This is a genomic window from Nitrospiraceae bacterium (genome assembly GCA_020632595.1).
In the GTDB taxonomy this organism is placed as follows: Bacteria; Nitrospirota; Nitrospiria; order Nitrospirales; family UBA8639; genus Nitrospira_E.
The window spans coordinates 173,015-230,685 of the sequence record JACKFF010000006.1 but is presented as its reverse complement, the minus strand read 5'-3'; the positions used below and the strand labels follow the sequence as shown (position 1 = coordinate 230,685).

Sequence of the window (57,671 nt, the reverse complement as noted above, 5' to 3'; positions counted from 1 at the left end):
CGCTGCGTCATTACAGCCATCGCGACATGACATTCCACTTCATCTCGAATGTAGACGGCAACGACTTCGCCGAAACCACGCGCAACCTCAACCCGGAAGAGACCCTCTTCATCATCTGTTCGAAGACGTTCACGACGCTGGAAACCCTGACGAACGCCTATACCGCACGCGCGTGGAGTGTGGGCCAGATCGGACACGAGCAAGCCGTGCGCAAGCACTTTATCGCCGTGTCGACCAACGACAAGGAAGTGTCAAAGTTTGGGATCGACACGGCAAACATGTTCGAGTTCTGGGACTGGGTCGGCGGGAGATATTCGATGGATTCTGCGATCGGCCTCTCGACCATGCTCGCCGCCGGCCTCGATCACTTCCGTGCGATGCTCGGAGGCTTTCACGCGATGGATGAACATTTCCGCAGGGCTCCCTTCGACCGCAATCTGCCCGTCATCATGGGACTCCTCACAATCTGGTATAACAATTTCTTTAAGGCAGAGACGGTCGCTGTCTTACCCTACCACCCCTATCTCAAGCGCTTCCCGGCCTATCTTCAGCAGTTGACGATGGAGAGCAATGGCAAGCACGTCACGCTCGGAGGCGCGGGCGTCGGGTATCAGACGGCCCCCATTTATTGGGGCGAACCCGGCACCAACGGCCAACACTCCTTCTACCAACTGATCCAACAGGGAACAAAGTTAATCCCCTGCGATTGTATCGGGTTTTCCCAAACCTTGAATTCGATCGGCCATCAGCACGATATGCTGATGGCGAATCTGTTTGCACAGACTGAGGCGTTGGCTTTCGGGAAGACCGCCGAGGAAGTCAAAGCCGACGGCATGCCGAGGCGGCTGGTGCCGCACCATGTGTTTGACGGCAATCGCCCGACCAATACTCTTCTCGCCGAGCGTCTGACGCCGGAAACGCTGGGGGCATTGATCGCCTTTTACGAGCATAGGGTCTTCACGCAGGGGTCAGTCTGGGAAATCGATTCATTCGACCAATGGGGCGTTGAACTGGGCAAGGTACTGGTAAAACGGGGGCTTGCAGAACTGGAAAGACCGGGTGAGCCACAGCTCAAGCATGACAGCTCCACCAACGCGCTGATCCGTCGCTACCGCCACTTCCGGAAAAGTGCTCCATGAATGAGTGTGGCGCATTATTGGAATATCCCCACATGCGAACATCGTAGCTGTATGGTCAGTCATGCAACAGTATGTTCCCTCGCAGGGCAACCAGCCGCTCTCCCGATCTTTCAGAGTGCATTGCCGACTTCTCCCGGGCAACCGGCCATTTCCTGCGAGCCACCGCTGAAGGAGCCAGCATGAGCCAACCAATCCGTGGCAGCAACCCCCTCGATAATTTTCTCCCCAAGGAAATCGAGGGTTTCAATTCCCTCACCGAGTTGGCCCTGGATATGCGCTCGTCATGGAATCATGCGACCGATGAAGTCTGGCGACAGCTTGATCCCGAATTATGGGACATCACACACAACCCCTGGGTTGTCCTGCAGACCGTTTCGCACGACCGGATTAAACAGGTGCTGGCGGATTCCGGTTTTCGAAAAACCATTGATAGCCTGGTACAGACCAGGCAGCAGGCAGTAGAGTCCCCCGCCTGGTTTCAGCAGCATTACTCGCAAACGGCTCTGACCTGCGCCGCCTATTTCAGCATGGAATTCATGGTGAGCGAAGCCTTGCCCATCTATTCGGGTGGACTCGGTAATGTCGCCGGCGATCAACTCAAAGCCGCCAGCGATCTGGGCGTGCCGGTGGTGGGCGTGGGACTTCTCTACCAACAAGGGTATTTTCGCCAGGTGATCGATCAAAATGGGACGCAACAAGCCCTCTTCCCCTACAACGATCCCGGACAGTTGCCGATCACCCCTTTGCGCCAATCAAATGGAGAATGGTTGCGGTTGGAGATCGCCTTACCCGCATACTCGATCTGGCTGCGCGCGTGGCAGGTCCAGATCGGCCGGGTGAAGCTCTATCTGCTGGACAGCAATGATGCGGCGAACTTTCCGGCTCATCGAGGAATTGCCAGCGAGCTGTATGGGGGCGGTCCGGAGTTGCGCCTCCAGCAGGAATTGCTGCTCGGAATCGGGGGATGGCGCCTGTTGAAGGCGCTGGGCATTCAACCGGAAGTCTGTCATCTGAATGAAGGCCATGCGGCATTTGCGGTCTTGGAACGCGCCCGCAGTTTTATGCAGGAGACCGGGCAGCCCTTCGACATGGCCCTGACCGTGACCAGGGCAGGAAACCTGTTCACCACCCATACCGCGGTTGCCGCAGGCTTCGACCGATTCAGTCCGGCACTCATTGAACAATATCTCGATGGGTATGCCAAGGAAAAGCTCAAAATTCCGCTTCATGACCTGCTGGCCTTGGGCCGTCAAAACCCGCATGACACATCTGAACCGTTCAACATGGCCTATCTGGCTATTCGAGGGAGCGGCGCGGTGAATGGCGTCAGTCGTTTGCATGGAAAAGTGAGTCGGCATCTCTTTGCGCCGCTCTTTCCGCATTGGCCAGAAGACGAAGTACCGGTCGGACATGTAACGAACGGAGTCCACATGCCGACATGGGACTCAGCCCCGGCTGATGAACTGTGGACGAAAATCTGTGGAAAGGAGCGGTGGCTGGGGACGACGGATACCCTTGAGGAAGACATGCGCCGGGTCTCTGACGCCACCATTTGGCAATTTCGCATCGCCGCCAGTCAGGCTCTTGTGACATATGCACGTGAGCGATTGTCGAGGCAATTGGCCGCTTCAGGCGAATCGCCTGAAGCAATTGAAGCGGCGAAGTATCTCTTTGACCCCAACTCGTTGACATTGGGCTTTGCGCGGCGCTTCGCAACCTATAAGAGACCAAACCTGCTCCTGCACAACCCCCAACGCTTGCACAGCCTGCTGACGAATCCGGAACGCCCCGTCCAGCTTATCATAGCTGGCAAAGCCCATCCTGAGGACCGGGCAGGACAGGCCTTGATCCATGAATGGATCAGGTTCATCCGCCAGCCGGAGATCCGCCCCCACATCATCTTTCTAAGCGACTATGACATGCTGTTAACCGAGCGGCTGGTGCAGGGAGTGGATGTGTGGATTAACACGCCACGGCGCCCCTGGGAGGCAAGCGGAACCAGCGGCATGAAGGTGTTGGTCAATGGAGGACTCAATCTCTCGGTGTTGGACGGGTGGTGGGCGGAAGCCTACACACCGGAAGTGGGGTGGGCTTTAGGCGATGGACAAGAGCACGGCGACAATCCGGCATGGGATGCGGTTGAAGCCGACGGGCTGTATGATTTGCTCGAACTGAAGGTGATCCCAGAATTTTATACCAGGGACGAGAACGGCATTCCCCAAGCATGGATCAACCGGATGCGGGAGAGCATGGCGCGGTTGACCCCGCGTTTCTCCGCAAACCGCACGGTGCGCGAATACACCGAGCAACGATATCTCCCGGCCGCAGCTGCCTATCGGGCACGCGCCGCCGAAAATGGCGCTGCCGGCCAACGGATACTGAAGTGGCGGCAGGCATTGGAACATGAATGGTCCGCGCTACGCTTCGGTGACGTGAAGGTGGAGACTCAGGGGGAAGAACATATTTTTGAGGTGCAGGTCTATCTCGACGATCTGGATCTAGATGCCGCGCGAGTCGAACTGTATGCCGACGGTATCAACGATGACGGTCCACACCGGCAGAAGATGAGTAACATCCGGCAACTGCCCGGATCGGTAGGGGGGCATGTTTTCCGCGCAGCAGTGCCTGCGAATCGCCCGGCAACGGATTATACGGCGCGTGTGATTCCGCACTGCGACGGGGTTGCGATTCCTCTGGAAGAGGCTCACATTCTCTGGCACCATTAATCAAAAAATTTTTAAGGATATTGAATCCGGAAAGCACGCATGAAAGCCGCCAAACTTATCGTACAATGCTTGGAAAACGAAGACGTGAAATATATCTTCGGTGTGCCGGGCGAGGAGAATATGGATCTCCTCGATGCGCTGATCGGCTCTTCCATCTGCTTCGTCATGACCCGCCATGAGCAGGGCGCAGCGTTCATGGCCGATGTGTACGGCCGGCTGACCGGCAAAGCCGGCGTGTGTCTCTCCACGTTGGGGCCGGGCGCAACGAATCTTATCAGCGGCGTGGCCGATGCCACCATGGATCGAGCGCCCGTCGTCGCCCTGACGGGCCAGGCCGACCAGGACCGGCTGCATAAGGAATCCCATCAGCACCTTGACATCGTTTCACTGTTTCGTCCGGTGACCAAGTGGAATGCCACCTTGCCCATACCCGACATCATTCCCGAAGTTGTTCGGAAGGCCTTTAAGCTGGCTCAGTCCGAAAAACCCGGCGCCACACACATCGAAATCCCCGAAGACATCGCTTCGATGGAAACCGAGGGCCAACCCCTGCTCGTGCAATGGGTTCATCCCGGGGGGGCCGCCCTCGAACAACTCGACAAGGCCCGACGCATCATTAGGGAGGCCAGACATCCGATCGTGCTGGCGGGCAATGGCGTCATTCGGGGACATGCCTCCGAAGCCCTGGTACGCTTTGCTGAAAAGCTGAACATTCCGGTTGCCACAACCTTTATGGCCAAAGGCACCATTCCCGATACCCACCCGCTCGCGCTCGGTGCCATTGGACTGGAGACCATGGACTATGTGAACTGCGAATTCCTGGAAGCCGACGTCGTAATCGCGATTGGATATGACATCGTGGAATATGCGCCCCATGCATGGAACCCCAATCGCGACAAGAAAATTGTGCACGTGGACATGTCGCCCGCTGAGGTTGACGCGTCGTACATCGTCGAGGTCGGGGTAGTGGGTACGATCACTTCGTCACTTGATGCACTGACGGATCGAGGCCACGTGCCCGCCGCGACGCGCGCCTCACGATTTCGCCAAATGCTCAGTGATGAGTTGGCACAGGGCGGTCAGGACAGGTCATTTCCCCTCAAACCGCAAAGAATTCTTGCGGATCTGCGTGCGTCGCTGGCCCACGATGATATCGTGATCTCGGATGTTGGGGCGCACAAAGTCTGGCTCGGGCGCCTCTTCCCATGCTTTCTTCCCAACACCTGCATCATCTCGAACGGGTTCGCCGCCATGGGCATTGCCCTGCCCGGCGCGGTGGCAGCCAAATTGGCACACCCAGACCGCCGGGTCGTGGCGGTCACCGGTGACGGAGGGTTTCTGATGAACTCGCAGGAATTGGAGACCGCCGTACGCATGGCTACCCCCTTTGTAGTGCTCATCTTCAACGATGGCGGTCTCGGCCTGATCCGGTGGAAACAAATGCAGCAATTCGGCAGATCGACATACGTGGAATTTCACAATATGGATATCGTCAAATACGCGGAAAGCTTTGGTGCGACAGGATATCGCATCACATCGGCAGATGAACTGGCCCCCGTGCTGCGAAAAGCATTGAGTTCCAATTCCCTTTCAATCATTGACTGCCCGGTCGATGCATCTGAAAATTTACTCCTCACCCAAAGACTCGGCAATCTCCCCTCAATGCCTGAGGGTCAGCGATGAACACACCGTCGCGTTCCAGGCAAGTCCTTTCCCAAAGCGATGACTTACCCCTCACCTCTGCCGTTAAGACAAACCTTTTGGGGAATAAGGTGCTAGCCTCCTAACGCGTCAGCGTCCCAGCTCCGCCGATTGTGAGGAAAATTTAAAGAATTATTGAGTCAGGTATCCGGCTTCCAGATTGAGGACGATGTGAATCTCATTATTTCATTCGCACGATTCGTCCATCAACGTTTCATCTGGTTTCTCCTTGGCGGGTACGTCATCGCAGGGCTGTGGCCTGCGTGGGGATTGTGGATTCGCCATGTCACCCTGGGCCAGATCGAGGCCTTTCAAGAGCAAACCCTCGTCTCTCTTCCTATGCTCATGCTGGCGTTCCTTCTATTTAACGCCGGCATGGGCGTCGAGTTAGCAGGATTACGAGAGCTCCCTCAAAACCTGAAAATACTGGTGGTTGGGGTAGCAGCCAATTTGCTGGTCCCACTCGGATTCATCTTCCTGGTCAGCCGTGTGATGGGATTCTGGCACAATTTAGATGAGACCCAAAACATTCTGGTTGGCCTAGCCCTGATCGCCTCAATGCCGATCGCGGGATCGTCCACAGCATGGACCCAGAATGCCAATGGCAACATGACCATTAGTTTGGGCCTTGTTCTCGCAACAACATTTCTCAGTCCCCTCACAACTCCGTCGATCTTGCATGCCGTCGGCGCGATTACCACCGGCGATTATTCCGAAGATCTGCATGAATTGGCCACCCATGGGACGGGGATGTTTCTGGCCATCTGCGTCATCTTTCCCTCTGGGGCGGGAATCCTCCTCCGGGTTTTCCTGAGCCGGAACCGAATGGTGGCCACCAAACCGTATCTTAAGCTGATGAATGCGATTGTCTTACTTCTGTTGATCTATTCCAACGCTTCCGTTGCCTTACCAAAGGCTATCTCACATCCGGATATGGATTTCCTGTCTGTGATGTGGTTCATTGCGATCAGTCTATGCAGTCTGGCCTTTTTCTTTGGGTGGATGCTTGCCCTGATTTTGCAAATCGACTCAGGCCAACGGACGGCACTCATGTTTGGCTTGGGGATGAACAATAACGGAACAGGGCTGGTTCTTGCGGCCATGGCTCTGGCTGACCATCCTCAAGTGATGTTGCCGATCATTATGTACAACTTAATTCAGCACCTGGTGGCTGGAAGCGTCAATCAATTTCTGTTTACTGAGAGGGTTGGAAAAGCAGAGCCTGCCGGAAGTGGCGGCCAAGTTAGGCCATAGCCCTTTCCGAAGAAAAAAACATCTGTACAATGCCAGCGTAAGCCAATCCGTCAACGGGTTCTCAATCTCATGCTTCAGGAAGAGAACGGCAACCAAAGCCTTAATAACAGGAGGAAAACCAATGCTCGCCCACCAACTACTTCGACCTGATGGCATCCCGACGGTCCGTTCGAATCGGCTGATTTTGAGGGCGGGGCCCGAGAGATCGATCCCTTCAACGCGATGCATAGCAAATTACCCGGAGTGATGATCCATGCCAAAACCTGTCCAGCCTGGGCGAATTTGGAAGCCTTTCTCACTCATATGCGGGGTATTGAGCACCCTCATTGAAAAATCACACGATTAGCCATGGTGGGTAAGAGTCGCCTTCTGACTGAATCGTCAAAAATCGTTAACTATCTCGTGCATGGGGAGGTCAAACACATTCCTGAAGCCGAATATGAAGCCGCATGGCGATGGCTTAGAGCCATGGCCACCCCCGTCAATGCCGAAACAGTCCTTTGAGTTTTCTGAACTCAAAAATTACGCTCATGTCGATAAATCCACCGGCTTGAACCTGCAAAGATCACAAACCAGACATGAACAAAAGAAATTCCCTATGGCCATTTACCTCGAAACAGAAAAAGACGGAAGGGTGCACGCCGTTCATGTCAGCGAAAAGCAGGTCAGCACGGATTATGAGGAATTTGTGCCCGCAATTGGTCGACTCGTCCGGCAGCATGGAAAATTGGGCGGGTTGTTCGATATGGCTAACTTTCACAGCTGAGAAACCGGTGCGGCATGGGAAGGCTTCAAGTTCGAGGTCGAACACGCCGCCAACATTGAGCGATTGGCCATGGTCGCGGAAAAATAACAGCACAACATGGCGACGTTCTGCAAGCCATTCACGAAAGCGCCGGTCCTCGATACTTGGATCACGCCGACGCCGTTAAGGCAGGACAGTGGTTGGAGGAAGCGTAGCCGCGATGTGAAAGGGAGTCATCGCAACACAGGAGGCACTTCTATGATGAAACCTAACAACGATCAGGCCAATGGGAAGGATGATCTGAAAACATTGCCCCTGCCGGAAGTGGAGAAGAAATTGAAGTCGTCGCCGGGGGGTCTCAGTCAGGCGGAGGCACAAAAGCGACTGGCCCATTATGGACCCAATGAGATTGAGGAAAAGGCCATCAATCCGTTTCTGAAATTCCTGAGTTATTTTTGGGGTCCCATTCCGTGGATGATCGAAGCGGCAGTGATTCTCTCGGCAGTGGCACGGCATTGGCCGGATTTTTTCATTATCCTGGTTCTGCTTCTGACGAACGCTGTAGTCGGATTCTGGGAAGAACACCAGGCTGGCAACGCTATCGCCGCCCTGAAGGCCAAGCTGGCAAACACGGCCAGAGTGAAACGAGATGGGAATTGGTCCACCCAGGCAGCGCGGGAGTTGGTGCCTGGCGACGTGATCCGCATTCGTCTGGGCGACATTGTGCCGGCGGATGCCCGCCTGCTGGCAGGAGATCCGGTTGAAGTGGATCAGTCTGCATTAACAGGCGAGTCATTGCCCGCCGAGCGCAACCCTGGCGAGGCAGTGTTTTCGGGGTCCATTGTCCGCCAGGGTGAAAGCGACGCACTGGTCTATGGGACCGGTCGGAACACGTACTTCGGAAAAACAGCGCAACTGGTGCAGGAGGCCCATACGGTCAGTCACTTTCAACGCGCGGTGCTGAAAATCGGTAATTATCTGATCATCCTTGCGGTCAGCCTGGTGGCCGTGATCATTACGGTCGCGCTCTTCCGGGATGACCCCATCCTCACCACGCTGCAATTTGCCCTGGTGTTGACCGTGGCCGCAATTCCAGTGGCGATGCCGACGGTGTTATCGGTGACCATGGCTGTTGGTGCACGCCTGCTGGCGAAACAAGAGGCAATCGTGACCCGATTGGCGGCCATCGAGGAATTGGCCGGTGTAGACGTGCTGTGCTCGGACAAAACCGGCACGCTGACGCAGAACAAGCTGACGCTTGGTGATCCCTTCTGTGTCAACGATATCCCCGTCGATCAAGTCATCCTCAACGCCGCGCTGGCCTCACGTCCGGAGAATAAGGATACGATCGACCTGGCCGTACTGGGCGGCCTGAAAAACAATCAGGACTTGAATAGCTATCAGGTGATGCATTTTCAGCCGTTTGACCCGGTGCACAAACGCACAGAGGCCACCGTCAAAAGTGCGGATGGAAAGGCCTTCAAGGTGACCAAGGGCGCGCCGCAGGTGATCCTGGCCTTAGCGTCCAATTCCGCACAGGTGGCGCCTGCCGTCGACCAAGCGGTCAATGAATTCGCAGCTCGCGGATTCCGTTCCCTTGGTGTAGCCCGAGCTGATCAGGAAGGCCCATGGCAGTTTCTCGGCGTATTGCCATTATTTGATCCGCCCCGGGAGCAGGCACAAGCTACCATTGCCACGGCCCGGCAGATGGGCGTGAGCGTCAAGATGGTAACAGGCGATGCCCTGGCCATCGCCCGAGAAACCGCCGCAAAATTGGGATTAGGGACGAACATCCTCGATGCCGGCGGCTTCGGTGACACCAAACATCACGAAACGGGACCGTTGGCCGAATCTATTGAAAAAGCAGACGGTTTTGCCCAGGTGTTTCCGGAACACAAGTTTCACATCGTGGATGTCCTGCAGCAACGCGGCCACATCGTCGGCATGACGGGAGATGGGGTCAATGATGCTCCCGCGCTGAAAAAAGCCGACTGCGGTATTGCCGTGTCTGGCGCGACGGACGCCGCGCGCGCCGCGGCATCCATCGTGCTCATGACGCCCGGCCTGTCCGTTATTGTCGACGCGATCAAGGAAAGCCGGAAAATTTTTCAACGGATGAATAGCTACGCCATCTATCGGATTACCGAAACGATTCGTGTCCTGTTGCTCATGACACTCTCCATCCTGATATTCAACTTCTATCCGGTCACGGCGGTGATGATCGTGATGCTGGCATTACTGAACGACGGCGCCATTCTGTCCATTGCCTATGACAACGTGCACCACAAGGACAAGCCCGAGACCTGGAACATCCGCATGGTGCTTGGAATCGCGACGGTGCTGGGGGTGACGGGCGTGGTGGCATCGTTCGGGCTGTTTTATCTCGGCGAACGCGTTTTTGACCTGGACCGTGACTTCATACGATCGCTGCTTTACCTGAAGTTGTCCGTAGCGGGACATCTGACAATCTTCGTCACACGCACGCGCGGCCCATTCTGGTCCATCCGTCCTGCCCGGATTTTATGGGTAGCCGTGCTCGGCACGCAAATCGTGGCGACGCTGATTGCCGTGTATGGGTTGCTCATGACGCCCCTTGGCTGGGGCTGGGCGCTCTTCGTTTGGGGCTACGCACTGGTATGGTTCCTCCTGAACGACCGAGTAAAATTACTGGCCTATCGGGTATTCGATCCGGCTGCCTCGCCCCTACTGGGCAGAAAACCAATCGATGTGACACCCCGGGATCGCCCCGTTGACCTATGAACTTTATGAGCAGCGAAGGCCATGCTGATGAGGGCTGGGTTAAAGCGGAACGTGAGATTCATAATAAATAGGCGGGACGACGCGATAGTCCTTCTGTTTTTCGTCGCACAGGCATGTTTGCAGTGCCAGACCAGAGCCGCTGCACCACCAGAGGATCGTCGTAGAACACATCAATGTCGTGGGATTTCCCGAAATACTGCAAAGGTATTCTTTTTGTTGACTCACTGTAAACGACAACGCAAAGAGCATGAGTACTTCGAAGACACCAAGTCCCCCCAGCATATAGGGCTCAACACTCCTATGGTCGCGGCATAGACGTAGAGGCCGATAAACGCGGGGAAACGGATCTCCACATTCGGAGGCAATACACGACATAACGCGGCGACGGACAAGGTAATATCCACCGCGCCAAGCGAAAGTTGCTGCAGGGGTATCTGGCAAGTTGCAAGGTGATGGTCCAACTTTTTAATTGTAAGGACTGCGTTTGAATAGCAGTCCGGATCATATAGATACTTACACCGTGCAGAATATATAAACCCATCACCCCATTGAGAGGTAGGGAAATTCCGCCAGTCCAGCAAGTCTATCCGGCTCTACGGCTAAAGCCAGTCCGAGCGTGAAACCTACTCTGAACCCAAACGTCATCGCACAAAGTCCCTTCAAAGCCGCGTTTTCCAACCGCTGAGGCCCCAGCAGGGAAATAAATACAATAAAGGATAGAACCCACCCGAAATCAGCGACAGCCCAATATTGAGACTGAACGTGTAACTGATAACCGACTCGGGTCCCTTAAGAGAATAGGATAAGGATCGACCAGAATGACGAAGCGCCAACACATCATACCCGGTCAGGGCGAAGTAACTTCCACAGCCACAGACACTGGAAAGAAAAAGAAAGCATACGAGAAGTTCAGGGAAATGGCCAAGAACGTCTTTAAGATAAACCTCAGCCAGGATATGGTGGAGAGCGATCAGTGTCCTCCGAATAGAAAAGGTGCAGCCCGATAATAGCCTGCCATTGTTTCATTAATGAAAAACGAAAGGCATGGGCACAACCCTCTCGTTCAAAACCTGACAGTGGACCGTTCCTCCTGTCCCCCATACCATTTAAAAAGAAAGCACACCATAAAATTTGCGAAGTAATCGTTGGATATGGGATCCCAAAAACAGACGGGAAAATTGCAGTATGGTAGGTATTGGTAAAAGGGAAATTTTGCTCGTCTCAAACAGGTAACAACCCTCTAACCAAAAAAAGAGGGCTTCTTCGTCGAAGAAGCCCCCTTTATCAACCAGGATCTAACTTCAAAGACGGTTATACCTTAATGGTCAAATACAACGCCCCTTTTCCCCGATGGATAAAAATTAAAGCTGAGGCATTCTCCTGCAAGTGGGAAACCATCTTCAGGAAATCCTCCTCAGAACTGACTGGCTTACGATTGATTTCACTGATCACATCACCTTGAACCAGTCCTGCCCGTGCGGCATAACTTCCCGGAGCGACATCCATGACTACTACTCCGTGCACATTTTCTTCCACTCCTAGTTGCTCGGCCATGCCAGGGTTGAGATTCTGAACAGCCACCCCGGCGAGCGGTCCTTCCGTCGTGCCCATCTGGCCGGCTTGGGCCACTTGAACAGGCTTGTCTTGTTCACGGATCTCCGCCTTTAGGGTATGCTTTCGACCATCCCGGATCACCACCATCTTCACTTCCGTGCCGATAGTGGTCCTGATGACATGGTGCTGAAGACTACGCGGATCCAACACGGGTTTTCCCTGATATTCAACAATCACATCACCCCGCTTGAGGCCTGCCTTGTCCGCAGGACTTCCAGGAACAACATTCGTGACCAGCGCACCTTTGGATTGATCCAATTTAAACGAGTCTGCGAGATCCGTCGTGACGGCTTGTATACCGACGCCCAAAAATCCTCGTACCACTTTTCCGGTACTGACCAAACTGTCATACACCGGTTTGGCAAGATTGGTGGGAACCGCAAATCCCACGCCTTGGTACCCGCCGGATTGAGAAAAGATTGCGGTGTTAATTCCGACCAGTTGGCCTCGGGTATTCACCAACGCTCCACCGGAATTTCCCGGATTGATCGCCGCATCGGTCTGAATAAAATCTTCATACTGAGTGATGCCCATGCCTCCTCGACCTAATGCGCTGACAATCCCCAGCGTAACGGTGGAATTCAGTCCAAAAGGATTGCCGACCGCCAGGACATATTCTCCGACTCGAAGCTCGCCCGAATTTCCCCAGGGAACATACGGGAGATCCTCCCCCTCAATTTTAATGACGGCTAAGTCAGTCTGGGGATCAAGACCGATCACGTTTCCGGTGAATTCGCGATTATCCGGAAGGGTCACCATGATTTCCTTGGCCCCATCGACCACATGGTCATTGGTCAACACATAGCCATCACTAGAGATAATGACACCGGAACCGGCTCCCTGACCTTCCGGAGCAGGAGGCCCATCCGGCCTTTTCGGCATTCCTGGCATCTCCGGCATTCCTGGCAGACCGAAAAACTCTCTCATCGGATCAGACGGCATCCCCGACATGGGGACTGGCGCTTCTTTTCGAACCGTAATATTGACCACTGCGGGGGTTACCGCCTGGGCAATGTCCGCAAATCCTCCTTTATCCATGTTTGGGAGAGATCCCACCGATGCAGGATCTGCCGCCTGGGAAATGGCTGCTTGAGAATGAAACGGCATATTCCATGACCCGAGCAGGAGTATTCCAGCCAGGAAACCGATACCGGCCAGTCCCGCCTTCCGGGTATTCACTCTGGAAAAAAACAACGGCCATTGAAACCGCCAACCACGAGAACCACGATTGTTAATACCCATTGACATTCCTCCTTGATAGTTAGAAAGCCGACACTGAGATATTTCGTATCCGCATACTATCCATTCAGAATAAGATGAGGATTAACTGACTATTAATTTTGATTAATTTTCACACGATCCGCTGATGGGTCTGTCCCTATGGTGGCAGTCTCAAGGAATTCCGTTCGATAAGAGCAACTGGCACATCAACACAACAGGTAATCCTGAGTCACTTTTTCACGAAGAAATCAAATGCCGGCGGCCACGTCACCGCGAATCAACAAAAAGGCGCCTCTGCCCTCAGGTCATCCGGAGGCCGGGGTCACCCATTTTGCCGATTTGAACAACCAGGACAGGCCATGAAATTCGAGCTTGGACACATTCATAAGAAGCGCCGACATTTGCCTTTGAAGTTACCCGTGTATAGACAAAAACAGGCTCACGGTAGATTCCCAATGAATGGCGTGTCACAATAATAAAAGGGGGCAGACAGACTGTGGAATCCGGAAGGACAAGAGGACGGTCATTTCAGCATATGTGCCTTAATCTGCACACTGGTGCTCAGATGGCGTCAACGCCTATTCACATTTCAAAGGGACGGCTTGCCCAGAACAGGAGGACATCATGGAAGTATTGGCCCTACTGATCGCTATCGTCGCCTTAGTGATTGCGATCATGGCATTTCAACGAACCGGCGGGGGAATGCGCGATCTCCGTCGACAAATTGAAGACCTCACCGAAAAGTCCGAACAGGCGACCAAGGGGGCCCGCGACATGACCGCTGATGCTCTCAGTCGCCTGGAAACGTTTATTCGTGGACAGCAGAAGCCTTCTCCCGCGCAGCAGGAACCCCTGAAGGACGAACCTCTAACCACACAGCAAACCTCTGCTCCAACAGAACCGGAAAAACCAAAAGACGAACCTCCACCCACGGAACAGAAACCATGAGACCATGGGTCATCCCGACGACGGTATTTTTTCTAGGATTAGGCCTTGGCTTCAGTAGCCCGATGTTAGCCTCACGGTATTTGGATTCCTATCTCCCGGCTTTTTTAAAGAACGCCATGCATCCACTTGAGGGATCGGTGATACACAAACAGCGCCAAGAGGATCGATTACTGGTCACCATTACGACTCAAGACGGAAGCATTTTAGCCACTTTTCACCAACAGGTGCCTGAAATCGACCTCCTCATTGAGGAACGTGATCTGGTGACATTAGAGGTGCCGCAATACGAACCTTTTGTTCAGGACCCCAAATTGCTTCGGGTCACCAAACACAAGGAAATGAATCCTACCCTTGCGGCACCTCCGAATCCTTCCATTCCATCTGCACCGACAAAGGAACCCGGCTCAACGATTGATTACTCAGGACCTGTCCCCTAGACTTACGAGGAAGGACTGAGCGCGAGTTCGCCTTCACATGGACCAGGGTATTTTCCCTGTCTCATCAAAAAATAGAGGTGAAAGTGGTTTGGTCAACCGAAGCACGTCCGTGGAATAGGTCCATGTTTGGTATGCTGCAGGGTCTCCTGTTAGTGGGAATGCTGACCGCCTGCGGCGCCATGAATGCAATTCCCCCACCCGCATCTCCAACTGCAGTCCAACAATTCCTCATGGCTCAGGCTGTGGAGCGCAGCCTGCACGGAGAGAACATCATGCCCATACCCTTAACCTCTGGAGATTCCGTAAGCCTCGATATTTCTGGACTAAGCGTTGAGCAAGGATTGGCCGTTGCACAAGATTTTTTTAAGGGCGCAATTGAGGGGTGGCTGGGAGAAAGAGGGCTGAAAATCGTCATGGATCCTGCTAAATCAAAGTACCGGATCCACATCCTTGTTCAAAGTCTAGGAGTCGAGCAACGGTCCTCCTTGTTCGGAATACCTCCAATACAAAGCACGCTCCTCCCAATTGCCTTGCCCGAGATTGCGTTGTACGCTTCACAAAAATTGTCAGGATATACCCGATTCCGCCTGGATATTTTCGAATCAGCGACCGGACAATTTGTACGGTCCACTCCCTGGTTCCAAGGGGCAACCTACTTTAACGAATATACCATTTTGTTTTTTTTCGACTTCGAGTTTACTGATTTGATCGCTCCCTTCTAACCCGGTGCTTTAACATTTTCAACCAGGAACCTTCACACATCCCCGGCCTCTTTGGAAAAACAAGGAAGCATCGCTCAAAAAGTTTCAATGCCTGAGAAAAGCTCGTCTAAAAATTCCGTGAACCGCCGGAAACCCGTTTTACACTGATTTCTTCAGGAAGACTTTACCACCACATACAAATGGCGTGCGGAACGGACCAGCACAACCAGTACGGCTTGTTCTTTTTTAAGCCGTTTAAACCATGAAGAATAGTCCCTAACGGATTCCACGGGATGCTTATTCAATTCAATAATGACATCTCCTTCTATGATCCCCGCTAATTCAGCAGCACATCCTTCCTCAAGGAATGAGACCACCGCACCTTTGGTGACAGGATTCAGTCCATATTCCTGAATGGCCGCCTCATCGACATCGGCCACTTCCACCCCGGCAAGAGGATGTTCCACGCGAGGAAATCGAGTTCGGTGCGCCTGAGGGATTGGTGGTTGCTCGCGGATGATCGCTCTTACCTTACGTTCTTTTCCATTTTCGATCATACCCAGTTCAATCTGTTCTCCAATAGGGGCACGTGTCACTTGTTCCAACAACATTTGTCCATCTATCACGGTTTTACCCTGGTACTCAAGAATGACTTCTCCCCGGTGTATGCCGGCTTTATCGGCCGGCCCACCAGGAACCACATCGGTCACCAGGGCCCCTTCCCCGCTTTTCAGACCAAACCACGGTGCCAGTTCCGTCGTCATTTCCTGGACCCCCAGACCTAAATATCCTCTAACAATCTTGCCATGTTTAATCAATTCCTCTAATACAGGCCTTGCCAATGAAGAAGGCACAGCGAATCCCACTCCTTGATATCCTCCACTTTGCGAGGCTATGGCCGTATTTATGCCGACTAATTCTCCTCGAGTGTTCACCAACGCGCCGCCTGAATTTCCCGGATTAATTGCCGCATCGGTCTGAATGAAATCTTCAAATCGGGCTAACCCCATCCCTCCGCGATCAAGAGCGCTGACAATACCTAGCGTCACCGTTGAATTCAGACCAAACGGGTTGCCAATGGCCAATACATATTGGCCAACGGCCAAGGAGGCGGAATTGCCCCAGGGAATCACAGGAAGTTTGTCTGCCTGAATTTTGATAACCGCCAAATCCGTCTCGGGATCCGCTCCAACAACCTTGGCTGGAAATTCACGTGCATCAGGAAGAGTGACAAGGAGATCGCGGCTTTGGGCAATCACATGATTATTGGTCATAATATATCCGTCGGAAGACAGGATGACGCCTGATCCTGAACCCTTTTGACGTTTGGGAATACCCGGTGGCGCTTGGCCCTCACCAAAACCTCGAAACGGCAGTGGAATACCTCCTCCCCGGGATTCGACAATATCAACGGTTGCCGTGATATTCACCACAGCCGGAGTCACGGCCTGGGCCACGTCCGCAAATCCTCCTTGCTTGAACACCATTTCCCCCGTTCGTCCCAGTGAGGACTCTGAGGCCTCACCTGCCCATCCGGCACTTCTGTCCATACCGATACCCAACGAAACCACACTGCCACAACCAATCCACATCGCCAGAACTGAACTCAAGATATCTTTGAGCCTGGAAAAGTGACGCAAGGCATTGCATTTCTTATTACCCATTTTTATCCCCATGATCGGTTCTTGATGTATGGTCGGCGATTTGGAAAAAAATATGCGACTGACTAAAAACACAAATGTCTCTAGAGGTCCATCAGGCAGATTTTTCTCAGCTTACGTTCGCTGCCTCCGAAAGCTTCATTCAATGGCGGATCGAATATTTTATGGAAAAATGTGGAACCTTCCTCGAGAAACACGGCCACGAAAAAACCTGCGCGTGTTCCCGAGGAAGAGAGCCTGGTAGCCCGACGCTAGAAGGCGAGTGAGAATCTCTCAGAAGACTAATCTTTAGACAACTCCAGAATAATACCGGATTATATCTGAAACGGAGATCACACCGACAATCCTGTTACTTTCGGTGACCGCAAGATGCCTGGTCCCTTTTTCTTTCATGAGACGCACGGCTTCGACAATTGGATCACTGGTCTCAATCGTGACTAACGGTTCGCGCATGCAGGTTTTCACCGTGGTGGTCACGGGATCTGTTCCGGACGCGACAACCTCTCGAGTCAATTCCGTTTCGGTAATATACCCCAAATACTCATCTCCACTTTGAATTAACACCGACCCGATCTTCCATGTTTGAAGGCATTGTCCGGCTTCTTGCAAGGTGGCCTCAAGTGACACGGATCGCACAGTTTTTGCCATATAGTCGGAAACGGTCGGCCCGGATGCTTTCCGTTTCTTGGATACCTGCGAGAGGGAGGCTCGCCTGGCCTCAAGGTCCCCGATCGCGCTTTCCAGCACTCGCTGCCGTTGCCGGATCGTTTCCCTCTGTGAGTGGTGGGTGGTGCCTTCCGGTGCCTCTTCAGAAAGATTCATCAGCCCCGCTGCCTCTCCAAGTTGGGCATAATCATAGGTATCTAAGAGCGGAGAGGAACTGCCAAACGCATTCTCGAGAATCTCTTCTGTAGCGGAATCAAATTCGTTTAAAGCAACCATGGAAGGCTCATCTATCAGAAATTTTTTCAAGATTTCTAACTGTTGGCGTATCCGGGAAATATCCTGATCCAATGTTCCTACACGATCCGATTTAGACGTCTTCTGTGATCCCATAGAGCCTCCTTTCCACAATGACATAGGATAAAAATGAGAGCAAAAACGATACTACCCTACCATTAATTAGTAGGCAATCAGAAATTTTGTTTGATGGAAAAATGGCCCGCGAGGGGTGTGGGAGCGGGAGAGAGCGAACATGAAGAGGAGCCTGTCCACAACCCGATCAATGATCAGGCTTCCAATAAACTTGAAAGCAAGGTGGCAAGCCCCAAGAAACTGAAAAACCCGACCACATCGGTCACCGTGGTTAACACAATCGAGGAGGATTGGGCGGGATCCTGTTTGAGTGCCTTCAAGGCAATGGGAATGATCGCACCGGACAGCCCTGCAATGACCATCGAAATAATCATGGACAGACCGATGATGAAGACCAATCCCAATGACCGGCTCCATAATCCCACGGCGAGACATGCCGTGGCAGAAACAGCCAGGCCGTTTAAAAACGCGACATAGACTTCTTTCCCGCTGACTCTCAGCCATTGAGATGGTCGTATATCCCGCAGTGCCAATCCGCGAATGACCACGGCAAGGGATTGGGCCCCGGTATTGCCTGACTGCCCGGCCACAATCGGGAGTAAGACAGCCAGAGCGGTAAATTTCGCAATGGTCCCTTCAAACATTCCTACGACAAATGCGGCCAAGAATGCCGTGAGCAGATTCAGTTGTAACCACGGCAATCGTTTTCGGACCGAAAACCACACGGGGGAAAGCGCACGCTCATCCTTATTGGCTCCCACCATCGTCAGCAGGTCTGCACTCGCATCTTCCTGACTGGCCTTAATAATGGCTTCGTTCCGGACCACGCCTAAAAGCCGTTCGTCCAGATCCACAACCGGAATCGTAAAAAAATGCCGTTCCCCGAAGAGTTCGACAATCTCTTCACGCGACTCCAAAGGATGAATGGTGGGAAGATCCTGAACCATAACCGACTGCAATTTTTCTTCCGGATCCACCAGCAACAAATCACGGACGGAAATCCGGCCCACAAGCTTTTGGGTTCGATCAATGACATAGACATCATGGACATCTTTCTGGGCCCTGATCCGCACCTGTACCATGGCTTCCCGAACCGTGCTTTCCTCCTGCAACACAAAAAATTTGGGATCCATAATACGGCCGACGGATTCCTCCGGGTAGGTCATGTAGGACCGGATTTCCTGGGCATACCGTTCAGGAACTCTGAAAAGAATCGCCCGTTGCAGATCGTCGTCCAACCGTTGAAACAGGGAGGCCGCTAATGACGGCGAGAGATGCGGCACAACCTGCTTCAGCAAATCAGTGGGCATGATCGCCAACGTATCCGCAGCGACGGGAGGCGTGACACAGGCCAGAAGATTCGCCGCATTTTTCGGACTGGTTCCTTGCAAGACTCGCAGAATATCCTCTACCGGATACCCTTCCAGAATTCGTGCGGCTTCCTCATGATGGTTCTGAAAAAAAGCCTCGTTGAGGAGATGCCCCCTTCCCCGAACCTTCGAACCCCTCTGCGTGGTTAGATCCCTCACCCTATTTTGTTCCGTTCTTGTAGCGTTTCCGCCACATCGGTCATTAAGCGAATGCCGGTTAACGAATAGACTTCCCAAAGTTGCATGAGGGAATCGCTCACCGATCCCAACGGGGCCTTGCCTCCGACATCTTTCTCAATCCTGCGTAACATCCGATATCGCAAGGCTCCAAAAAATGTTCCCCATCGATCGACCACCGGCAAGGTATGAAACCGGCTCCATTCAGAGTGCTTGAGAATTTCCTCCAGATTGGCTTCTGCTGATAAGGTGATGATCTGGGTCTCCATCAATGTTCCGACTAAATGATCAGACCGATCAATCAGCAGCTGCCTCAATGTGAGGACACCTTCCAATTTACTATCGCGATCGATGACGTAGACATAGTACATGGCTTTCTGGCCATAGGTACGAATACGGTCGACGGCCTCTTCGACGGCGATATCAGGTGGGAGGGTAAACACCTGAGGATCCGCTAAACTTCCGGCCGTGTTGGGGGAATACCGCAAGGCACGGCGAAGGGTCGCCCCCATCGGATTATCTAACCGGTCCAACACGTCCTGGCGAACTGGTTCCTCAAATTGCCGAAGAACCCCGATCGCTGATGTGGCATTCATGGCGCCTAAGACACCTGCCCCAAGATCCTTTGAAAGCTCTTCGATGATTTTGGCCGTGGATACCGGCAAGCAATGCTCTAAGACACCGGCGATTTCTTCCCCAGGTAAGGCCTCCAGGAGCGAAGCCGCTTCATGAGGATCCAGCGATTCCAAATGACGGGCTGCCTCCACGGGATGCGCCTGCAAATACCCCAGAGTAAGCCGATGTTCAAGTTCCATATGCTAATGCTCGGGATGGGTAATGACGGCTGTTGATTCGGTAACCTGGGTCGCAGGAACGATGACCCGGCCCTCCCGGGTTTCCAACACGACAGAGATGGGGGTGACCGCAACCACGGTTCCTTGGTTCTCCCCAATTTTTACGGTCATGCCCACTCGAACCATTGACCCTAAATAATGAGCAGCAATGAGATTAGCCACAGCGGTCCGTGACCCCAATCCAAACGACAATGCCGCACCCCCGATCAATCCAGCTAAGAGGATAACAATGGTATTGTTCAGCAGTTCCGTATTAATCCCGAGTGCGTCAATGGCCGTCACCACAATTAACAATACGACCGCCACATAGACGGCCTGGGCCACCATCGTCCCGTGAGTAATTCCTGCCGAACTACACGTCATGGTAATCAACTCACGAACAAAATTCGCGGCGATTAAACCCAGAACCAGCACCAACACCGCAATCCCGACTTTGGGAATATAATAGGCAATACTCGTCAGAGCATCAGAGACCATCGTCAAACTGAGGGTGTCCGACGCTTGAATGAGAAAAACCAGGAAAATAATCCAAAAACCAATCAACCCTAAAATTTCAGAACTTTTCTGCTTGGTTCCTGATCGCTCCAATAAGGTTTGCACGGCGGTTCGACTCAGCAAGCGGTCAAACCCCATCAATTGCAACAAGCGGGTCACCACGACAGAAACCAGCCTGGCTAGCACATAACCAAGACCCAAGAGCATGCACGCCAAAATCAGGGTTGGCAAATAGGCAACAATTTGAGCCAGGCTCGCAGTAACCGCGTCGGTTAAGCCATCCACCCACCCGGCCATCGTCAACTTTTTCTCTTGCATATGAAGGATCGTCCTCTCTTCCGTATCGATCTAACTCAGACGAAACGCCCTGTTTTTCCCATCAGACCCAATGGGCATTGGACCATGCCAATCGTTGATCATAGTATCCTCCTACACAGCACGCAACTGACATTCCGGCAAGACACCGTATTTGACTCATGGGATAGCATCTGAGTATCCATCCTTCTATCAAAGCGCTTATGCAACCTATCCTCTGCCTATCTAGTGGTCACATCCGCCTTTCCGTCCCTCACGCTGCATCGCTTTGGCAAAGCCCAGGATGGCCGGATCATTGAGCCAAGCAGTCAATTCTCGACCAATCCGCACTCGCCAGGAAGGATAGACGGAATCCGGGGCTCCAGGGAGATTAGGCGTATCAAGCTCCCCCAACAAATCTTCAAGCTGCACGATGAGCAGACGCGAGGGTGTCCTTGCTAAATACCGGTACATGGCTTGAAGCATATCGTCCGAAAGGTTTGGGGGAATTGCCCCGGCAGAACAGAGGCCCTCCCGATGTAAGGCCTCCCATAATTGTTTCCGATCTTCCGCCCGCTGCCGCCGGTCCTGCTGGCAATCTTTTTTTCTGAGATAGACACTCCCTTCTTGCTTTATGATGATATCTCGTCCTGCCCAAAAACCTTTGAGGGTAGGAAGATCATGTGTCGTTGCGGCCACAAGCGCCTGCTCAGGATAGGCATGTGGCGGGGTCATCTCCCCCCTATTGCCTCGTTCAAAAAATAACAGACGATAGGATAGAAGCCCCGCGGCATCTAATTTTTCCCGAATGGCAGGGGTGACCGCACCCAGGTCCTCCCCAACCACCATCACTTTTCGTCGCACACTTTCTAGTGCCAGGACCGCCAAAATTTCATCCACGTAAGTTTTGACGTACACGCCATCCTTTCCTGTTCCCCCTTGGGGAACCCAGAACATCCGAAACAGCCCCAAGGCATGGTCGATCCTGAGGACACCTCCATGTCGCATATTTTGGCGTAAGGTTTCTCGAAGAAAGCGATACCCATCCTCCCGCAAACGAACGGGATTGGGAACAGCCAGTCCCCAACTTTGTCCATTGAGATTAAAGGAATCCGGCGGCGCGCCAACAGTAATGCCTGAGGCAAGCTGATCTTGAAAGACCCAGGCATCGGCTCCATCGGGATGAATGCCGACCGGTAAATCATGATACAAGCGGAACGCCAATGAATGTTTCTTCGCAACAAGATCGAGGTTCTGTAATTGCAACTCACACAACCATTGAACATATTGATAAAATTGAACCCGAGTGGCATGAGATCGTTGAAACACTTCCACATCCGGTGACTGGGGATGCCGAAAGGCGTTGGGCCAAGTGCGCCAAGCCACCGTTCCCAGGCGTTCCGTCAAGGCCTGAAATGTACAAAACATGGTTAGATGGGGGTGGAACCCGGACACAAATTTGGCAAATGCTCTTCCACGTGCCGTGCGGGACTTAGGCTGGAGATGTTGTCGTCGAAACACTCGGAATAGATCTTCGAGAACCGCCCACTTCAGTTTCCCTACGGCCTCATAATCGACCAGTGGACTCTCCCGAAACTGTTGGAGACGACGCTGGAATTTTGCGCTCTTGGCTTTCCGACGAAGACCTGCAGAAATCCGCCACTCCTCTACCCCCTCCAGGTTCAAGTACACGGGGCTCCAGAAGAGACGGCTGGACGGAGAATAGGGGCTGGCTAATCCCACTGCCGGAATATGAAGAGGATTGACCCCGATGGTGGCCACTCTCCAACGCGTCCCCGCCACTTTCATAATCTCTTCCAAATCTCGAAAATCCCCAATTCCCCAGTTTTTGTGTGACCGTAACCCATAGAGTTGGAGCGAAATCCCCCAAGCACGATTAGGTGAAGGGGGGAGATAACATTTCCTGGGTGCCACTATGAGGAGAGCCTGTCCTTCGACTGTTCGCTCTGCATGCAGGTTCACACAAACCGCAAGACGGAAGTAACCGAGTGTACATGTTCCGGAAAGAGGAACATGAACCCGGACATACCGCACACCACGGATCGTCTTCTCAGATATCACCTTGACCCTGGATCCGGGTATAGATAAGCGCCGGCTCCTCCCCTTCTCATCCGTCACCTGGATGACAAGGGAAACCTTCTCCAAACTGGAGCTCCCAAGGGGAAGGGACAGAGCCAACATGAAGGGAGCATCAGAAGGATAGCGCACCACAACTGCATCAATGACCTGAGTCCAGGTTCGGAAGTCCGCATGAGCAAGCGAGGCAAGAATTTCCTTCTTCGATGAAGCCTTCACCCCCATGCTTGCCAGGACTTGTTGGAGATGAGGCACCGAAACCTGTCGCTCAACACCTAAGCCATCAAAATAAAACGGGTCAATGCCATACTGCTGACCTAATTGCCAAATCAGCTTTGTGGCAGATTCATCTTTATGCATCGTTGTCATTCAAAAAAAATACACTTCTCGATGTCAGTTTTTGGGGAAATCGCTATTAACTATTCCTTATATCCTGTTTTGTGGTATCCGGCTCATGAGAGTGCCTTGCTGACGAACCACGCAACTACCGCATGACTGGTGTTCGCCGCCTCAGATCAAAAGATTTTTTCTCTCATTCCTTTCAACAGAGTCTCTCTCCCTTCACTCTGGTCTCTGGCTTCCGTTAAGGCTTTATCGTTGTAATTGTAAGGGAAGATCAATCTTGTGTCTTCTACAAACCTCATGCTAACTCTTGAAAATACCGATCTGAGAAATCGAAATTTGCCGCATACCCTAGCCCCTTGATTCCTTCCTGGGAACGTGTCCACCTACTCCCAGGAAAGAATCCTTTTCGTCCTTTCACAACACGGCGATAGCCTCGGAAACAGCTAAACCACGCCCAACAGTTTGGACGAAGAGCCAATATTCCTGTACAATAAGGCCATAAACGAGTCGGAATGGGGTCTCTCAAAGTCAGACAAGCATAGGAGCTGAGAAAGGAAACATGCCCCCAAAAACACCAGACGAGAAACCTAAGAAAAAACCGTCCACCACAAAAAAAACGACCCTTGAAGGCAAGACGGCAAAAAAAACCAGCAGCAAATCTGGGGGCTCAGCCACGACAAGGCGGCCGGTGTTGCCTCAGGCCATTCACAAGGAGCCTCAAGTCTCCTATCCCGGTCCCTCCATGGCACTATCCGAAGAATTGCGGGAACGTATTGCCCAACGCGCCTTTGAAATTCATCAGCGGCGCGGAGGCCAACATGGCAGTGATTGGGAAGACTGGCTTCAAGCCGAGCGTGAGATACTCTTGCAGCAGCCTCCGTTATCTTAGGAGACAATTGAAATCTTGATCCTTGAACATTTTTACCCACTCACTTTACCAATGGAGGATATCGCACATGGATAACGATACTCGCTATGTTTTGCTCGCTGGGCTTTCATTAATGGTCGGAGTGGTCCTCGGAACCGGCCTTGGTCTGTTGATGGCTCCCCAGTCGGGATCTCGAACCCGTCGTCAGCTAAAGAACATGATGGAAGACGCCAGCGAACGGGCCGGAGAGTTTGCAGAAGATGCCAAAGAAGCTGTCACCGGTATGGTAGAGCGTAGCAAGAAATACGTCGTCTAGTTGACTGATGCCAGAATTGCCGGCTTCCCGGTAAGACTTAGGTCTGGCTGACCGCTTGGCAGGCTTGTCTTATAGATGGGGGCGTCGTGGCTGGTTCATTCCCATGACCAAGCGTTAATCCATGGGGCCAGTGGACTGACAGCGATGACCACGTTGTCAGGATTTCGGGGTTCGGAACAAGGCAAGCCCCCGAGAAATTAAATGATAGGGTTGTCCCCCTTTCAATAATTTCGTATGCTTGGAACTCTTCTTATCAACCGGGACAGCGGTATCAAACTCCAACTCCCACCGTACCGACTTGGTGTGGGCAGGAAGGATGAATTCCACATCCTCATGATGGGCGTTTATCAATACTAAAAACGTCTCATCCACAATCGGTCGTCCGTGGCTATCTTTCTCTACAATGGCATCTCCTGCCAATCGTATTCCCAAGGTTCGAAGCCCCATCTGCCAATCTTCATGCGACATTTCTTTTCCATGCGATCCGAACCAGGCCACATCCTTCACTTCCGAATCTTCCACCCGGCGCCCTTGAAAAAACCTTCGCCGTTGAAACACCGGATGGGTTTTTTTTATGGCAATGAGCAGCTTCACAAATTCCAGCAATCCGAGTTGGGATCGCGTCAGGTTCCAATTCACCCAACTCAACTCGTTATCCTGGCAATAGGCGTTATTATTCCCCTGTTGTGTACGACCTAATTCATCCCCGCCACAGATCATCGGTACTCCCTGGGATAATAATAAGGTCGCGAAAAAATTCCGGACCTGCCGATCCCGCAATTCCTGAATCGCAGGATCATCAGTCGGGCCTTCCACACCACAATTCCAACTATCATTGTCATCGGTTCCATCCCGATTTCCTTCCTGATTGTTTTCATTATGCTTGTGGTCATACGACACCAAATCCTGGAGGGTAAATCCGTCATGAGCGGTCACGAAATTTATACTGGCATAGGGTTGCCGCCCGCTTTCTCCATAGAGATCGCTGCTCCCGGACCAACGATTGGCGATTTCCCCAAGCAACCCACCATCTCCCTTCCAATACCGGCGGATAGAATCACGGTATTTCCCATTCCACTCCGCCCACCCAGGAGGAAAATTTCCCACTTGGTAGCCGCCTTCCCCCAGATCCCAGGGTTCGGCAATCAGCTTCACCTGCGACAACACGGGATCCTGGTGAATGATGTCAAAAAAAGCGCTGAGCCGATCCACATCATGTAATTCCCGTGCGAGCGCGGATGCCAGATCAAACCGGAAACCATCCACATGCATATCATTCACCCAATACCGCAAACTGTCCATGATCAATTGTAAGGTCCGTGGATGTCGGACGTTCAGCGTATTTCCACAGCCGGTATAATCCATGTAATAGCGTGGATTGTCAGGAGACACACGATAATAGGAGGCGTTATCAATCCCCCGGAATGATAACGTCGGCCCGAAGTGATTCCCTTCTCCGGTATGGTTATAGACCACATCAAGGATGACTTCGATGCCGGAACTATGCAGTTTCCTGACCATGGATTTGAATTCATCGACCTTTTCTCCTCCACCGGGGAAAGCCGAATACCGGATATCCGGAGCAAAATACCCAATGGAATTATACCCCCAATAATTGGTGAGGCCCTTTTCTTTCAAATAGAGATCGTTCACAAAATGATGAACTGGCAACAATTCCACTGCGGTGATCCCGAGCGATTGCAAATATTCAAGAATCGGCGGAGACGCCAAGCCTGCATAGGTTCCCCGCAATGAATCAGGAACGTCCGGATGCCGCATCGTCATTCCCTTAACGTGGACTTCATAGATGACCGTCTGCTCCCAGGGAATATTCAAACGCTGGTCTCCTCCCCAGCTAAAGGCCTGGTCGACGACTACCCCTTTAGGAATGTTTGCCGCATTGTTCCGATCATCGTACGACAGGTCACCAGCCGGATCGCCAAGCCGGTAGCCAAACATGGAATCGGACCATCGCACCACACCCGTCAAAGATTTCGCATACGGATCAATGAGGAGCTTGGCAGGGTTAAACCGGTGCCCCGCCTCAGGATCATATGGCCCATGCACCCGGTATCCATAGAGCTGGCCCGGACGCACCTCAGGCAAATATACATGCCAAACTTGATCCGTTCGTTCCTCAATGGTGATCCGGTGGGTTTCCTGGTCCTGAAGTTCATTGTCAAACAGGCAAAGATCCACACCTGTTGCATTTTCCGAAAACAGCGCAAAATTGACCCCCTGCCCATCCCATGTGGCACCAAGCGGATATGATCGACCAGGCCAAATTCTCATAATATTCTACTCTCCTGGATGTGGGTTTCCGGATATCGGGAATAGCGGGGGACGATGATACAGCATATCTCAAAACGGGGCAAACCCCCATCAAACGCTTCTGGCGTTCCATATACAGCCCTCCATCTTTTTGTTAAGCTTTCCTTCATCCTATTGCCACCAGCCAACAATCTGTAGAAAAAAACCAGCAGGGAGGAAACAGATTTGAAAATACATAAGGCCGTAGGATGGCAATTAGAACTGGGAGCATCGTGTATCGACCCCTCTTCTGTCGAGTTTCGGGTATGGGCCCCCAAGGCCCAGTCGGTGGCCGTCAAAATCATCGGAAATACTGAAGGACCGACTCCCCTGCGCCATGAATCCTTTGGATATTGGAAAGGCACCGTGCAAAACCTTTCTCCAGGCACCCGCTATCACTATGTATTAAATCACACCATGGAACGCCCCGACCCGGCTTCCCGATCTCAACCGGCGGGCGTTCACGGCCCCTCAGAAATTATCAATCCTCTGGCATTTTCCTGGACGGATACAGATTGGCGTGGCCTGCCCCTTGACCAATACATCATCTACGAGCTCCATACCGGCACCTTTACACAGGACGGGACCTTTGATGCCATCATCAGCCGTCTGCCCTATTTGCGTGACCAGATTGGCATCACGGCCATTGAACTCTTGCCGGTGGCGCAATGCCCTGGATCCAGAAACTGGGGATACGATGGAACCTTCCTCTTTGCTCCGCAACACAACTATGGTGGCCCCGAAGGCCTCAAGCGATTGGTCAATGCCTGTCATGCAGCCGGCCTCGCGGTGATCATGGACGTGGTCTATAACCACCTGGGTCCGGAAGGGAATTACCTTGGTGACTTTGGTCCATACTTTACCGATACCTATAAAACCCCATGGGGGAGCGCCCTCAACTACGATGGACCCGATAGTGATCCTGTCAGACATTTTATGATCAGCAATGCAGTCTATTGGATTCATGAATACCACATCGATGCGTTACGCTTAGATGCGATTCACGGCATCTTCGACTTCAGCGCCAAACATCTTCTTCAGGACATTGGAGAAGCCGTCCATGCGGAAGGAGAACGACTCGGGCGCCAGGTGCAGGTCATTGCCGAAAGCGATCTGAATGATGTCCGCATCATTTCGCCTGTCTCACGGGGGGGATATGGACTGGACGGGCAATGGAGCGATGACTTTCATCATGCCCTGCATGCGCTGCTCACAAAAGAGCGTAAGGGCTACTATGAAGACTTTGGACAACTAAAAGACCTGAGTAAGGCCATACGGGAAGGCGTGGTCTATTCAGGACAATATTCTCCACATCGGCGACGGAAACATGGCAATTCTTTCAAGCCCTGCTCACCCACACAACTTGTGGTATGCGCCCAAAATCATGATCAAATCGGCAATCGCGCACAGGGAGACCGACTCAGTAGCTTGGTGAGCTTTGAAGCCCTCAAAATCGCCAATGCCACCGTACTTCTCTCACCGTATCTTCCTCTCTTATTTATGGGAGAAGAATACGGCGAAACTGCACCTTTTTTGTATTTCATCGACCACGGAGATCCTGCGTTAATTGAAGCCGTCCGGCAGGGGAGAACCAGGGAATTCGCAGCGTTCGGATGGACGGACATTCCCGATCCCTATGCTCAAGAGACCTTTGTTCGTTCCACCATGCATCCTTGTCTTGAGACCAACCCCCAACAACTCGCGCACACGCGGTGGTGCCAGGCATTGATTGACCTGCGCAAATCTATTCCTGCATTAGGCACAGGAGCGAAAGGCCACAGAATCCAGGTCGGGTCACATGCAAAAAGTCAATTGCTCATGATTCATCGCCGCGCTAAACAAGGCCCCGAGGCCCTGGTCCTCCTGGGTTTTCACCACAAGGCGTCCCTAGCGTTAGTAAAGCTTCCAAAAGGGAATTGGCAATCCCGTTTGGATAGTGGAACCTTCACCGCTGGCGATCAGAACGAACTCCTGGCTCCCTCCAATCTAACCGTTCAGAATGTGGAGCAGGTCTCTCTCAAGCTACCACCCTATCCCGCCTGGATTTTTCTGAAATCTGACTAGGTTCAGGCCAGGACCATTAAGACCGGGCATAAGGGTGAAGATCCTTCCTTCTCTGTCCGGGTGATAAAAATCGTTGCCGGCTCACCACCCCAACCGGCCTGAAATGGCGGGGGAAGCATAGACATTTCACAGAGATCTCGAAAATCTAAACAGGCTTAAAAAAGACTGCGGCTAAAGGCGGGAGGGTAATAACCACAGAAAACGGCTGGCCATGCCAAGGCATGCTTTCGGCCTGTACGCCTCCAGCATTCCCCATATTACTTCCACCGTACATCTCAGAGTCACTGTTTAAAAGCTCTCGATAATATCCGGCGGTCGGCACGCCCATTCGATAGGCTTCTCGAGGAACAGGGGTGAGGTTCAGGGCACAGACCACAATATCGGAAGGATCTTTAGCTCGCCTGAAATACGTGAGCGTCGAATGGTCACTGTCATGGAGATCGATCCACTGAAACCCCGTCCAATCATAATCGACTTGGTGGAACGCGGGTTGCGAGGCATATAATCGATTGAGATCAGCGACGTAACGCTGAAGACCCCGATGCCGATCGTACTCAAGCAGATGCCATTGCAGGCTATCATCATGATTCCATTCCCACCATTGGCCGATCTCGCAGCCCATGAATAACATTTTCTTTCCAGGATGGCCCCACATGTGTCCATACAACGCCCGCAAATTTGCAAATCGCTGCCATTCGTCACCTGGCATTTTATCAAGGAGCGATTTCTTGCCATGGACAACTTCATCATGAGAAAGCGGGAGGACGAAGTTTTCGGTAAATGCATAGACTAATCCGAAGGTCACGTTATGTTGATGATATCTCCGATAAATAGGATCCAGACTAAAATAATCCAGGGTATCGTGCATCCACCCCATGTTCCATTTAAAGGTAAATCCCAACCCTCCCACATAAGTCGGCCTCGAGACCCCCGGCCATGCGGTGGATTCTTCGGCAATCATCACAATACCGGGGTGTTCCTGGTGTGCCACGGCATTGAGCTCTTTCAAAAATTCCACTGCTTCAAGATTCTCTCTGCCCCCGAATTTATTGGGAATCCATTCGCCGGATTTTCTGGCATAATCGAGATAGAGCATTGATGCGACCGCGTCCACCCGAAGACCATCGATATGATACCGGTCAAACCAACTGAGTGCGCTATTGATCAGAAAGTTTTTAACTTCGGTCCGACCATAATTAAAAATCCGGCTATTCCATTCTGGATGATATCCAAGCCGCGGGTCCGAATGATCATATAAATGTGTCCCATCAAACCAGGCCAACCCATGAGGATCTTCGGGAAAGTGCGCCGGAGCCCAATCCATCAGGACCCCGATCCCAGCCTGATGGCAGGCGTCCACAAACGCCATAAACTCCGCAGGAGAACCAAACCGGCTTGTGGGTGCAAAATATCCGGTGGCCTGATACCCCCAGGACCCGTCAAAGGGATGTTCCGTCACCGGCATCAGCTCAATGTGGGTAAATCCCATGTCCTTCACATAGGGAATGAGGGTTTGCGCTAATTCTGAATAGGTCAACCATCGAGACCCTTCCTCTGGAACGCGTCTCCAGGACCCCAAATGCACCTCATAGATGGACCAAGGCTGAGCGAGAGGATTACATGTTTGCCTGGCTGCCATCCACTCTCCATCGCGCCACTCATACCCGGAAAGGTCACAAACAACAGAGGCCGTTTTGGGTCGTAATTCTGCTGAGGAGGCATACGGATCCGCTTTCAAAAAAGGCGCATCCCCATTTTGCGGTAAAATTTCGAATTTATATACCGCACCATCATGCATATCCGGAATAAATAACTCCCAAATTCCACCACCTCCGCGGCTTCTCATCGGATGCCGGCGCCCATCCCATTCATTGAAGTCTCCAACCACGCTGACCCGTTTGGCATTGGGTGCCCACACAGCAAAGTTCACCCCATGAATATTCTGATGGATGCAAACTTGCGCCCCAAGCTGTTCATAGGCTCTATAGAGTTTGCCCTCACCGAACAAATGCAAATCAAAATCCGAGATACGAGGAAGAAACGCATAGGGGTCATGGCGTTGACTGGATTTTCCCTGTCGATCGACAATGCGAAACTGGTAATCCGTGCCCAATGGCCTCTCCCATCGTGCTTCAAAAATTCCAGCAGGATGGACAAGCTTCATGGGAATGGGGCTATCGCCATTTGAACCGGGAAGCACCGCAACTTCGGCAGCCTCAGGCAGGAAAGCCCTGATGCAGATACCAGAAGATTCGGTTGATTCCCCACGATGAGGACCCAATGTGGAAAACGGATCCCATTCGGTGGCCGAAACCAGTCGTTGAAAACGATTTGAGAGCGTTGGCATTGCCAATAAGTCCTTTCTGTGTTAATTAACAACATCCTAACATAACAAAAGGGACTATGTATTCTGCACTGTTGGCGTTGCTGCTTTTGTTGTTCTTTGCAGTTGCCTTTTCGATACAAAACTCCGAGCCCGTCATTCTGAACTTTTTTGCCTGGACCTTTCAAGGGTCGCAGGCCCTCATATTGCTCACGGCTTTGGCGTTAGGAGTCGGCCTGACCGTACTGGCTGCATTGCCCGTCTATATAAAAAAAATCCGGCTGATCGCCAAGCAACAAAAAACGATTGCGACACTGGAACGCTCCGTCGCCGAATTCACCAATCCTCCGTCCAACACCTAAACCCCTATGAAGAGCCCTTCCAGACCTCGACGCAAAAAAATCATCGAACGGACGCCCCAGAAAATCCTGGCCATGATCATGGCCGGTGGAAAAGGGGAACGGCTCATGCCGTTAACGGAACAACGAAGTAAACCGTCCGTGCCGTTTGCCGGCACCTATCGTATTGTCGATTTTGTCCTCAGCAATTTTATTAATTCCGGCATCCAGTCCATGTATGTGCTGGTGCAATACCGCTCACAATCTTTGATTGAACACCTGAGAAGGGCGTGGCGTTTTGGCGGTACCAACCGTCAAAACTTTATTACGGTCGTCCCTCCCCAGATGAAGGGACGCGGCAAATGGTACGAAGGGACAGCCGATGCCGTCTATCAGAATATTAACCTCATTCATGACTTTGCGCCAGGATTGGTGGCGGTCTTCGGAGCCGATCATATTTACCGTATGGATGTTCGTCAGATGATTCAATTTCATCTTGACCAGGAAGCGGATGTGACCGTCGCGTCTCTTCCCGTTCCGATTCAAGCAGCAAAGGGATTCGGAATTGTCGAAGTCAATGCCGATCATCAAATTATTGGATTTGAGGAAAAGCCGGCCTCTCCCAAGCCCATGCCTGAAAATCCCGGGATGGCGTTTAGTTCGATGGGAAATTATATTTTTAACGCCGACATTCTTGTGAAAATCCTGGAACAAGATGCCAGTCAAGCCGGCACGCACGATTTTGGCCGGAACATTATTCCGTCGCTCATCAAATCTCACCGGGTCCTCGCTTATGACTTCATGGATAACGTGGTTCCCGGCATTCATCCCTACGAAGAATGGGGCTACTGGCGTGACGTCGGAACCCTGGAGGCCTATTGGCAAGCAAACATGGATATTCTGGGAGAGTCGCCGATCCTTGACTTACGAAATGTCAAATGGCCTATTCTGACCGATGCGTCGGTTGAACCCGTTGCCAGTTTAGTCCGATCCCATATGGATGATGCCATGGTCGGCCAGGGCAGCCTCGTCGTAGAGAGTACGGTAAAACGTTCCATCATTGGACGCAATGTCAGAATTGGAGAAGGCTGTACCATAGAAGAATCAATTATTCTTGACGGGACACTCATTGGATCCAATTGCCAACTCCACCGCTGTATCATTGACCGATTTAACATAATTTCGGCCGGAACCACACTAGGAGACAAACACGGACGAGACAGTCGGCGATCCACAACCGGGAAGCTCGGCCTCACTCTCATCCCTCGCGGGCAATCCTATGGCGGACGGGCCATCCATTCCTCACCCTCCTCTTTGACATAAAGGAGGGAGCATGACTCCTCTGCCTCTGCACATTCCCCTCTCGACCTATCGCCTGCAGTTTAACGCATCATTCACATTCCAGGACGCCTCTCGCATCCTCCCGTATCTGTCTCAACTTGGCATTACCGATTGCTACGCCTCTCCCTATCTGAAAGCCACTCCGGGGAGTACTCATGGATACGACGTGGTCGATCCCACGGAATTAAATCCAGAAATCGGGACGGAGGCCGATTTTCAGGCGTTTATCCAAGCACTCCACCAACATGGCATGGGTCAGATATTGGACGTCGTCCCGAATCATATGGGAATAGCCGCATCGACGAATCTTTGGTGGCAGGATGTCTTGGAAAATGGTCCCTCCTCACATTACGCCACATTTTTCGATATTGACTGGACACCGGTGAAACCGGAATTAGAAAACAAGGTGCTTCTTCCCATTCTCGGAGATCAATACGGCATTGTTCTCGAAAACCAGGAAATCACCCTCCACTATGACGACGGACAATTTTTCCTCACCTATTATGAAAATCGTCTGCCTATTGATCCCTGCACATGGAGTACTATTCTGACCTTCAGGCATGACACCCTCAACCAAATTCTGGAAAATTCTGATCCGCACTTGCATGAATATCAAAGCATTATCACCGCTCTTTCCCATTTACCGGCAAGAACCGAGACGGAAGCCGAGCGGGTTGCCGAACGATACCGGGAGAAAGAGGTGATCCGCCGCCGCCTCTCCACGGTGATTGCCGACAATTCAACCATTCGCGATTTTCTACTGGAGAATATCCGGTTACTTAATGGCATGAAGGACTCTCCCCGCACATTCGATGTCCTCGACCGCCTGGTAAGTCACCAGGCCTATCGCCTGGCCTATTGGCGGGTCGCCGCTGAAGAAATAAATTATCGCCGGTTTTTTGACATTAACCAACTGGCGGCCATTCGCATGGAGCAACCGGAAGTCTTCCAAGCGGCCCATCAAAAAATATTTGAATTATTAACAACCGGTGCCGTGAATGGACTGCGAATTGATCATGTCGACGGGCTGTATAATCCAAGGGCCTTTCTGGCCCAATGGCAACAATGGGCGGCTGAACACTTGGAGGTTCAGACCGACGCCCAAGGCCGCTCCCTCTATCTCCTCGTTGAAAAAATCCTGGGTACAGAGGAACGTCTCACGTCCGATTGGCTGTGCCATGGCACAACCGGATATGACTACCTTGCCCTCGTCAATCAATTATTCATCCAGGAAACCCACCAACGACAGATCGAGCAGATCTACAATCGATTTACCAAACAGTCGCTCCAATATGACGATCTGATTTATGACTGCAAAAACCTCATCATGACCAGCTCCATGTCAGGAGAAATCAATGCTTTAGGGCATCAGCTGAATGTCCTCTCTGAGCGAAACCGGCGCTCACGGGATTTTACGCTCAATAGTCTGATCCATGCGATCCGGGAAATCATTGCCTGTTTTCCGGTGTATCGAACCTATATTGGACCCGATCCTCTCGAAGGCGTCCTGGATCGTGATCGCGCGTATATTCGGCTAGCGGTGGCCCGAGCTAAAAGACGCAATCCTGCCATCAGCAACCTGGTCTTCGATTTTATCCGCGATCTCCTCTTGAGAATTCCCCAGAATTCACCGGATCTTGATTGGGAGGTGATCCGCCCTTTTGTTATGAAATTTCAGCAAACGACCAGCCCGGTCACGGCGAAAGGCGTCGAAGATACCGCCTTCTATTGTTACAACCGCCTCACATCTTTAAATGAAGTCGGCGGCGAGCCACAACACTTTGGTATCCCGCTTTCAACATTTCACCAATACATGCAGGATCGGGCCACCCAATGGCCGGCAAGCCTCTCCTCCACGTCCACCCATGACACAAAACGCAGCGAGGATGTTCGGGCCCGAATCAATGTGTTGTCGGAAATTCCCAAAGAATGGCGGCAGCATCTTAGGACCTGGAATCGACTGAACAAAAAAGCCAAACACAAACTCAATGATCAACTGGCACCGAGCTTGAATGAAGAATACTTGATTTACCAGACACTGCTCGGCGCCTGGCCATCGGAGGGTCTCTCGGAAGCGGCACAGCCTCAATTCTTGGGACGCATGCAGGGGTATATGGTTAAAGCCTTACGGGAAGCGAAAGTGAACACCAGCTGGTTAAATCCCGATGAAGCCTGGGAAAACACCGTCGGAGAATTTCTTGCACGCATCCTTTCTCTCAGGTCTTCAAATGTCTTTCTTCAAGATTTTATCCCCTTTCAACAACGCATTTCCAAATATGGGATCTATAATTCTCTGAGTCAGGTCCTTATTAAAATCCTTGCTCCCGGTGTCCCCGACTTTTATCAAGGCACGGAGCTCTGGGATTTCAGACTGGTCGACCCGGACAACCGACAACCCGTCGATTACGTCTTCAGACAACAACGGCTGTCCGAATTACAACACTTGCAAAAGACAATTGCTCCTCTCGACCTTGTCCAGCGGTTGTTACAGGATGCCGAAAGCGGCCTGATCAAAATGTATTTGACCACTACCGCGCTTCATATCCGGAAGAGCAACCCCCAACTGTTTCTGGAAGGATCGTATCGACCCCTGGAATTCAAGGGGGAACAGGCCCATCATGTGTGCGGATTCATGAGACACAATCACTCACAGATCTGCTTGGTCATATTCCCACGACTGTTAACGACTCTTATCCCCGACCAGACCATCAGTCCGCTCGGCGAACCCATATGGGGAAAAACCTCGATGCGGCTCCCTCCGGAATTCATGGCACACTCGTTTCGTAATCTTTTGACCCAAGAAATTGTCACTCCACAAAATGGCCTGAGCATGGTAGGATTACCTGTAGGAGTGCTTTTTCAACATTTTCCTTTTGCCTTATTGGAGCCCGTCTCATGACTATGAGCAAATTGAACACGGCACACGCTTCAGACCAGGAATCATATTCTGGTCAGTCCACACCGGAGGGAGGATTGGGCTGGGAGGGACACGTCCATTTTTCCGAAGATGTCCCACTATGGAAACGTGTTCTGGACACATGGCCTGAACTTCGAACGGGCTTATCCTACAGTCTTATCTTTGCCTCTGGAGTGCTCTTGGGAGGAGCCATCATGGCCATGGCTGCATCGAAGACTCCTGAGGATCGGTCATAACAATCAAGCTAAGGTTTACTAAGGAGGAATTTCACGATGGATGAGCATACGACGCAAGGCGACTCATGTTGGGTGAATACTTTTGTCTTCATTGCAGGATTTCTATTGGGCGCCGGTAGCGCCATTCTTCTGACGCCGGAGGCAGGGACTCACGTGCGTGATCGATTGGCAAGAGGGGCAAAGACCGCACAGGACGAATTTTCAGATATGGCTTCTCAAACAAAAGAGGCTGTGCATGCCTGGTCTGAGGAGGCCAGAAAAACCATGAAACAGGCGGCCACTCGGGTTAACTCCGCTGTGGATGCCACCAAACAGGCCGTCAAAACCGACTCTTTCGACGTGTAAATATCGTACCCGCCGCATAAAAGGGAGGGGGGACTTCCCCCTTTGCTTTTCCTTTACCATTCTCCAACTCGCAATTGCGGGATCACTCCATTCCGTTTGTGGTACAACGAAGGAAGACTGGCCTCTTCCCATTGTCCAGACTTGAGATTCATGCGAGAGTAGATCCTATGACACCTTCAGAGTTGAACGGCTCCCCTCTCACGCATCGACTTAAGCTGGGCCTCGTCCTCAATGGCATCATCATTCTGGCTGAATTCATCGGCGGTTATGCGATCAATAGCCTTGGGCTCATGAGCGATGCCGGGCACAATTTGATCGATCAAGGCGCTCTTTTATTAGCTTTGTATGCACATATTCTGGCTACCCAACCCGCCACGGAACTTCGGACGTTTGGCTACCACCGCGCCGGAACTATTGCGGCATTTCTCAATAGCCTTCTGCTCATTTTCACAGGTGGAATAATTGGAGTGTTTGCTCTTGACCGGATGTTTTCTCCGGTTGACGTACCTGGCTTTTGGGTGATGGTGATCGCGTGTATTAGCTTGTTCGCCAATCTTGCCGTCGCCCTGTTATTGCGTCGTGGAGCCGAAGATGACCTGAATATTCGCGGGGCTTTTCTTCATATGGTGATGGATGCCTGGATGTCTCTTGGCGTCATTATCGCCGGATTGGGAATCGCCCTGACCGGCTTCACCATCTTAGATCCTTTGATCAGCCTCCTCATCGTCATCGTTATCGTGAAAGGCAGTTGGCCACTCTTTCGTGAGTCGCTGGATATTTTATTAGAATCGACGCCCCCTCACCTCAAAACATCAGATATCGTGGCTACCATTGAAAACGTTCCTGGTGTCAGAAAAGTTCATGATCTGCATATCTGGTCGGTTGAACCCCGCATTGTGATGTTGACGTGTCACGTGTTGGTAGACCCCGAGGCGGTTCCGGATAAAGATCAACTCCTCCCGCCCATTCAATCAATACTCTCTTCGAAATTCGGCATTCACCACTTAACCATTCAATTGGAAACCGAATGCCAGGAGCAAGAGGATTTGCATTGCAACCTCAGTTATCTGACGAACGGCTCAACTGGCACAGAACCCATCCCTCCTCATCTGCACCACCATTAACCCGCAAGAGGTTTTCTTCCAAACACCCGTGTCTTAAGTATAAATCCCACCCCACCTCCTAACAGTACCCCAAGGCCAATACCAACCACCACGTCTGTAACATAATGCGCACCGAGAAACACACGGGACAAGCCAATCAGGCCAAGGAGTGGCCACAATACCCACCCTAATGCGGGATAGAGCATGACAAGAAAGCTAATAGCCGTGCCCGAATTCAACGCGTGATTGGACGGCATACTAAACGCTCCCCCACACCCGACTAATTCATGAATGTGCTCCAGAACCTGACAAGGCCGTGGACGCCCAATCAAGACCTTCATCTGGCCGCCCAGGAAATCACTCAAGCCGATAAGGAGCCCTAAACAGGGAATCGCGAGTCTTGCCTCGCCCCATTTCATCCACCCCCAATACCCCACGAGCAGGATGCCAGGAATCACCAGATTGCTTTCCTGCGACACCTGAAGCATGAACCAATCCAATCCAGCAAACCGGCCGGCCCATCCATTAATGGACGCAAACCATAATTCATCCATATTCATTGTTGTCCCGTACCTATTCGGGATTTGTCCTCAGGGGACACGATATCCTGCAAGAAATTGGATGGGTATGATAAGGTACAGTTTTTTAACAAGAAAGGCCCTCTTCATGCTGATCGACACCCATGTTCATTTGGACGATCCCCGTTATGATTCAGATCGAGACGCCATATTCCAACGTGCCCAGGAAGCCGGCGTGGAAAAATTTGTCACGATTGGATGCGATCTTTCGACAAGTCATGCAGCCGTGCAATTAGCCACAAGCCGACCCAATGTGTATGCCACGATCGGAGTGCATCCCCATGAAGTAAAACGCATTGAGCCCAACTGGTATGCTGAATTCAGGCAACTGGCCCAGCAACCAAAGGTCGTCGCCTTCGGCGAAATCGGGCTTGATTATCATTACGATCACTCTCCTCGAGAAACCCAACGTCAACGCTTCCGTGAACAAATTGAACTGGCGCAATCACTCACCCTTCCATTGGTGATTCACACACGTGAAGCGCAGGAGGATACGCTGGCAATCCTGCAAGACGCACATGCCGAAAAAGTGGGAGGCGTCTTTCATTGTTTTTCGGAGGATCTGGCATTTGCCAAACGTGCTTTGGACCTCGGCTTTCATCTCTCATTTTCAGGAATCATCACCTTTCGCAATGCCTCTCAGTTACATGAAGTGATTCGCACGGTCCCCGATGACCGGTTACTCATTGAAACCGATGCCCCATATCTGACTCCCGTGCCCCTTCGAGGAAAACGTAACGAATCCTCCTATGTCACCTATGTGGCGGAGCAAATTGCGAAAATTAAATATGGTGACTCCAAAACCGGATTGGCTCGTGTGGCCGAACTGACCACCAATAATGCCCGTCAGCTCTTTAAAATTTCTTCATGATCCGATTGCGTTGACGCACCTTCTTGGGAAGCCTTCGAGGATTGCCCTTCTTCTCTTTAGATCGGACCGGCTCCTCATCACTATCCTTTTGGGAGAATCCTCCTTGGGGGCGACGCACCGCTTCTCCCTGGAAAACGGAAGAAGCCAGGCGTGTGACAAATTCTTGAGACCTGATCGAAAACGCCCCAAAAGCTTTTGCAACTGCGATCACTTCAAGATCCGAAGAGACGACTGCGGCCCCTTTCCCATGGCTCCGGATTAAATCCTGAATCACCCCGTCCGCCTTTTCACCCTGGCCCGTATAAATGACTGTCACACCATTTCGGTGGATGACCTGCCGACTCGCTCCCGATTGTTGCCAGGCATCAAAAACTAGGGTGATCAGATGGTGGAGTTTGTTTCCATACAGGCCTAGCCGCACAATAAACTCCTCTCGACGATGCTCCCCCTGTTCAACGACCCGATGGGGCGGGAGCCCCATTGCGCCCAGTACATTATATCCATCGATGATCAAATGTTTCGGTGCCACTATGATTCCTTCATGATGCGGGACATGGTCGACCCCTCCTGATTGAGTCTAACTGCAAGAGGACGTCCGTCGGAAGTGCTTCTTCCCTTGACAAGAAGTCGATCTTCTGCGAAAAAAGAGAGGAACGGTTTACTACCTATGCCTTCCACTCGAATGACTTCCTTTTATTCCTGCATCGGCATGTTGTTCCTGTTGGGATCTCTTCCCCTGACTGGGGGAGCAGCAGAAACTCAACCGTTTGGGGGGGAACAAGCTCCGCCACTGATTCATCTTATTGCACAATCACCACCGTCAACCTCCATCCGCAATATTCGTGCTCATCGCCATAAAAACTACACCCGTGTTGTATTAGACCTCACTCGCTCTGTTCATCCAGCGCCCCAAGAGCATCAAACGGCCACAACATTTCAGTTGGAACTTCCCAACACGCAATTTGCCAATCCCGCCCTTATCAAATCAACAGCAGACTCACTTCCTTTACAATTGGACCTTTCCACCACTTCTTCTGGATCCATTCTTCTCAGCATACCCATTGACGGGTGGAAACGCTATAAGTGGTATGTCCTCAAAAATCCTGCTCGTATTGTTCTTGACCTGTATCCCATAACCGAGACATCGGCTCTCGCCCGTGCGCCAGACACGAGCACACCAGCCTCTCCAGTGACTACTCCGCCAACTCCGCCACCACCTGTCATAAAAAAAGATCTGGTGATCGTGATTGATCCGGGACACGGAGGAAAAGACCCCGGGGCCTTGGGACGCAAAGGTACAAGAGAAAAGGATGTCGTCTTACATATCGCGAATCATTTGCGAGACCTGCTTACCAAGGAAGGTTCCACGAAAGTCTTCATGACTCGAGAAACGGATGTCTTCATCGAATTGGAAGACCGGGCAACATTCGCTAATACGCACAAAGCGGATCTTTTCGTCTCGATTCACATTAACTCCCATTCCCAAGCTTCCGTGAAAGGGTTGGAATTCTATCATTTTGGTGAAGCCAGTGACCCACGAGCACTTGCTGTTGCTGCACGGGAAAATGGCACCCCTCTTGAAAAAAATGCCGCACCCTGGCAATTTATCCTTGCCGACAAGCTTAACGATAAAAAGATTGACGATTCCCGTGAGTTAGCATGGACAACCAAGAATTCCCTGGTGAAGTTTTTGGATACCTTTTATAAAATTAAGGATCATGGGATCAAAACAGCTCCATTTTTTGTGCTGCGAATGACCACCATGCCTGCCATCTTGGCCGAGATTGCCTTTATCTCCAATCCAACGGAGGAAAAGCTTCTACAAAGCTCTACCTATCAAAAGCGAGTGGCCGAGGGCATATTTAAGGGACTTCAATCCTACATTACTCCCTTACAAACCGCTTCCCGATAGCGGGATTGTTCCCGCCTTCTTCAATTGGCTTTTGGGGGCCTCATGTTCCCATGACTATCAAAACATTGTAAGCTCATGATTTCCACGCCCATAGCTTGCAGGATGCCAAAGCCCGTTTCGTCATCCTCCTCCTTCGAATCATGGCCACTATTAAACTGACAATCGAATATGACGGCACGGCTTACGTTGGATGGCAACGACAACCCAATCAGCCAACCATCCAAGCCGCACTAGAAACAGCGCTCACACGCATCACCCAACAACACATTTCTGTCATCGCCGCGGGACGAACCGACGCTGGCGTCCATGCCCGTGGACAAGTGGTCAGCTTTCAATCCGACAAATCCATTCCAATTCATAAGTGGGGTCTCGCGATTAACAGCGCCCTCCCGCATGACATTTCTGTCCTTTCGAGTGAAGAGGTTCCTGAATCGTTTCATGCTCGCTACAGTGCAAAGGAAAAATTGTACGAATATCGAATCTCCAGACATCCCGCCCGCCCGGCTATCGATCGGAATCGTGTCTGGCACCTACCCTATGACCTTGATATCCCGGCCATCCGGCAGGCCATGCCTGGATTGATAGGTTGTCATGACTTCACCTCGTTTCAAGGCCCCCATGCCAGTACATCGGATCCCATGTGTGTCGTGTCCCAAGTTTCCCTCAGCTCGGATCTCATGTCCCTGATCATTCAGATTCAGGCCAATCGATTCCTGAAGCAAATGGTTCGGGCAATTATTGGAACCCTGACCGAGGTCGGGCGACACAAAAGATCACCGGATTCCATTCAAGACATTCTTCAGGCTAAAGACCGGCGGGCTGCAGGAGAAACCGCTCCTCCACAAGGCCTTTATCTCCTTCAAGTGTTGTACTAAACCATCATGAAGATAAAAAAACCTGCCATCTTCCGGCCGAACGGACAATCTGCACCGCCTGTCATTCCCGCACAAGGTCACGGAGCGTGCAAGCCTTTTAAAATTTTTTGATTTTCTCCCATTGGTAGCTAAAGATTTCTTCTTCAGAAGGCCTAAACTTTTTCCAAGGAAAGAAGCTACTTGCGCTGAGATTCCTGATATACTTAAAAACAGGACTTCATATTTTCATCTCATTGGATATCTACTATGAACACTGACTTTGCTCCAGAGTTTAATCATCCAACATTTCGCTTGGCTGTGGCGCAATTTGATCAGGCTGCCCATCATATGAATCTGGACTCAGGATTACTTGAGCGACTCAAAGCCCCACAACGGTCTCTCTGCGTTAGTATTCCTGTCCGAATGGATAACGGAAAGGTTCAAGTCTTCCGTGGGTATCGCGTGCATCACGATGTCGCCCGCGGCCCAACAAAAGGCGGCATTCGTTTCCATCCCGACGTCAGCCTCGGGGAAGTCGCGGCCTTGGCCATGTGGATGACGTGGAAAACCGCGTTAGCGGGTTTGCCGTTTGGCGGAGCCAAAGGGGGAGTCGCCGTCAACCCCTCACTTCTTTCACCATCCGAGTTAGAAGGTGTCACCCGACGCTACATTGCAGAAATTTTTCCATTATTGGGACCGGACAAAGACATCCCCGCCCCGGACATCGGGACCAATCAGCAAGTCATGGGATGGGTGATGGATACCTTTAGTCAGCAGGTGGGGTTTACCGTCCGTGGTGTAGTTACGGGCAAACCCCTTTCAATTGGAGGCACCCTTGGCCGAGAAGAAGCGACGGGTCGTGGAGTGGTGGATGTGACGTTGGAAGTCCTACGTCATGTTGGTCTTTCCACTTCAGACACGACCGTAGTCATTCAAGGGTTTGGGAATGTCGGATCCCATACTGCACGAATTCTTCATCAGGAAGGCGTAAAAATTCTGGCGATCAGCGATCAGATGGGGGGGTTGTATAATCCGAAAGGTCTGGATATTCCAGGGATACTCTCTCACCTGACCACCGAGAAAGCGTCGATTCCTTCGCTCACGCAATTTGGTGAACAGATTATTAACGAAGATTTACTCCTGCTACCCTGCCATGTGCTCATTCCGGCCGCAGTGTCTGAACAAATCACCCTCAATAACGCATCCCGCCTTCAATGCCAGTACCTGATCGAGGCAGCCAATGGCCCAACAACTCTCGAAGCGGATGCCATTTTGCAGGAACGGGGAATTTTTGTTGTCCCGGATATTCTCGCCAATGCCGGCGGGGTCATCGTCTCATATTTTGAATGGGTGCAGGATGCCCAACGATTTTCGTGGCAGGAATCAGATATCCACAGCCGACTCAGGAACATCATCACCGCAGCGTTCCACCGCATACTCTACCATGCCGAGGAGAAAAAACTGACAATGAGAACAGCTGCATTGATCGCAGGAATTGAGGAGGTGGCTCAAGCCCACCAATGCCGAGGGTTATATCCCTGATTCTACAGTCTAATTAGAGCTGTTCTCGTCGGTGTAGAAGTTTCTTAACTTGGCCGATGGAATCTTTATGAAAGCTCCCCGGCATAGATCTTCATGACGGTTGAGAGAAATTCCAGAGCCTGCGGTCTCGGACGTTGAAAGGAATTTCTCCCAATAATGGACCCAAACCCTCCACCATCCCGTATTCCTCTGGCTTCATCGAAAATTTTCTGATCTTCTCCTTTGGCCCCGCCCGAAAAGATAACAATGCGTCGCCCATGAAAGGCACTCTGGACAACATGGCGGATACGTTCCGCTGGCGTGCTAATAGGAATCTTTTCGGCCTCGTAAACTTTTTTTGCCGCCGCCTGCTCAATATGATTTGAGGGCACCTTCACTTTGATAATGTGAGCTCCGAGTTGGGCCGCAATTTGTGCGGCATAGGCAACGACATCGATTCCGGTTTCACCTTCTTTGCTTAGGCCTGCCCCACGTGGATACGACCAGACCACCACCGCCAGTCCGTGGGACTTCGCCTCTTGGGCAATTTCCCGCAGATGACTATACATTTCCTGACTATGGGCAGAGCCTGGATAAATCGTATATCCCACGGCACAACACCCTAGGCGTAGTGCATCGTGGACGCTCCCGGTGATTGCAGAATTGGGATCCTTGCTTTCAAACAGTGAATCATTGTTGTTCAATTTCAGTATAAGTGGAATTTGACCGGCATATTCTGCCGCCCCCGCCTCGAGAAATCCAAGAGGAGCCGCATAGGCATTACATCCGGCATCAATGCCCAGCTGGAAATGATAGTGGGGATCATACCCTGAAGCATTGACGGCAAAACTTCTGGCGGGACCATGCTCAAAGCCCTGGTCCACCGGCAGAATGACCAGGCGACCGGTCCCGGCCAACCGCCCCGTCATCAACAACCTGGCAATATTTGTAAGAACTCCAGGAACATTACCATCATAATTCCGTAATATTTCTTTAACCCGCGGCGTAATAACGTTGGATCCCTTCACAAAATATCCCTCCCTTTCAACAAGATTTTCCCATAGGTCAACCATTTTTCCATAGTGTAGAAGACCTCTCCTCCTAACACAATATGGAGCATTCCCTCGTAACCATTACATTCGCTTTTCAGATTGCTCCACCTGTTTTCGTAGGGCGAGGAGTTCTTGTTCCATCGCATCAAACCGTTCAGCTATCGGATCCGGAATATTGGCATGATCCATGGTTGCTTCAGGCACCCGATCTCCAATAGTTTTTATAATCCTGCCGGGTATCCCAATGACCGTTGAGTTTGAAGGCACTGACCGAAGAACCACCGAATTAGCTCCAATTTTAACAAAATCTCCGATCGTGATATTTCCCAGTACTTTTGCTCCAGCTCCAACGACCACATGGTTTCCCAATGTTGGATGGCGTTTACCCCGTTCTTTGCCGGTTCCACCCAGCGTCACGCCTTGAAAGAGGGTGACAAAGTCGCCCAGAACAGCAGTTTCGCCAATCACGACCCCCATCCCATGGTCAATAAAAAACCCTCGTCCAATTTGAGCACCGGGATGAATTTCTATACCGGTCAGCCAACGGGCCAGTTGGGAAATTAACCGCGGGACAATCGGAATGTTTTTCTTCCATAACCAGTGAGCCACCCGATGTGCTAATAACGCATGAAAACCTGAATAGGCCAGCAGCACTTCCCAGCGACTGGTTGCAGCCGGATCGCGCTCAAAAACCGCATGCAAATCTTCAGTAATTCGTTTAACCCATCGCATACGCCCACCATACGGATATACCCCAAGGAAAAGAAGACGGCATCATTTCAAGGGCGTGGTGCATTCAATGAGACAAACGGCCATTGTCGCAATGCCTTCTGCCCGCCCAATCATTCCAATTCCCTCACCACTTTTGACTTTGACATTTACCTGAGAAGGAGCAACCTGTAGCACTTGCGCAAGACTTTCTTGCATCGAGGCCATATACGGGGCTAATTTCGGCGCCTGGGCTAGAATGACCGTATCCAGATTCACCAAATAAAATCCTTTATCACGAAGGGTCTGCGCAACACTTCGTAGCATAACCAAACTCGAGAGATTTTTGTATTCCGGATTACTGCTTGGGTACCGTGTTCCGAGATCTCCTTCTCCCATGGCTCCTAGAATGGCGTCGCAAACGGCATGGGTCAGGGCATCAGCATCGGAATGGCCATCCAACCCTTGAGAATGTGGGATGACCACACCACCCAGAATCAGGGGACGGCCTACCCGAAGAGGATGAATGTCATACCCTTGACCAATTCTCATTTCACATCAACGCCGAGCGAAAAAAAGATCTTTTTGAATGAAGGCTAGCCGGAAATTTCACCTGCGGTTTCCAATCGTTTCCAAAATCGCTTTCCCAAACACCAGATCATCCGGCTTGGTCACTTTTATATTAAAACAACTTCCCTCCACAACGGAAACGGGGTAACCCATCCGTTCAATGAGGGCCGCATCGTCGGTGACGTCCCACTGATGGTCTTGCGCCTGTTGATGTGCCTCAACCAGCCAGTCATATCGGAAAACCTGCGGTGTCTGAATCTGCCAGAGTTCTTCCCTCTTCAGCGTCTCTTGAATGATTCCAGATGGATCAACCCGCTTCACGGTATCATGGATCGGCATTGCCACTACCGCGGCACCTGTTTTTCCGGCACAATCGATCACTTTCCTGACCATCACTTGATCAATAAAGGGACGAACACCATCATGAACCAAAACCCCGTCAGGTCGGTCGGAAATGGCGGCAAGTCCGTTTCTAACCGAATCCTGTCGCCGGGCTCCTCCCGCCACCACTTTGGTGACTTTCTCTAGACCAAAAGGTTGTACGATTTTACGCCAGCAATACTCCCGATCCGCTGCTGGAACGGAAAGAATGACTTCGCCGATCTCCTCGAGTTCTTGAAAAATCTGGAGTGAATAGACTAAAAGAGGCAGATTCCCAATTGTAAGATATTGCTTGGGGGTATTTCCTCCCATGCGGGTACCAAGGCCCGCAGCGGGAACCACCGCCACAACAGAATTAAACACGCGAGAAGCTTAACTCCTCGTGTTCGGTTTCTTCTTTCAGGCGGGTAAAAATCATTCGGCCGGCACTCGTTTGGAGAACACTCGTCACAACCACATCCGCATTTTTACCGATCCATCGTTTGGCATGATCAACCACCACCATGGTGCCATCATCCAAATAGGCCACACCTTGCCCGGCCTCTTTTCCTTCTTTTAAAACAAAAACCCGGATCGTCTCACCGGGAAGAACCACCGGTTTCAGCGCATTACACAAGTCGTTAATATTCAGCACCCGGACGCCTTGAATTCCGGCCACCTTATTGAGGTTAAAATCATTGGTCAGCACCTTTGCATCCATTTGTTTGGCGAGCTCAATAAGCTTTGTATCCACCTCTTTCACGTGAGGAAAATCATCTTCTACCAGATCTACCTTAATATTGCTGACTTTTTGAAGAACATTCAAAATATCCAACCCTCGTCTTCCACGTGCCCGCTTTAACCCATCAGAGGAATCGGAAATGTGCTGTAACTCCTGGAGAATAAAATGTGGAACAACAAGAGTTCCCTCAACAAAGCCCGTTTCGCACAAATCTGCGATCCGACCATCAATGATGACGCTGGTATCAAGAAGTTTTTTGATGCGAACCGACTCCGTATCACCTGTTGGAATGGCTGATGAGGCCCAACCTTCATGGGCAAATCGCATTCCCATGATTAATCCCCAATAGGGAATCCCTAAAAAGATCACTAAGCTTGCCAAAAGGTTGAAGATGGTATTCGGAGAGCGTGCGACTAATCCCGTCACCGAGGCAATCAATCCCGCCACAAGGAGACCAACAACTAATCCGCCCCCTCCACACACGACGAACGGTAAAGGCGAGGTCTTCAACCGGTCTTCCACAGCCAGAATAATTGCACCAACCCCTGCCCCGATTACCCCGCCCATGAGCAATCCACTTAGTTGACCATTAGTTGCTCCCCAGGCGAAAGCCATACCTAAAACCACCCCAATGACTAGAAATATCACTCGCAACACCATAGGAGATTCTCCTTCCCTAGATCGGTGACTCAGACCGGAGGAACGCTTCAGCTTTGGTCACGTCATCCTGACTGCCAATATATAAAGGGACTCTCTGGTGAAGGGCTTTCGGGATTAGTTGATTGACAGGCTCGACACCCGTACTCCCCATACCACCGGCTTGTTCAACCAAAAATGATAAGGGTGCGGCTTCATACATGAGCCTCAATTTTCCCTCTGGATTTTTCTGCTCTCCCGGATACATATAGAGGCCACCCTTGCACAACACCCGATGCACATCAGCCACAAGACACCCGGAATAACGACTGGTGTAGGGTCTGCCTGTCTGGGCATCAACTTCGTGAAGATAGTGAAGAAATTGCTGAGTTCCGGTGGACCATTTTTGGTAGTTGCCTTCATTCACACTATATATTTTCCCATGTCTGGGGATTTGAATATTCTTGGCTGAGAGGAAAAACTCGCCCGCCTCCTGATCCAATGTGAATTGGTGCACACCATGGCCGCAGGTATACACTAAAAGCACACTCGATCCATACAAAATATATCCGGCCGCAACCTGATCGCACCCTTTTTTTCGCAAGGTATCTTCAGAAGTGGGGAAACCCTCAACGGACAGTCGATGAATAGAAAAAATGGACCCCAAAGACGCGTTGACATCAATATTCGATGAGCCATCCAAAGGATCCAAAAAGACCGCATACCGTCCTTGACCATCGGCTTCTTTGATGAGGTAGGGCTTTTCCATTTCCTCTGAAACCAGCGTGCTCACCAGTTCCATGTGCTCAAACACATCCAGAAATATCTGATTGGCCCGTTCGTCCAACTTTTGGACCTCTTCGCCTTGCACATTCATTAACCCTGTAGAACCCAGGAATTGACTCAATCCGGCTTTTCGAAGATCCTGGGCAATGAGTTTCCCACCCAGAGCAATTTGCATGATGATGCGGGAAAATTCACCGGAGGTGCCAGGAATAGGCGCTTGCTCACGAAAGGTATGGGTCGATAAGGAAAAACGCGGAGTCATCAATCATGATCCATAGACTATACTAGAGGAATTTCATTATATGCTTTTCCGCATAAAGGAGCAACGCACGTTCGACAGAAAGTCGCGTTCGGTCGTTAAAGAATATGGTCGAATCATGATCCGGCTGGATTATTCAAGGCCGAGCCTTCCCGGTGATGCATATCACAGAGTCCTTGATCGGATCGAGGATGCCTTCACCGAAAGCGGTTGAGAATGCCTACAGCACGATCTGAAAAAAGTAAACTAACCCGGGAAAAAGTTAAGTGGTGAGGTCTGCGGTGGCTTCAGAAAGTTGCCCTTCCAAATAGGCCTGAATTTGAGTGAGATGATTTTGGGAAGAGGCTTCAAAGCGAAGAACCAAGGCTGGTTGAGTATTCGAGGCCCGAATCAGGCCCCACCCTTCGTCAAAGCGGACACGAATGCCATCAATGGTGATGATGTCACGAATGGGCAAAACCGATGTCTTCGAATTTTGCGTGTTAGCCGCATGTTTCAAACGGTTTTTCACGATTTCGACTAATGAAAACTTTTGATCATCCGGACAGTCAACCCGAATTTCGGGAGTCACCACGGTTTGAGGAATATCGGCCAACAGCGCCGACAAGGGCTTTTTCCGCTTCACAAGGATTTCAATCAGCCGACAAGAAGCATAAATAGCATCGTCATATCCATAGTACCGATCAGCAAAAAACAGGTGGCCCGACATCTCTCCGGCAAGCAAAGCCTTTTCCTCTTTCATTTTGGCTTTGATGATGGAATGGCCCGTCTTCCACATAATACCCCGTCCACCCTGTTTTTGAATATCGTCATACAGCCCCTGAGAAGCTTTCACCTCTGAAATAATGGAACACCCTGGATGATCATTCAGCACATCCCGGGCAAAAAGGAGTAACAGCCGGTCCCCCCACATAATCTGGCCCTTTTCATCAATGACGCCAATCCGGTCAGCATCACCATCGTACCCGATTCCCACATCGGCTCCAGTTTCTTTGACCTTCTCAATCAGGTCCTTGAGATTATCCAGCACAGTGGGGTCCGGATGGTGGTTGGGGAAATGACCATCTAAATCGCAATATAATCCGGTCACATCGCATCCCAATTGTTCCAAAGCTTCTTTGGCAAACAAAGAAGCCGCCCCATTTCCACAATCGATCACAACCCGAAGTCCCTGGCCCCGAAGCAAAGAAAAATGTTCTTGTAAAAATTTGAGATATTCAGGAATGATGGATTTCGTGAAAACCGTTCCTGACCCGGACGCGAACTCGCCGCTCTCATAAATGACCTGTAATTCTTGAATATCAGCCCCGTACAATGCTTCCCGGCCTATGCACATCTTGAACCCGTTATACTCAGCTGCATTGTGACTGCCGGTAATCATGATGCCCCCGTCAACATCACAGGAAAACAAAGAAAAATACAGCAAGGGGGTCGCACACAGGCCAAGATCAAGTACATTGACCCCTGAACGGGTCAGGCCGGCAACAAGATGATTCCGAAGTGCTGGTGAAGTTAAACGGCCATCCCGTCCCACCGTGACATTGTGGACGCCGCGTGCTCGCGCCAGGGTCGCATAGGCGCGGCCGATTCGCTCAACCACATCAGGACCTAAATCGTGTGCCACAATCCCCCGAATATCATATTCTCGAAAAATTCCCATCCGGCTCTCTTTCCCTCCGAATCCTACCCAATGGGTCGTAATCGACCAAAATCGTCCTGAAGTCGAACGATATCATCTTCTCCAAGGTAGGGCCCATTTTGAATTTCAATAATCTCTAAGGGGATCTTCCCAGGATTTTCCAGACGATGGGGAGTTTCCTTGGCTATCCCCGTGCTCATTCCCGCCTGCAAGTCATAGACTTCTTCGCCACGAGTCACACGGGCCGTCCCTGCAATGACCACCCAATGCTCACTGCGTTGATGATGGAGCTGAAGGGAAAGGCGTTTTCCAGGGGCAACTTCAATCCGTTTAACTTTGTATCCTTTCCCCTCTTCCATGACGGTATAGGAACCCCAAGGACGATGCACGGTTCGATGTTCTAAATGTTCCGGGGCCCCCTGTCGCTTCAACAAATTCACAATGCCTTTGACATCTTGAGCACGATCTTTCGGACAGACCAGGGTGGCATCAGGCGTATCCACCACCACCATATTGTTGAGACCAATCGTTGCCACGACCCTTCGATCCCCAAACAGCACCGAGTCGCGACTGCCCAGATCTATAATATTTCCATTCCGGACATTTCCATCTTTATCCACAGGCACCACTTCTTCTAAGCTGCTCCAACTCCCCACATCCGACCAACCAAAGTCTATCGGTATCACCACGCTTCGGGAAGAATGCTCCATCACCGCATTGTCAATAGAAAGCGGTTCGACTTTGGCATACACCTTCCGAAGGTGGGAGGAAAAATCCTCACTTCCCATTTTGCCTTGTAAACCAGTTAACAATTTGGATAACGCCGGTTGATGAAAGGCTAATTCTGCTAAAATTTGGGAAGCTTTCCAGACAAAAATACCGCTATTCCAAAAATAATTTCCAGATCGAACATATCGTTTGGCAGTTGTGAGGTTCGGCTTTTCAACAAATCGGGCCACCGAATACCCGATGAAGGGGCCCTTGGCTCCGACCCGCATTCGCTTCAAAGGCTGTATATAGCCATACCCTGTTTCAGGACGAGTCGGCTGAATCCCAAACGTCACAAGATGCCCACCCATTGCCAATTCACTCGCAAATTGCACGGCTCGCATAAATTTATTTGAGGCCTTCACGACATGATCTGCCGGCACTACCACCATTACCGCTTCAGGATCTTGATGCATCAATTGTAAGGCGGCAAGAGCGATCGCCGGTGCGGTATTTCTTCCTTCCGGCTCAAGGATGACATTTTCAGCAATGTCATCTTTCCACTGATTGAGTTGGAGCTTGATGGATTCTGCTTGAACTGCGTTAGTGACAATGGCCATGCGATTCGCTGGGATTTTCTGTAATAGACGCTCAAACGTCTGCTGCAGGAGGGTTCCTTCTCCCAAAATTCTCAGCAATTGCTTAGGAAATCGTTCGCGGCTCAACGGCCAAAACCGGGTACCACTCCCCCCGGCTAAAATCACGCCATAGACATGAGGGTTCATTTTCGATCCTTCTCCTGCAAGCGTTTTAAACGGTCCAAGGGACCGAATAAAAGACCATACTCAAATGACTAAATCGTAAAAACTCATAAGAAAGATTGTCGGAATGTGCCATTCAAAAATCCACTAAATACTTGTAGGGCTACAGAGGGCCTTTTGCAGCCAAAATTCTATCGATAACTTCTCGAACAGCTCCCTCCCCTCCTTTTTTTTTGCAGACATAATGCACAACCTGACGGACCTGCGCTACACAATCGGCGGGGGCCGCGGCGTATCCCACAGTTTTCAAGGCCTCCACGTCATTCACATCATCACCAATGTAGGCCATTTGTGCAAAAGGAATCCCGTATTTTTCAGACAAATGGCGCAGAATTGCCACTTTATCTTTGGCTCCTTGAAAGACTTCGGGAATGCCTAATTTTTTTCCGCGGCGAGCGACAATTTTGGTGTTTTCCATGGTAATGATGGCAGTGACCAGCCCTTGGGCCTGCAAGAGTTTAATTCCCATACCATCGCGCGTATGAAATTTTTTCAATTCTTCGCCCGATTCCCCATAGTACATACCGGCATCGGTCAAAACCCCATCCACATCAGTTGCAAATAATCTCAACTCTTTGAAAACGCTCTCTGGTCTGGTTAACGACCGTGGAGAATCTTTTATTTTGAGAGGACGTCCTCTTTTTGCCCCCTTCGATTTGGATAAAGAAGCGATTCCCTGGTTTTTTCTCACCTGTTCATTTCTACCTTTCTATGGCACATTTCATAGGGCAATCCTAAAGATACACTTAAGTTTAAGGCAGATCTTCCGTTAAGACCACAGGAGGGATAAAATCCGCAGGTAGCCAAATTTAACAATCAATCCTTCGTTTTTTTTATCATTTTCGAAATCCAGTTTCGCCAAACCGGCGCAGACAAGGATTATTTGTGAGATCTTATTTTCGATTCCTCATGATCTTTGCTCTTTGCTCCAGTCTTCTCTCCTGTTCATCCCCTCAATCTCAGGAAAGACTGGACACCGTATTATGTTGGCTACGCCCCTCTTGCCTTCCTTCAGAGCTTCCATCCCTCAGCGAAAACGTATCCCAAGCTGATCCATCCCCAGAGCCAAATAACGCAGTCCTTCCTTCAGGGGAGTCTCAACCCCTATCTCAGCAGGTTTCCTCTTCTGAAATAAGAGATACCTCGAATTGCCTTACGTCTGCCAAAATCACCGTTACGGCATCAAATCCTGTTGTCAGCATTTCGTATATTGAGCCCACAACCAAAGCCAACGGCCAGGCCTTAACGAATCTTGCCAAGACTACCATTTACCAAGATATAGGAAAAGGATTTCTCAAATATAAAGAGATCAGGGCGACCAATCCCGAAGGAGGGGGAACTATTCGAGAAAAAATTTCGTTCAGCCTTCAACCGGAGGAAACCCTTCAAGCCACAATTTGCATAACCGCGACCGATACAAATGGCTATGAGAGATAAGCTTGCATAGCCGGAAAACAGACTTTCTTCAGCCTGGAGAACCCAGGAGTAGGGTGTGCAGATGAATAGCGGGCGGTCAGTTACTTCAAATGACTTAAGAAAGTTTTCTCGTTTTGTCAGGGCTTCAGAGTAAATCCTTGTTGTTGCATACACTCACCTATTTCCAATCCCTCAGTAACCGAATCTCTCTTCCAATCATTCCCCTGTTCTGCAGAAACCAGCGCAACACAAGCTAAATGGGTTTCAATTGGATCCGCACCTCGTCCATCAGTGGAAACCCATTCCCCTTGTAGGCAGTCCCCATAGGGATGGCAAATACGATCGGCACGAATCGAACCATGGCTCGGATGATAATACGATTCCCACATGCTACACCCCTCCAGGGAAAAGCCGCTTAGGCATATCATGAGAGCTCCTGCCGCCCATCTGTGGCAAATCATTACGTTCCTAATCTCCCCAAAATCCCACCCATATTGTGAACCAAACAACCAGATTGCATTCTTTTCTATCTCTATCGGACAGCCTGGACTAAGAAATTAGGCCCATAGTGCCCCCTGCACAGGTACATTAACTCTCTGAATTGATTTTTGATTCGTGTTAAAAGGTCAAGATTCAGTGTCTCGCCCCTGCTTCTTTAAATCTGGTCTTGAACCCAGGCCTCTAATAACCCCATATATTCATGATAGGCCAATTCGGCAAGGCGCACTCCAGAGGAACTCGGGAAAAAGTTCACTAAAGACCAAAACTGCATGGGAGGAATCCATTGGCCTGTGGAGGCCGGAATTGGAAAGAGACCCTGCTTCTCAAATAATTTGACGGCACGTGGCATATGGAAAGCACTTGTCACGAGGATAAAGGGCTCATCGTGGATGATATCACGAACATAAAGAGGATGATCCTTCGTATCACGGGATTCAACCTCCAGAACCATATCTGCCCGGCTGACGCCTAATTCCTCGGCAACCCGACTCATTGTGGTCGCCTCAGGGGACCCCTCAAACCCCGTCCCCCCGGTCAGAATGATTTTACTTCCGGGTAACAGGCGATGAAGCCGAATGCCCTCCATTAATCGAACGCGGGAATGATGAGACACTCGAAGCTGATAAGGTAACGTGGCATCTCCCGTAGTGCCGCTGGCAAGGACAACAATCCATTTCACGGATTCTTGCGAATTTCCGGCACCCCCAGAAGTCAGAACCTGGGAAAGATTAATGGGAGGATATTGTGATTCCAACGTACGAATGATGCGCCCCGAGACACCTTCATAACTGCTGATGACAAGCAGAATGAATCCCAGGGAAATCAGGATTTTCCCAAGGTATTGCTTTCGGGAAAAACACAAAAAGAGAAGCCCGCAAGCCATCACCTCTATGCAGAGAGAGAGAGGAGAAAAAAATGAGGCCAAAATCTTTTTAAGACTGACCACCAAATGGTCCTTTCTTCCTGTCGATGATGATCATAAGGAAAGCTCCGCCTCTTCATTGCGCGGCGCCGATCGAAGATTATACGAACTTTCTCATCTTTTTTCTTCTTTCTGGCCAAAAAGGTGGATTGGCACAGAGCCGGCATCATTACCTTCAAGCCTGATGGCCAAAACAGCCATGATCTCTCCACGAGATGGAAGCGCGAAGCGATAACAAAAGGCACCCATCTTGGGGTGAGGGATGTAGCATTGACTATCCTGGATTTTAACGGAGGCAAAAACTTGGCAGCAGGATTGATAAAGCACCCACCTGTGAGAGCGCACCTACTGCACAGGATGGAATACGAGGTAAGAAAGAATATCGGGTTAAGGAGAAGACTCCGAGCAGGAGAGGACCAGACCTTTTTGGTGCTTTTTGAAATCCCGAATAGAGGCATCAAGGCTTCGTTGGGCAACAAGGATATCTCTCAATAGATTCCCTTGGGAAGATTGATGGGTTACACAATGAATCTCTCCCCCTTGAAATCCACGACGGCTCCGCCTGCATCCATCAAATTCCTTTGGAGCATGACGGAGACTAAATTTAGCTTCTTGCAGTTGGTCATGCTTCCGGACAACCTGCTCCTGAGCCGCTCTTAAGAGAGAGACAGCCTCGGTACAGGAAAAATCCCACACCTCCGAGAAAGCCGACGGAGGAAGCAACAGGAAGAACCAGATGATAAAGGACCAAAATCGCATGGACATCCTCCTCATCTTGAGGAAAAAGGCAAAAATATTGTTGAGAGACTTAAAATTTTCTCCCAAAATATCCCGCGATTATTGACCCCGACAATAGCCTAAAAGGAGGGACGGCCATGATGGACCGGATTCATTTGAGTTCTAAAGACATAATCCAAAAACACCTATTGGGAAAGATTGAACCGTCTTACTTCAACACAAAGTGGGCACGTCTATTCTGTTGAAAACATTCACGAGTAGGTTGAAAACAAAACGGTTCGTTTTTCCCCAGGCTAAGGACTCGGATTGAGGAAGCGCTCACCCCTAAATCCACAAGGTAATTCTTCACCGCCATCGCACGGCGCTCACCCAAAATGAGATTATATTCTTCGGTTCCTCGCTCATCACAATGCCCTTCAATCAGGACAGTACGAGTGGCATGCCGACTTAGGACTTCAGCGTTCTGCATCAGGATAGGAACAGCCTCACTCCGTATATAATATTGGTCGTAGTCAAAAAAAACATCTTCCAACGTCGAGGGAAGAAGTGAGTGGTCGCCAGATTGCGCATTGATATCATCTATAGCCGGCGGAGATTCTGATATGAGAGGTTGGGAAACGATTGGAAGAGAGGGTTCCGGTTCGGGCACAGAAACGGGAGGGGCACTCACCACCAAAGCAGGAGATGAATCGGGAGACTCCTCAACCGGCTCGGCACCATGGCTGAAGATGGACACATGATGCCAGGAACTGCACCCGCTCAGAATAGCAACCAACAGCACAAGGATCGCATATTTTCCCTGAAACAACTTCCTCAATGGTGGCTGTTACTCCACTCTCCCGAGGAAGGGTAGTAGTTCCCTTGCTCGAATAGCTCAAAAATCCGTAAAATTCTAGCTATAATACAACTTTCATCAAAAGAGTCAATCTCAGCCGGCACTGCCCTCATGTTTAAACTTGACGGATTTTTTTTCACATAGGTATGATCGGACTCCTGTCGAGCCATTGCATTTTACAGTCGCTTTTCTCACCATTTCACGACACAACTCGCTGGGCATCCGTATGATTGACGTTCAACATGTGACGAAACGCTACGGGAACGCAACCGCGTTGGATGACGTCTCTTTTTCCATCAACAAGGGGGAAATCGTGGCATTTCTCGGGCCGAATGGCGCAGGGAAAACCACCACTATGCGCATTTTGACGGGGTTCATGCCCCCAACCACGGGAACCGTCCGCATTGCAGGGTTTGATTGCCTGGAAACACCCTGGGAGGTCAAAAAACATATCGGGTATCTCCCTGAAACTCCTCCTCTGTATCTGGAACTGACCGTCACTGAATATTTGACCTTCGTGGGAAGAATCAAACGACTTTCTGAGGACCAGTTGATCGAACGGATGGATACCATCATCACCCAAACGGGCCTGGCCGATGTGCGGGGACGAGTCATTGGCCATTTATCCCGTGGATATCGACAACGGGTTGGTCTGGCACAGGCCCTTTTGCACAATCCTCCTGTTTTGATTTTGGACGAACCAACCACAGGCCTAGACCCGAATCAAATTATTGAGATCCGGGAACTCATTAAAAGCCTGGCGGGTTCCCACACCATCATTCTCAGCACCCATCTCCTGGCGGAAGCAACCGCTATTTGTCAGCGGGTCATCATCATTCACCGTGGTCGAATTGTAGCTGTGGACACCCCGGAACAGTTAGGGGCCAAACTCCGTGAATCGGAAACGCTCAGTCTAACCGTGAAGCAATTCGATCCGGACCTGTTGGAGGCACTTCAACACATTCCCGGAGTCATCCGAGTCTCTCAGGGAGCAACCGCCCAGACCTATCTTCTGGATACGCAGATGGGCCGAGATATCCGGGAGGAATTGACTCAATTAGTCGTCTCCAGAAATGTGGGCCTTCTAGAATTAAAAACCCAACCTCTCACTCTTGAGGATGCGTTTAAGGTCCTCACCCAAACAAACACGCCCAGCGGACCAGGCATCAGCACGCCTGGCGGGCCACACTAACTTCCTATACCCGGATTACTCTCATAATGACCCCCGTTCATACGATTGTTGCCAAAGAATTACGAAGTGCTTTTGTGTCTCCAGTGGTCTATGTCATTGCGGCCATTTTTTTGGCTATCGTAGGCCTGTTGGCCTATTCCGCGGCAGCCAATGCGAGTAACCAGGCTATACGCCTGATGCAAATTCAAAATACCTACGCACAACTCAATCTCAATGATATGCTGTTCAGGCCCCTCTTTCGAAGCATAAACCTCATCCTCATGATCATTCTCCCATTACTCACCATGCGTCTGTTCGCCGAAGAACGTAAACTCC

General features: G+C 51.0%; 49 protein-coding genes and 1 pseudogene (2 of these 50 running past the window's edge). 25 read left to right on the top strand and 25 right to left on the bottom strand.

Annotated features, from left to right (window positions below; genetic code table 11):
* From pgi to H6750_13065, 7 genes and pseudogenes are all read left to right on the top strand, one after another.
* Window positions 1–1,139: the 3' portion of a glucose-6-phosphate isomerase gene (gene pgi, locus H6750_13095; protein ID MCB9775240.1), read on the top strand. The gene continues 526 nt to the left of window position 1, outside the view; the window shows 1,139 of its 1,665 coding nt (coding positions 527–1,665); its start codon lies beyond the left edge, outside the window; its stop codon occupies window positions 1,137–1,139.
* 179 nt (window positions 1,140–1,318) lie between these two features.
* Window positions 1,319–3,865: an alpha-glucan family phosphorylase gene (glgP, locus tag H6750_13090; protein ID MCB9775239.1), complete on the top strand. Its 2,547-nt coding sequence runs from the start codon at window positions 1,319–1,321 to the stop codon at window positions 3,863–3,865.
* A gap of 39 nt (window positions 3,866–3,904) precedes the next feature.
* Window positions 3,905–5,548, top strand: coding sequence for an acetolactate synthase large subunit (locus H6750_13085; GenBank protein MCB9775238.1), 1,644 nt, complete (start codon window positions 3,905–3,907; stop codon window positions 5,546–5,548).
* A gap of 153 nt (window positions 5,549–5,701) precedes the next feature.
* Window positions 5,702–6,820 (top strand): bile acid:sodium symporter, encoded by a 1,119-nt coding sequence (locus H6750_13080; protein MCB9775237.1) that lies wholly within the window; start codon window positions 5,702–5,704, stop codon window positions 6,818–6,820.
* Between the two features lie 348 nt (window positions 6,821–7,168).
* Window positions 7,169–7,324, top strand: a complete 156-nt coding sequence (locus tag H6750_13075; GenBank protein MCB9775236.1) for an STAS/SEC14 domain-containing protein — start codon at window positions 7,169–7,171, stop codon at window positions 7,322–7,324.
* A gap of 94 nt (window positions 7,325–7,418) precedes the next feature.
* Window positions 7,419–7,780 (top strand): annotated as a pseudogene (locus H6750_13070) (STAS/SEC14 domain-containing protein).
* A gap of 46 nt (window positions 7,781–7,826) precedes the next feature.
* Window positions 7,827–10,325: a plasma-membrane proton-efflux P-type ATPase gene (locus tag H6750_13065; GenBank protein MCB9775235.1), complete on the top strand. Its 2,499-nt coding sequence runs from the start codon at window positions 7,827–7,829 to the stop codon at window positions 10,323–10,325.
* A gap of 39 nt (window positions 10,326–10,364) precedes the next feature.
* On the opposite strand, the gene H6750_13060 is transcribed toward H6750_13065, so the two are convergent.
* A complete protein-coding gene (locus H6750_13060) occupies window positions 10,365–10,607 on the bottom strand; it encodes a hypothetical protein (GenBank protein ID MCB9775234.1) in 243 nt (80 codons plus the stop codon).
* 1,029 nt (window positions 10,608–11,636) lie between these two features.
* Complete coding sequence (locus tag H6750_13055) at window positions 11,637–13,181, bottom strand: DegQ family serine endoprotease (protein MCB9775233.1); 1,545 nt, start codon at window positions 13,179–13,181, stop codon at window positions 11,637–11,639.
* A gap of 603 nt (window positions 13,182–13,784) precedes the next feature.
* Here H6750_13055 and H6750_13050 point away from each other — a divergent pair.
* The 3 genes from H6750_13050 (at window position 13,785) to H6750_13040 (ending at window position 15,267) form a co-directional block, all read left to right on the top strand.
* Window positions 13,785–14,108, top strand: a complete 324-nt coding sequence (locus H6750_13050; GenBank protein MCB9775232.1) for a hypothetical protein — start codon at window positions 13,785–13,787, stop codon at window positions 14,106–14,108.
* Window positions 14,105–14,545 carry a hypothetical protein gene (locus tag H6750_13045; protein MCB9775231.1) on the top strand — a complete coding sequence of 147 codons (441 nt, stop codon included), beginning with the start codon at window positions 14,105–14,107 and terminating at the stop codon, window positions 14,543–14,545. Before H6750_13050 ends, H6750_13045 begins: the two co-directional genes overlap by 4 nt.
* Before the next feature lie 122 nt (window positions 14,546–14,667).
* Entirely contained in the window at window positions 14,668–15,267 is a 600-nt protein-coding gene (locus H6750_13040) for a hypothetical protein (GenBank protein MCB9775230.1), read from the top strand.
* A gap of 152 nt (window positions 15,268–15,419) precedes the next feature.
* On the opposite strand, the gene H6750_13035 is transcribed toward H6750_13040, so the two are convergent.
* The 6 genes from H6750_13035 to malQ form a co-directional block, all read right to left on the bottom strand.
* Window positions 15,420–16,910 (bottom strand): Do family serine endopeptidase, encoded by a 1,491-nt coding sequence (locus H6750_13035; GenBank protein MCB9775229.1) that lies wholly within the window; start codon window positions 16,908–16,910, stop codon window positions 15,420–15,422.
* 285 nt (window positions 16,911–17,195) lie between these two features.
* The gene (locus H6750_13030; GenBank protein ID MCB9775228.1) at window positions 17,196–17,963 is read right to left on the bottom strand and encodes a CBS domain-containing protein; all 768 of its coding nucleotides are present in this window, start codon (window positions 17,961–17,963) and stop codon (window positions 17,196–17,198) included.
* 173 nt (window positions 17,964–18,136) lie between these two features.
* On the bottom strand, window positions 18,137–19,471 hold the full coding sequence (mgtE, locus tag H6750_13025; protein MCB9775227.1) for a magnesium transporter: 1,335 nt from the start codon (window positions 19,469–19,471) through the stop codon (window positions 18,137–18,139).
* Complete coding sequence (locus H6750_13020) at window positions 19,468–20,304, bottom strand: magnesium transporter (protein ID MCB9775226.1); 837 nt, start codon at window positions 20,302–20,304, stop codon at window positions 19,468–19,470. The genes mgtE and H6750_13020 overlap by 4 nt, the downstream gene beginning before the upstream one ends.
* A gap of 3 nt (window positions 20,305–20,307) precedes the next feature.
* Window positions 20,308–21,156, bottom strand: coding sequence for a mechanosensitive ion channel (locus tag H6750_13015; GenBank protein ID MCB9775225.1), 849 nt, complete (start codon window positions 21,154–21,156; stop codon window positions 20,308–20,310).
* Window positions 21,157–21,378: 222 nt separating this feature from the next.
* Window positions 21,379–23,589: a 4-alpha-glucanotransferase gene (malQ, locus tag H6750_13010; GenBank protein MCB9775224.1), complete on the bottom strand. Its 2,211-nt coding sequence runs from the start codon at window positions 23,587–23,589 to the stop codon at window positions 21,379–21,381.
* Between the two features lie 727 nt (window positions 23,590–24,316).
* On the opposite strand from malQ, the gene H6750_13005 reads away from it, so the two are divergent.
* Together H6750_13005 and H6750_13000 are read left to right on the top strand one after the other, a co-directional pair.
* Window positions 24,317–24,463 carry a DUF2934 domain-containing protein gene (locus H6750_13005; protein MCB9775223.1) on the top strand — a complete coding sequence of 49 codons (147 nt, stop codon included), beginning with the start codon at window positions 24,317–24,319 and terminating at the stop codon, window positions 24,461–24,463.
* A 67-nt stretch (window positions 24,464–24,530) separates the two neighbouring features.
* Window positions 24,531–24,758: a YtxH domain-containing protein gene (locus tag H6750_13000; GenBank protein MCB9775222.1), complete on the top strand. Its 228-nt coding sequence runs from the start codon at window positions 24,531–24,533 to the stop codon at window positions 24,756–24,758.
* Window positions 24,759–24,914: 156 nt separating this feature from the next.
* Here the strand turns inward: H6750_13000 and glgX are convergent, their stop codons facing one another.
* Complete coding sequence (glgX, locus tag H6750_12995; protein MCB9775221.1) at window positions 24,915–27,050, bottom strand: glycogen debranching protein GlgX; 2,136 nt, start codon at window positions 27,048–27,050, stop codon at window positions 24,915–24,917.
* A 210-nt stretch (window positions 27,051–27,260) separates the two neighbouring features.
* On the opposite strand from glgX, the gene treZ reads away from it, so the two are divergent.
* Window positions 27,261–29,132, top strand: a complete 1,872-nt coding sequence (gene treZ / locus H6750_12990) for a malto-oligosyltrehalose trehalohydrolase (GenBank protein MCB9775220.1) — start codon at window positions 27,261–27,263, stop codon at window positions 29,130–29,132.
* Between the two features lie 145 nt (window positions 29,133–29,277).
* On the opposite strand, the gene glgB is transcribed toward treZ, so the two are convergent.
* Complete coding sequence (glgB, locus tag H6750_12985) at window positions 29,278–31,479, bottom strand: 1,4-alpha-glucan branching protein GlgB (protein MCB9775219.1); 2,202 nt, start codon at window positions 31,477–31,479, stop codon at window positions 29,278–29,280.
* A 56-nt stretch (window positions 31,480–31,535) separates the two neighbouring features.
* Here glgB and H6750_12980 point away from each other — a divergent pair, with 56 nt between their 5' ends.
* The 6 genes from H6750_12980 to H6750_12955 all read left to right on the top strand — a co-directional run bounded on the left by H6750_12980 (window position 31,536) and on the right by H6750_12955 (window position 37,756).
* Window positions 31,536–31,817 (top strand): LapA family protein, encoded by a 282-nt coding sequence (locus H6750_12980; protein ID MCB9775218.1) that lies wholly within the window; start codon window positions 31,536–31,538, stop codon window positions 31,815–31,817.
* Window positions 31,818–31,823: 6 nt separating this feature from the next.
* Entirely contained in the window at window positions 31,824–33,116 is a 1,293-nt protein-coding gene (gene glgC, locus H6750_12975) for a glucose-1-phosphate adenylyltransferase (protein MCB9775217.1), read from the top strand.
* A 10-nt stretch (window positions 33,117–33,126) separates the two neighbouring features.
* Complete coding sequence (treY, locus tag H6750_12970; GenBank protein MCB9775216.1) at window positions 33,127–36,033, top strand: malto-oligosyltrehalose synthase; 2,907 nt, start codon at window positions 33,127–33,129, stop codon at window positions 36,031–36,033.
* Window positions 36,030–36,287, top strand: coding sequence for a hypothetical protein (locus H6750_12965; protein MCB9775215.1), 258 nt, complete (start codon window positions 36,030–36,032; stop codon window positions 36,285–36,287). The genes treY and H6750_12965 overlap by 4 nt, the downstream gene beginning before the upstream one ends.
* Before the next feature lie 36 nt (window positions 36,288–36,323).
* Window positions 36,324–36,632, top strand: a complete 309-nt coding sequence (locus H6750_12960; GenBank protein ID MCB9775214.1) for a YtxH domain-containing protein — start codon at window positions 36,324–36,326, stop codon at window positions 36,630–36,632.
* 167 nt (window positions 36,633–36,799) lie between these two features.
* Window positions 36,800–37,756 carry a cation transporter gene (locus H6750_12955; GenBank protein ID MCB9775213.1) on the top strand — a complete coding sequence of 319 codons (957 nt, stop codon included), beginning with the start codon at window positions 36,800–36,802 and terminating at the stop codon, window positions 37,754–37,756.
* On the opposite strand, the gene H6750_12950 is transcribed toward H6750_12955, so the two are convergent.
* Window positions 37,753–38,289 carry a phosphatase PAP2 family protein gene (locus tag H6750_12950; protein MCB9775212.1) on the bottom strand — a complete coding sequence of 179 codons (537 nt, stop codon included), beginning with the start codon at window positions 38,287–38,289 and terminating at the stop codon, window positions 37,753–37,755. The two genes, H6750_12955 and H6750_12950, sit on opposite strands and share 4 nt — an antisense overlap.
* A gap of 112 nt (window positions 38,290–38,401) precedes the next feature.
* On the opposite strand from H6750_12950, the gene H6750_12945 reads away from it, so the two are divergent.
* On the top strand, window positions 38,402–39,184 hold the full coding sequence (locus H6750_12945) for a TatD family hydrolase (GenBank protein ID MCB9775211.1): 783 nt from the start codon (window positions 38,402–38,404) through the stop codon (window positions 39,182–39,184).
* On the opposite strand, the gene H6750_12940 is transcribed toward H6750_12945, so the two are convergent.
* Entirely contained in the window at window positions 39,168–39,713 is a 546-nt protein-coding gene (locus H6750_12940; protein ID MCB9775210.1) for an NYN domain-containing protein, read from the bottom strand. The two genes, H6750_12945 and H6750_12940, sit on opposite strands and share 17 nt — an antisense overlap.
* A 138-nt stretch (window positions 39,714–39,851) precedes the next feature.
* On the opposite strand from H6750_12940, the gene H6750_12935 reads away from it, so the two are divergent.
* From H6750_12935 to H6750_12925, 3 genes are all read left to right on the top strand, one after another.
* Window positions 39,852–41,096, top strand: coding sequence for an N-acetylmuramoyl-L-alanine amidase (locus H6750_12935; protein ID MCB9775209.1), 1,245 nt, complete (start codon window positions 39,852–39,854; stop codon window positions 41,094–41,096).
* A 95-nt stretch (window positions 41,097–41,191) separates the two neighbouring features.
* Window positions 41,192–41,971 (top strand): tRNA pseudouridine(38-40) synthase TruA, encoded by a 780-nt coding sequence (gene truA / locus H6750_12930; GenBank protein MCB9775208.1) that lies wholly within the window; start codon window positions 41,192–41,194, stop codon window positions 41,969–41,971.
* A 246-nt stretch (window positions 41,972–42,217) separates the two neighbouring features.
* A complete protein-coding gene (locus H6750_12925) occupies window positions 42,218–43,492 on the top strand; it encodes a Glu/Leu/Phe/Val dehydrogenase (GenBank protein MCB9775207.1) in 1,275 nt (424 codons plus the stop codon).
* 65 nt (window positions 43,493–43,557) lie between these two features.
* Here the strand turns inward: H6750_12925 and H6750_12920 are convergent, their stop codons facing one another.
* The 13 genes from H6750_12920 to H6750_12860 all read right to left on the bottom strand — a co-directional run bounded on the left by H6750_12920 (window position 43,558) and on the right by H6750_12860 (window position 56,146).
* Window positions 43,558–44,481 (bottom strand): class I fructose-bisphosphate aldolase, encoded by a 924-nt coding sequence (locus H6750_12920; protein ID MCB9775206.1) that lies wholly within the window; start codon window positions 44,479–44,481, stop codon window positions 43,558–43,560.
* Window positions 44,482–44,604: 123 nt separating this feature from the next.
* A complete protein-coding gene (gene cysE, locus H6750_12915; protein ID MCB9775205.1) occupies window positions 44,605–45,255 on the bottom strand; it encodes a serine O-acetyltransferase in 651 nt (216 codons plus the stop codon).
* A 42-nt stretch (window positions 45,256–45,297) separates the two neighbouring features.
* The gene (locus tag H6750_12910) at window positions 45,298–45,783 is read right to left on the bottom strand and encodes a 2-C-methyl-D-erythritol 2,4-cyclodiphosphate synthase (GenBank protein MCB9775204.1); all 486 of its coding nucleotides are present in this window, start codon (window positions 45,781–45,783) and stop codon (window positions 45,298–45,300) included.
* A 57-nt stretch (window positions 45,784–45,840) separates the two neighbouring features.
* Entirely contained in the window at window positions 45,841–46,545 is a 705-nt protein-coding gene (gene ispD / locus H6750_12905) for a 2-C-methyl-D-erythritol 4-phosphate cytidylyltransferase (protein ID MCB9775203.1), read from the bottom strand.
* Complete coding sequence (locus H6750_12900; GenBank protein ID MCB9775202.1) at window positions 46,538–47,563, bottom strand: TRAM domain-containing protein; 1,026 nt, start codon at window positions 47,561–47,563, stop codon at window positions 46,538–46,540. The genes ispD and H6750_12900 overlap by 8 nt, the downstream gene beginning before the upstream one ends.
* 16 nt (window positions 47,564–47,579) lie before the next feature.
* Window positions 47,580–48,587, bottom strand: a complete 1,008-nt coding sequence (fbp, locus tag H6750_12895; protein MCB9775201.1) for a class 1 fructose-bisphosphatase — start codon at window positions 48,585–48,587, stop codon at window positions 47,580–47,582.
* A 259-nt stretch (window positions 48,588–48,846) separates the two neighbouring features.
* Window positions 48,847–50,244: a phosphomannomutase/phosphoglucomutase gene (locus H6750_12890; protein MCB9775200.1), complete on the bottom strand. Its 1,398-nt coding sequence runs from the start codon at window positions 50,242–50,244 to the stop codon at window positions 48,847–48,849.
* A gap of 23 nt (window positions 50,245–50,267) precedes the next feature.
* Complete coding sequence (locus tag H6750_12885) at window positions 50,268–51,716, bottom strand: mannose-1-phosphate guanylyltransferase/mannose-6-phosphate isomerase (protein ID MCB9775199.1); 1,449 nt, start codon at window positions 51,714–51,716, stop codon at window positions 50,268–50,270.
* A gap of 139 nt (window positions 51,717–51,855) precedes the next feature.
* Window positions 51,856–52,275 carry an HAD hydrolase family protein gene (locus tag H6750_12880; protein MCB9775198.1) on the bottom strand — a complete coding sequence of 140 codons (420 nt, stop codon included), beginning with the start codon at window positions 52,273–52,275 and terminating at the stop codon, window positions 51,856–51,858.
* A gap of 1,030 nt (window positions 52,276–53,305) precedes the next feature.
* Window positions 53,306–53,557 carry a hypothetical protein gene (locus H6750_12875; protein MCB9775197.1) on the bottom strand — a complete coding sequence of 84 codons (252 nt, stop codon included), beginning with the start codon at window positions 53,555–53,557 and terminating at the stop codon, window positions 53,306–53,308.
* Window positions 53,558–53,823: 266 nt separating this feature from the next.
* Window positions 53,824–54,615 carry a YdcF family protein gene (locus tag H6750_12870; protein MCB9775196.1) on the bottom strand — a complete coding sequence of 264 codons (792 nt, stop codon included), beginning with the start codon at window positions 54,613–54,615 and terminating at the stop codon, window positions 53,824–53,826.
* A 363-nt stretch (window positions 54,616–54,978) separates the two neighbouring features.
* Window positions 54,979–55,350, bottom strand: a complete 372-nt coding sequence (locus H6750_12865) for a hypothetical protein (protein ID MCB9775195.1) — start codon at window positions 55,348–55,350, stop codon at window positions 54,979–54,981.
* A gap of 187 nt (window positions 55,351–55,537) precedes the next feature.
* A complete protein-coding gene (locus H6750_12860; GenBank protein MCB9775194.1) occupies window positions 55,538–56,146 on the bottom strand; it encodes an OmpA family protein in 609 nt (202 codons plus the stop codon).
* A 244-nt stretch (window positions 56,147–56,390) separates the two neighbouring features.
* Between H6750_12860 and H6750_12855 the strand changes: the two genes are divergently transcribed.
* Window positions 56,391–57,356 (top strand): ATP-binding cassette domain-containing protein, encoded by a 966-nt coding sequence (locus H6750_12855; GenBank protein MCB9775193.1) that lies wholly within the window; start codon window positions 56,391–56,393, stop codon window positions 57,354–57,356.
* Between the two features lie 26 nt (window positions 57,357–57,382).
* Window positions 57,383–57,671, top strand: partial view of an ABC transporter permease subunit gene (locus H6750_12850; GenBank protein MCB9775192.1) — the beginning only. It continues 482 nt past the right edge of the window; 289 of the gene's 771 nt are visible here — the first part of the coding sequence; its start codon is at window positions 57,383–57,385; its stop codon lies beyond the right edge, outside the window.

Coding starts and splice junctions, on each gene's coding strand:
- H6750_13055 (MCB9775233.1), bottom strand. CDS start 13,181: ATGGGTATTAACAATCGTGGTTCTCGTGGTTGGCGGTTTCAATGGCCG.
- H6750_13005 (MCB9775223.1), top strand. CDS start 24,317: ATGGCACTATCCGAAGAATTGCGGGAACGTATTGCCCAACGCGCCTTT.
- H6750_13015 (MCB9775225.1), bottom strand. CDS start 21,156: ATGCAAGAGAAAAAGTTGACGATGGCCGGGTGGGTGGATGGCTTAACC.
- H6750_12945 (MCB9775211.1), top strand. CDS start 38,402: ATGCTGATCGACACCCATGTTCATTTGGACGATCCCCGTTATGATTCA.
- H6750_13045 (MCB9775231.1), top strand. CDS start 14,105: ATGAGACCATGGGTCATCCCGACGACGGTATTTTTTCTAGGATTAGGC.
- H6750_12890 (MCB9775200.1), bottom strand. CDS start 50,244: ATGGGAATTTTTCGAGAATATGATATTCGGGGGATTGTGGCACACGAT.
- H6750_12910 (MCB9775204.1), bottom strand. CDS start 45,783: ATGAGAATTGGTCAAGGGTATGACATTCATCCTCTTCGGGTAGGCCGT.
- H6750_13065 (MCB9775235.1), top strand. CDS start 7,827: ATGAAACCTAACAACGATCAGGCCAATGGGAAGGATGATCTGAAAACA.
- H6750_13060 (MCB9775234.1), bottom strand. CDS start 10,607: ATGCTGGGGGGACTTGGTGTCTTCGAAGTACTCATGCTCTTTGCGTTG.
- glgC (MCB9775217.1), top strand. CDS start 31,824: ATGAAGAGCCCTTCCAGACCTCGACGCAAAAAAATCATCGAACGGACG.
- glgX (MCB9775221.1), bottom strand. CDS start 27,050: ATGAGAATTTGGCCTGGTCGATCATATCCGCTTGGTGCCACATGGGAT.
- H6750_13000 (MCB9775222.1), top strand. CDS start 24,531: ATGGATAACGATACTCGCTATGTTTTGCTCGCTGGGCTTTCATTAATG.
- H6750_13035 (MCB9775229.1), bottom strand. CDS start 16,910: ATGGGTAATAAGAAATGCAATGCCTTGCGTCACTTTTCCAGGCTCAAA.
- H6750_12855 (MCB9775193.1), top strand. CDS start 56,391: ATGATTGACGTTCAACATGTGACGAAACGCTACGGGAACGCAACCGCG.
- H6750_13050 (MCB9775232.1), top strand. CDS start 13,785: ATGGAAGTATTGGCCCTACTGATCGCTATCGTCGCCTTAGTGATTGCG.
- H6750_12875 (MCB9775197.1), bottom strand. CDS start 53,557: ATGTGGGAATCGTATTATCATCCGAGCCATGGTTCGATTCGTGCCGAT.
- malQ (MCB9775224.1), bottom strand. CDS start 23,589: ATGCATAAAGATGAATCTGCCACAAAGCTGATTTGGCAATTAGGTCAG.
- H6750_12980 (MCB9775218.1), top strand. CDS start 31,536: ATGTATTCTGCACTGTTGGCGTTGCTGCTTTTGTTGTTCTTTGCAGTT.
- treY (MCB9775216.1), top strand. CDS start 33,127: ATGACTCCTCTGCCTCTGCACATTCCCCTCTCGACCTATCGCCTGCAG.
- glgP (MCB9775239.1), top strand. CDS start 1,319: ATGAGCCAACCAATCCGTGGCAGCAACCCCCTCGATAATTTTCTCCCC.
- H6750_12925 (MCB9775207.1), top strand. CDS start 42,218: ATGAACACTGACTTTGCTCCAGAGTTTAATCATCCAACATTTCGCTTG.
- H6750_12935 (MCB9775209.1), top strand. CDS start 39,852: ATGCCTTCCACTCGAATGACTTCCTTTTATTCCTGCATCGGCATGTTG.
- H6750_13075 (MCB9775236.1), top strand. CDS start 7,169: ATGGTGGGTAAGAGTCGCCTTCTGACTGAATCGTCAAAAATCGTTAAC.
- fbp (MCB9775201.1), bottom strand. CDS start 48,587: ATGACTCCGCGTTTTTCCTTATCGACCCATACCTTTCGTGAGCAAGCG.
- H6750_13030 (MCB9775228.1), bottom strand. CDS start 17,963: ATGGGATCACAGAAGACGTCTAAATCGGATCGTGTAGGAACATTGGAT.
- H6750_12955 (MCB9775213.1), top strand. CDS start 36,800: ATGACACCTTCAGAGTTGAACGGCTCCCCTCTCACGCATCGACTTAAG.
- H6750_12885 (MCB9775199.1), bottom strand. CDS start 51,716: ATGAACCCTCATGTCTATGGCGTGATTTTAGCCGGGGGGAGTGGTACC.
- H6750_12865 (MCB9775195.1), bottom strand. CDS start 55,350: ATGCGATTTTGGTCCTTTATCATCTGGTTCTTCCTGTTGCTTCCTCCG.
- H6750_13020 (MCB9775226.1), bottom strand. CDS start 20,304: ATGGAACTTGAACATCGGCTTACTCTGGGGTATTTGCAGGCGCATCCC.
- H6750_13040 (MCB9775230.1), top strand. CDS start 14,668: ATGTTTGGTATGCTGCAGGGTCTCCTGTTAGTGGGAATGCTGACCGCC.
- H6750_12900 (MCB9775202.1), bottom strand. CDS start 47,563: ATGGTGTTGCGAGTGATATTTCTAGTCATTGGGGTGGTTTTAGGTATG.
- H6750_12880 (MCB9775198.1), bottom strand. CDS start 52,275: ATGTACTATGGGGAATCGGGCGAAGAATTGAAAAAATTTCATACGCGC.
- H6750_12960 (MCB9775214.1), top strand. CDS start 36,324: ATGGATGAGCATACGACGCAAGGCGACTCATGTTGGGTGAATACTTTT.
- glgB (MCB9775219.1), bottom strand. CDS start 31,479: ATGCCAACGCTCTCAAATCGTTTTCAACGACTGGTTTCGGCCACCGAA.
- H6750_12950 (MCB9775212.1), bottom strand. CDS start 38,289: ATGGATGAATTATGGTTTGCGTCCATTAATGGATGGGCCGGCCGGTTT.
- cysE (MCB9775205.1), bottom strand. CDS start 45,255: ATGCGATGGGTTAAACGAATTACTGAAGATTTGCATGCGGTTTTTGAG.
- H6750_12965 (MCB9775215.1), top strand. CDS start 36,030: ATGACTATGAGCAAATTGAACACGGCACACGCTTCAGACCAGGAATCA.
- H6750_13085 (MCB9775238.1), top strand. CDS start 3,905: ATGAAAGCCGCCAAACTTATCGTACAATGCTTGGAAAACGAAGACGTG.